Origin of the sequence: Vibrio sp. R-1 (assembly GCF_035615595.1) — a bacterium.
In the GTDB taxonomy this organism is placed as follows: domain Bacteria; phylum Pseudomonadota; class Gammaproteobacteria; order Enterobacterales; family Vibrionaceae; genus Vibrio; species Vibrio cholerae.
The window spans coordinates 1-57,671 of the sequence record NZ_WPDC01000009.1 but is presented as its reverse complement, the minus strand read 5'-3'; the positions used below and the strand labels follow the sequence as shown (position 1 = coordinate 57,671).

General features: G+C 47.5%; 52 protein-coding genes (1 of these 52 running past the window's edge). 15 read left to right on the top strand and 37 right to left on the bottom strand.

Going from position 1 to position 57,671, the window contains the following annotated elements; genetic code table 11:
* The 9 genes from GOU96_RS03510 to sixA all read right to left on the bottom strand — a co-directional run.
* Positions 1 to 108: the beginning of a protein-glutamate methylesterase/protein-glutamine glutaminase gene (locus GOU96_RS03510; RefSeq protein WP_000985865.1), read on the bottom strand. 1,026 nt of this gene lie to the left of the window's left edge; the window shows 108 of its 1,134 coding nt (coding positions 1-108); its start codon is at positions 106 to 108; its stop codon lies beyond the left edge, outside the window.
* A gap of 26 nt (positions 109 to 134) precedes the next feature.
* On the bottom strand, positions 135 to 2,510 hold the full coding sequence (locus GOU96_RS03505) for a chemotaxis protein CheA (RefSeq protein WP_258502187.1): 2,376 nt from the start codon (positions 2,508 to 2,510) through the stop codon (positions 135 to 137).
* Positions 2,511 to 2,519: 9 nt separating this feature from the next.
* The gene (locus GOU96_RS03500; RefSeq protein ID WP_000624257.1) at positions 2,520 to 3,239 is read right to left on the bottom strand and encodes a protein phosphatase CheZ; all 720 of its coding nucleotides are present in this window, start codon (positions 3,237 to 3,239) and stop codon (positions 2,520 to 2,522) included.
* 55 nt (positions 3,240 to 3,294) lie between these two features.
* The gene (gene cheY / locus GOU96_RS03495) at positions 3,295 to 3,663 is read right to left on the bottom strand and encodes a chemotaxis response regulator CheY (protein ID WP_000697869.1); all 369 of its coding nucleotides are present in this window, start codon (positions 3,661 to 3,663) and stop codon (positions 3,295 to 3,297) included.
* A 45-nt stretch (positions 3,664 to 3,708) separates the two neighbouring features.
* Positions 3,709 to 4,443 carry an RNA polymerase sigma factor FliA gene (locus GOU96_RS03490; RefSeq protein ID WP_001030417.1) on the bottom strand — a complete coding sequence of 245 codons (735 nt, stop codon included), beginning with the start codon at positions 4,441 to 4,443 and terminating at the stop codon, positions 3,709 to 3,711.
* Positions 4,436 to 5,323 (bottom strand): MinD/ParA family protein, encoded by an 888-nt coding sequence (locus GOU96_RS03485; RefSeq protein ID WP_000182546.1) that lies wholly within the window; start codon positions 5,321 to 5,323, stop codon positions 4,436 to 4,438. The genes GOU96_RS03490 and GOU96_RS03485 overlap by 8 nt, the downstream gene beginning before the upstream one ends.
* Positions 5,324 to 5,336: 13 nt before the next feature.
* On the bottom strand, positions 5,337 to 6,824 hold the full coding sequence (gene flhF / locus GOU96_RS03480) for a flagellar biosynthesis protein FlhF (protein WP_267781112.1): 1,488 nt from the start codon (positions 6,822 to 6,824) through the stop codon (positions 5,337 to 5,339).
* Between the two features lie 34 nt (positions 6,825 to 6,858).
* Entirely contained in the window at positions 6,859 to 8,952 is a 2,094-nt protein-coding gene (flhA, locus tag GOU96_RS03475; protein WP_000673273.1) for a flagellar biosynthesis protein FlhA, read from the bottom strand.
* Between the two features lie 331 nt (positions 8,953 to 9,283).
* A complete protein-coding gene (gene sixA, locus GOU96_RS03470; RefSeq protein WP_000708357.1) occupies positions 9,284 to 9,751 on the bottom strand; it encodes a phosphohistidine phosphatase SixA in 468 nt (155 codons plus the stop codon).
* A gap of 197 nt (positions 9,752 to 9,948) precedes the next feature.
* Between sixA and GOU96_RS03465 the strand changes: the two genes are divergently transcribed.
* Positions 9,949 to 12,720: an insulinase family protein gene (locus GOU96_RS03465; protein ID WP_267781110.1), complete on the top strand. Its 2,772-nt coding sequence runs from the start codon at positions 9,949 to 9,951 to the stop codon at positions 12,718 to 12,720.
* On the opposite strand, the gene GOU96_RS03460 is transcribed toward GOU96_RS03465, so the two are convergent.
* Complete coding sequence (locus GOU96_RS03460) at positions 12,717 to 13,313, bottom strand: VOC family protein (RefSeq protein ID WP_001187324.1); 597 nt, start codon at positions 13,311 to 13,313, stop codon at positions 12,717 to 12,719. The genes GOU96_RS03465 and GOU96_RS03460 overlap by 4 nt on opposite strands.
* 199 nt (positions 13,314 to 13,512) lie before the next feature.
* Here GOU96_RS03460 and argS point away from each other — a divergent pair, with 199 nt between their 5' ends.
* A complete protein-coding gene (gene argS / locus GOU96_RS03455; RefSeq protein WP_146779491.1) occupies positions 13,513 to 15,246 on the top strand; it encodes an arginine--tRNA ligase in 1,734 nt (577 codons plus the stop codon).
* Between the two features lie 123 nt (positions 15,247 to 15,369).
* Entirely contained in the window at positions 15,370 to 15,798 is a 429-nt protein-coding gene (locus GOU96_RS03450) for an HIT family protein (protein ID WP_181743275.1), read from the top strand.
* Between the two features lie 254 nt (positions 15,799 to 16,052).
* Here the strand turns inward: GOU96_RS03450 and GOU96_RS03445 are convergent, their stop codons facing one another.
* The 5 genes from GOU96_RS03445 to znuA all read right to left on the bottom strand — a co-directional run bounded on the left by GOU96_RS03445 (position 16,053) and on the right by znuA (position 23,986).
* Complete coding sequence (locus GOU96_RS03445) at positions 16,053 to 16,283, bottom strand: FeoC-like transcriptional regulator (protein ID WP_000602537.1); 231 nt, start codon at positions 16,281 to 16,283, stop codon at positions 16,053 to 16,055.
* The gene (gene feoB, locus GOU96_RS03440; RefSeq protein WP_148495116.1) at positions 16,280 to 18,556 is read right to left on the bottom strand and encodes a Fe(2+) transporter permease subunit FeoB; all 2,277 of its coding nucleotides are present in this window, start codon (positions 18,554 to 18,556) and stop codon (positions 16,280 to 16,282) included. The genes GOU96_RS03445 and feoB overlap by 4 nt, the downstream gene beginning before the upstream one ends.
* Positions 18,553 to 18,783, bottom strand: coding sequence for a FeoA family protein (locus tag GOU96_RS03435; RefSeq protein ID WP_000777870.1), 231 nt, complete (start codon positions 18,781 to 18,783; stop codon positions 18,553 to 18,555). Before GOU96_RS03435 ends, feoB begins: the two co-directional genes overlap by 4 nt.
* 771 nt (positions 18,784 to 19,554) lie before the next feature.
* Positions 19,555 to 22,899: an AraC family transcriptional regulator gene (locus tag GOU96_RS03430; protein WP_267781101.1), complete on the bottom strand. Its 3,345-nt coding sequence runs from the start codon at positions 22,897 to 22,899 to the stop codon at positions 19,555 to 19,557.
* A 202-nt stretch (positions 22,900 to 23,101) separates the two neighbouring features.
* Positions 23,102 to 23,986 (bottom strand): zinc ABC transporter substrate-binding protein ZnuA, encoded by an 885-nt coding sequence (gene znuA, locus GOU96_RS03425; RefSeq protein ID WP_000952850.1) that lies wholly within the window; start codon positions 23,984 to 23,986, stop codon positions 23,102 to 23,104.
* 83 nt (positions 23,987 to 24,069) lie between these two features.
* Between znuA and znuC the strand changes: the two genes are divergently transcribed.
* Together znuC and znuB are read left to right on the top strand one after the other, a co-directional pair.
* Complete coding sequence (znuC, locus tag GOU96_RS03420) at positions 24,070 to 24,858, top strand: zinc ABC transporter ATP-binding protein ZnuC (protein WP_267781099.1); 789 nt, start codon at positions 24,070 to 24,072, stop codon at positions 24,856 to 24,858.
* Positions 24,851 to 25,633 carry a zinc ABC transporter permease subunit ZnuB gene (gene znuB / locus GOU96_RS03415; protein WP_000571528.1) on the top strand — a complete coding sequence of 261 codons (783 nt, stop codon included), beginning with the start codon at positions 24,851 to 24,853 and terminating at the stop codon, positions 25,631 to 25,633. The genes znuC and znuB overlap by 8 nt, the downstream gene beginning before the upstream one ends.
* Before the next feature lie 106 nt (positions 25,634 to 25,739).
* On the opposite strand, the gene sucD is transcribed toward znuB, so the two are convergent.
* From sucD to sdhC, 8 genes are all read right to left on the bottom strand, one after another.
* Complete coding sequence (sucD, locus tag GOU96_RS03410; protein ID WP_000025475.1) at positions 25,740 to 26,612, bottom strand: succinate--CoA ligase subunit alpha; 873 nt, start codon at positions 26,610 to 26,612, stop codon at positions 25,740 to 25,742.
* A complete protein-coding gene (sucC, locus tag GOU96_RS03405) occupies positions 26,612 to 27,778 on the bottom strand; it encodes an ADP-forming succinate--CoA ligase subunit beta (protein WP_001048578.1) in 1,167 nt (388 codons plus the stop codon). The genes sucD and sucC overlap by 1 nt, the downstream gene beginning before the upstream one ends.
* 167 nt (positions 27,779 to 27,945) lie before the next feature.
* Positions 27,946 to 29,160, bottom strand: a complete 1,215-nt coding sequence (gene odhB, locus GOU96_RS03400; protein WP_000151227.1) for a 2-oxoglutarate dehydrogenase complex dihydrolipoyllysine-residue succinyltransferase — start codon at positions 29,158 to 29,160, stop codon at positions 27,946 to 27,948.
* A gap of 28 nt (positions 29,161 to 29,188) precedes the next feature.
* Positions 29,189 to 31,999: a 2-oxoglutarate dehydrogenase E1 component gene (sucA, locus tag GOU96_RS03395; protein WP_069216802.1), complete on the bottom strand. Its 2,811-nt coding sequence runs from the start codon at positions 31,997 to 31,999 to the stop codon at positions 29,189 to 29,191.
* An 88-nt stretch (positions 32,000 to 32,087) separates the two neighbouring features.
* Positions 32,088 to 32,798 carry a succinate dehydrogenase iron-sulfur subunit gene (locus GOU96_RS03390; RefSeq protein ID WP_000772966.1) on the bottom strand — a complete coding sequence of 237 codons (711 nt, stop codon included), beginning with the start codon at positions 32,796 to 32,798 and terminating at the stop codon, positions 32,088 to 32,090.
* A 14-nt stretch (positions 32,799 to 32,812) separates the two neighbouring features.
* Complete coding sequence (sdhA, locus tag GOU96_RS03385; protein WP_000155078.1) at positions 32,813 to 34,579, bottom strand: succinate dehydrogenase flavoprotein subunit; 1,767 nt, start codon at positions 34,577 to 34,579, stop codon at positions 32,813 to 32,815.
* A complete protein-coding gene (gene sdhD, locus GOU96_RS03380; protein ID WP_000238620.1) occupies positions 34,580 to 34,924 on the bottom strand; it encodes a succinate dehydrogenase, hydrophobic membrane anchor protein in 345 nt (114 codons plus the stop codon).
* Positions 34,918 to 35,310, bottom strand: coding sequence for a succinate dehydrogenase cytochrome b556 subunit (sdhC, locus tag GOU96_RS03375; protein WP_000043019.1), 393 nt, complete (start codon positions 35,308 to 35,310; stop codon positions 34,918 to 34,920). Before sdhC ends, sdhD begins: the two co-directional genes overlap by 7 nt.
* A gap of 395 nt (positions 35,311 to 35,705) precedes the next feature.
* Here sdhC and GOU96_RS03370 point away from each other — a divergent pair, with 395 nt between their 5' ends.
* Positions 35,706 to 36,995, top strand: coding sequence for a citrate synthase (locus GOU96_RS03370; RefSeq protein ID WP_000763930.1), 1,290 nt, complete (start codon positions 35,706 to 35,708; stop codon positions 36,993 to 36,995).
* Positions 36,996 to 37,046: 51 nt separating this feature from the next.
* On the opposite strand, the gene GOU96_RS03365 is transcribed toward GOU96_RS03370, so the two are convergent.
* On the bottom strand, positions 37,047 to 37,805 hold the full coding sequence (locus GOU96_RS03365) for a Nif3-like dinuclear metal center hexameric protein (protein WP_174499649.1): 759 nt from the start codon (positions 37,803 to 37,805) through the stop codon (positions 37,047 to 37,049).
* A gap of 64 nt (positions 37,806 to 37,869) precedes the next feature.
* Here GOU96_RS03365 and GOU96_RS03360 point away from each other — a divergent pair, with 64 nt between their 5' ends.
* A complete protein-coding gene (locus GOU96_RS03360) occupies positions 37,870 to 38,643 on the top strand; it encodes a DUF1853 family protein (protein WP_000045419.1) in 774 nt (257 codons plus the stop codon).
* Positions 38,644 to 38,692: 49 nt separating this feature from the next.
* On the opposite strand, the gene pgm is transcribed toward GOU96_RS03360, so the two are convergent.
* Both pgm and seqA read right to left on the bottom strand, forming a co-directional pair.
* A complete protein-coding gene (gene pgm, locus GOU96_RS03355; RefSeq protein WP_033932803.1) occupies positions 38,693 to 40,339 on the bottom strand; it encodes a phosphoglucomutase (alpha-D-glucose-1,6-bisphosphate-dependent) in 1,647 nt (548 codons plus the stop codon).
* A 108-nt stretch (positions 40,340 to 40,447) separates the two neighbouring features.
* Positions 40,448 to 40,981 (bottom strand): replication initiation negative regulator SeqA, encoded by a 534-nt coding sequence (seqA, locus tag GOU96_RS03350; RefSeq protein WP_000848402.1) that lies wholly within the window; start codon positions 40,979 to 40,981, stop codon positions 40,448 to 40,450.
* Positions 40,982 to 41,073: 92 nt separating this feature from the next.
* Here seqA and GOU96_RS03345 point away from each other — a divergent pair, with 92 nt between their 5' ends.
* The 3 genes from GOU96_RS03345 (at position 41,074) to fldA (ending at position 42,740) form a co-directional block, all read left to right on the top strand.
* On the top strand, positions 41,074 to 41,847 hold the full coding sequence (locus GOU96_RS03345; RefSeq protein WP_053033459.1) for an alpha/beta fold hydrolase: 774 nt from the start codon (positions 41,074 to 41,076) through the stop codon (positions 41,845 to 41,847).
* Positions 41,848 to 41,942: 95 nt separating this feature from the next.
* A complete protein-coding gene (locus GOU96_RS03340; RefSeq protein WP_000965050.1) occupies positions 41,943 to 42,164 on the top strand; it encodes a DUF2788 domain-containing protein in 222 nt (73 codons plus the stop codon).
* Positions 42,165 to 42,212: 48 nt separating this feature from the next.
* Positions 42,213 to 42,740: a flavodoxin FldA gene (fldA, locus tag GOU96_RS03335; protein ID WP_000179037.1), complete on the top strand. Its 528-nt coding sequence runs from the start codon at positions 42,213 to 42,215 to the stop codon at positions 42,738 to 42,740.
* A 73-nt stretch (positions 42,741 to 42,813) separates the two neighbouring features.
* Here the strand turns inward: fldA and GOU96_RS03330 are convergent, their stop codons facing one another.
* Together GOU96_RS03330 and GOU96_RS03325 are read right to left on the bottom strand one after the other, a co-directional pair.
* Entirely contained in the window at positions 42,814 to 43,503 is a 690-nt protein-coding gene (locus GOU96_RS03330; RefSeq protein ID WP_000107910.1) for an LrgB family protein, read from the bottom strand.
* Between the two features lie 5 nt (positions 43,504 to 43,508).
* Positions 43,509 to 43,949 carry a CidA/LrgA family protein gene (locus tag GOU96_RS03325; RefSeq protein ID WP_001181833.1) on the bottom strand — a complete coding sequence of 147 codons (441 nt, stop codon included), beginning with the start codon at positions 43,947 to 43,949 and terminating at the stop codon, positions 43,509 to 43,511.
* A 115-nt stretch (positions 43,950 to 44,064) separates the two neighbouring features.
* On the opposite strand from GOU96_RS03325, the gene GOU96_RS03320 reads away from it, so the two are divergent.
* A complete protein-coding gene (locus tag GOU96_RS03320; RefSeq protein WP_000354572.1) occupies positions 44,065 to 44,943 on the top strand; it encodes a LysR family transcriptional regulator in 879 nt (292 codons plus the stop codon).
* A gap of 3 nt (positions 44,944 to 44,946) precedes the next feature.
* On the opposite strand, the gene GOU96_RS03315 is transcribed toward GOU96_RS03320, so the two are convergent.
* Positions 44,947 to 45,447, bottom strand: a complete 501-nt coding sequence (locus tag GOU96_RS03315; protein WP_001044405.1) for a DUF4442 domain-containing protein — start codon at positions 45,445 to 45,447, stop codon at positions 44,947 to 44,949.
* Between the two features lie 365 nt (positions 45,448 to 45,812).
* Here GOU96_RS03315 and fcrX point away from each other — a divergent pair, with 365 nt between their 5' ends.
* Positions 45,813 to 46,265: a ferric iron uptake transcriptional regulator FcrX gene (gene fcrX / locus GOU96_RS03310; protein ID WP_001282827.1), complete on the top strand. Its 453-nt coding sequence runs from the start codon at positions 45,813 to 45,815 to the stop codon at positions 46,263 to 46,265.
* An 81-nt stretch (positions 46,266 to 46,346) separates the two neighbouring features.
* Here the strand turns inward: fcrX and GOU96_RS03305 are convergent, their stop codons facing one another.
* The 3 genes from GOU96_RS03305 to fabB form a co-directional block, all read right to left on the bottom strand.
* A complete protein-coding gene (locus GOU96_RS03305) occupies positions 46,347 to 47,360 on the bottom strand; it encodes an aspartate-semialdehyde dehydrogenase (protein ID WP_000082626.1) in 1,014 nt (337 codons plus the stop codon).
* Positions 47,344 to 48,489 (bottom strand): 4-phosphoerythronate dehydrogenase, encoded by a 1,146-nt coding sequence (locus GOU96_RS03300; protein ID WP_162813352.1) that lies wholly within the window; start codon positions 48,487 to 48,489, stop codon positions 47,344 to 47,346. Before GOU96_RS03300 ends, GOU96_RS03305 begins: the two co-directional genes overlap by 17 nt.
* 203 nt (positions 48,490 to 48,692) lie before the next feature.
* Complete coding sequence (fabB, locus tag GOU96_RS03295; RefSeq protein ID WP_000832701.1) at positions 48,693 to 49,904, bottom strand: beta-ketoacyl-ACP synthase I; 1,212 nt, start codon at positions 49,902 to 49,904, stop codon at positions 48,693 to 48,695.
* Positions 49,905 to 50,030: 126 nt separating this feature from the next.
* Here fabB and mnmC point away from each other — a divergent pair, with 126 nt between their 5' ends.
* Positions 50,031 to 52,049: a bifunctional tRNA (5-methylaminomethyl-2-thiouridine)(34)-methyltransferase MnmD/FAD-dependent 5-carboxymethylaminomethyl-2-thiouridine(34) oxidoreductase MnmC gene (mnmC, locus tag GOU96_RS03290; RefSeq protein WP_267781093.1), complete on the top strand. Its 2,019-nt coding sequence runs from the start codon at positions 50,031 to 50,033 to the stop codon at positions 52,047 to 52,049.
* A gap of 74 nt (positions 52,050 to 52,123) precedes the next feature.
* On the opposite strand, the gene GOU96_RS03285 is transcribed toward mnmC, so the two are convergent.
* The 3 genes from GOU96_RS03285 to GOU96_RS03275 all read right to left on the bottom strand — a co-directional run bounded on the left by GOU96_RS03285 (position 52,124) and on the right by GOU96_RS03275 (position 53,708).
* Complete coding sequence (locus GOU96_RS03285; RefSeq protein WP_000690957.1) at positions 52,124 to 52,651, bottom strand: NADPH-dependent FMN reductase; 528 nt, start codon at positions 52,649 to 52,651, stop codon at positions 52,124 to 52,126.
* A 224-nt stretch (positions 52,652 to 52,875) separates the two neighbouring features.
* Entirely contained in the window at positions 52,876 to 53,139 is a 264-nt protein-coding gene (locus GOU96_RS03280; protein ID WP_000582706.1) for a YfcL family protein, read from the bottom strand.
* Positions 53,140 to 53,177: 38 nt separating this feature from the next.
* Positions 53,178 to 53,708 (bottom strand): elongation factor P hydroxylase, encoded by a 531-nt coding sequence (locus GOU96_RS03275; protein WP_001016499.1) that lies wholly within the window; start codon positions 53,706 to 53,708, stop codon positions 53,178 to 53,180.
* A 368-nt stretch (positions 53,709 to 54,076) separates the two neighbouring features.
* On the opposite strand from GOU96_RS03275, the gene GOU96_RS03270 reads away from it, so the two are divergent.
* Complete coding sequence (locus GOU96_RS03270) at positions 54,077 to 54,700, top strand: trimeric intracellular cation channel family protein (RefSeq protein ID WP_000927466.1); 624 nt, start codon at positions 54,077 to 54,079, stop codon at positions 54,698 to 54,700.
* An 82-nt stretch (positions 54,701 to 54,782) separates the two neighbouring features.
* Here GOU96_RS03270 and aroC read toward each other — a convergent pair whose 3' ends face one another.
* Positions 54,783 to 55,868 (bottom strand): chorismate synthase, encoded by a 1,086-nt coding sequence (gene aroC / locus GOU96_RS03265; RefSeq protein WP_000918437.1) that lies wholly within the window; start codon positions 55,866 to 55,868, stop codon positions 54,783 to 54,785.
* A 229-nt stretch (positions 55,869 to 56,097) separates the two neighbouring features.
* The gene (prmB, locus tag GOU96_RS03260) at positions 56,098 to 57,030 is read right to left on the bottom strand and encodes a 50S ribosomal protein L3 N(5)-glutamine methyltransferase (protein WP_000357782.1); all 933 of its coding nucleotides are present in this window, start codon (positions 57,028 to 57,030) and stop codon (positions 56,098 to 56,100) included.
* A gap of 66 nt (positions 57,031 to 57,096) precedes the next feature.
* On the opposite strand from prmB, the gene smrB reads away from it, so the two are divergent.
* Positions 57,097 to 57,657 carry an endonuclease SmrB gene (gene smrB / locus GOU96_RS03255; RefSeq protein ID WP_000041524.1) on the top strand — a complete coding sequence of 187 codons (561 nt, stop codon included), beginning with the start codon at positions 57,097 to 57,099 and terminating at the stop codon, positions 57,655 to 57,657.
* The last annotated feature ends 14 nt before the right edge of the window (positions 57,658 to 57,671 follow it).

The following is a 57,671-nucleotide window of genomic DNA, read 5'->3' as shown; positions in this document are numbered from 1 at the left end:
ATTTACAGCAACATCAATGACTTCTAAGCGCGATTCGGAGTTGATGATTTCACTCACGCGACGACGGAAAAAACTCGAATCATCAACAACTAATACTTTAATCGCCATGTTTATCCTTATCGTTGTGCAGCTAATCAGACGCGAGAAGCAGCTGCATACTGCTTGAGCAGATCCGGCACATCCAAAATCAGAGCAATATGACCATCGCTAGTGATAGTCGCACCAGACATGCCTGGAGTGCCCTGTAGCAATTTATCCAGTGGTTTAATTACGACTTCTTCTTGGCCAATTAAGGTATCCACAACCAGACCTACGCGCTGACTGCCGATTTGTACAATCACCACATGGCCATGACCTTGGCGAAGTTGTACTTTGCCTTTCTTCGGTGCTAACCAGTTTTGTAAGTAGAACAAGGGGATCGATTTTTCGCGTACTATGATAGTCAACTGACCATCAACCACGTTGGTACGACGTAAATCCAGATGGAAAATCTCATTGACACTGGCTAGAGGCAGTGCAAATGGGTGACCCGCAACCCCAACCATCAAGGTAGGAAGAATAGCCAAAGTCAAAGGCACTTTGATGGTGATCTTTGTCCCTTTACCCATGGTAGAGTCAATATCGATCGAGCCGTTCAGTGTATTGATAGCGGTTTTTACTACGTCCATCCCCACACCACGCCCTGAAATATCGGTGATCTTCTCTTTACTAGAAAAACCAGGCATAAAAATGAGGTTAAAGCATTCTTTATTGGTAAGTCGGTTCGCGGCATCTTCATCCATTATTCCCCGTTTAACGGCGATACCACGCAGCTTGTCGGGATCCATACCTGCACCGTCATCTACGATAGCTAACTGTATGTGATCCCCTTCCTGCGAAGCAGAAAGAATGACTTTACCTGTACGAGACTTGCCATTTTTAGCACGCTCGTCCGGCATTTCGATACCATGGTCAACCGAGTTTCGCACCAAGTGGATCAAAGGATCGGCTAGTGCTTCAACAAGGTTTTTATCGAGATCGGTTTCTTCACCACGTAATTCGAGGTCAATTTCTTTATTTAAGCTACGCGCCAAGTCACGAACCACGCGAGGAAAACGCCCGAACACTTTTTTGATCGGTTGCATACGCGTTTTCATCACCGCGCCTTGCAAGTCGGCAGTAACCACATCTAGGTTAGCCACCGCTTTAGACATCTCTTCGTCGTTACTATTCAGGCCAAGGCTCAAGAGTCGGTTACGTACCAGAACCAACTCCCCCACCATGTTCATGATGGTATCAAGTGTTGAGGTATCGACACGAACGGTTGATTCTGCCTGTGCTTTCTTAGCGCCACCACCAGCGGCTACTTCGCGAGATTCATCAGAGTCTTTTACCGCAGCAGGAGCCGGAGCTTTTGCTGGTGCCTCTTTAGCCACAGCAGGTTTTGCCGCTGCAGGCTTCGCAACAGGTTTAGCCGGAGCAGCAGGTTTCGCTGCTGGCTTAGTTGCAGGCGCGCTCGCCTCGGCGGAAGCTTTCGCATCACTAGAAACAGGGCTAGACGCCACTGGACGAGTCGCCATTTCAAGCTCTTCTACCGATGGGCCTTTGCCTGAACCATGTAGCTCATCCAGCAGTTTTTCAAACTCTGCATCCGTCATTAAGTCATCACCACCGGGCGCTGATTTTGCAGCTGCAGGCTTCGGTGTCTCAGTCGCTTTGGTTGTCGATGGTGCTACAGGTGCAGCAGGCGCTGCAGCCTCAATCGATGGGCCCTTGCCTTTACCATGCAGTTGATCAAGTAGCTTTTCAAACTCATCGTCCGTGATATCGCCGTTCAGATCAGAATTGGTTACCGATGCGGCTTTCGCTGGCGTAGAAGCGGAGGCTTGCGGAGGCTGAGCTCCCGGAGCCTTGCCTTTACCATGCAGTTCATCAAGCAGCTTTTCGAACTCATCTTCGTTGATATCGTCGATAGAACCTTTATCGATCACGCCACTGGATGCGCTTGCTATAGCCTCCGTCTCAACGTCGGGCACAACCTCTTCAACAACGTCTTCAACGACTTCTTCGATGATCTCTTCAACCAGTTCTTCTTCTGGCTCATCGAAGTGCGCTTCTGCAGACTCATCCTCATCTTCAGAGGCAGGTCTGCTTAGACGATGCAACTCATCGAGCAATTCAGGGTCGGCAGGTTGCAGTGGTTCACGCTCTTGTACAGCACGAAATTGTTCGTTAACAGTATCCAACGCTTTAAGCATGGTATCCATCAAGCTAGGAGAAACGTGTCGCTGACCATTTCGTAAAATGTCGAACACGTTTTCCGCACCATGACAGGTCTCCACTAGCTCGGAGAGCGCCAAGAAACCAGCACCACCTTTTACGGTATGAAAACCACGGAATATGGCGTTCAACAGATCTCGGTCTTCTGGATTGTTTTCCAGTTCAACGAGCTGCTCGGAAAGCAACTCCAATATTTCGCCGGCTTCTACCAGAAAGTCCTGCAGGATGTCTTCGTCTAATTCGTAGCTCATACGTTACCCCTAAAATCCAAGACTCGATAACAGGTCGTCAACTTCGTCTTGAGATGAGACAGCATCAATTCGTTCATGAGGATTGAGAATCGGTCCCTCTGGTTCTATTGATGAAACTGTCGCCTTGTCTGCTTTTTGTTCTTTTTGCGCTGCGCCAAAAACCGTCAGTATTTCGACTAAACGTTTTTCAACCTCATTGACCAGATTAATCACACGTTTAATGATTTGTCCTGTCAGATCCTGAAAGTCTTGAGCCATCAGGATCTCAGTCAATTCACCACGCAATTCACTGCTGTCGCCTTCTACTTGCGAGAGCAAGTCATCAATCCGGTGGCAAAGTGACTTGAAATGCATCAGTTCAATCCGGCCATTCATCAAGCCATTCCATTCAGGGCGAATCAACAGCAAGCTTTCATGTAGTTTGTCGGCTATCGGCATACAGCGATCCACTGCATCCATGGTTTTGTTCGCCGCGACTTCCGTTTTCTGTATAACGTATTGCAGTCTTTCTCGTGCGTCTGGAATTTCATCCGTCGCGATCTCACTGAAACGATCATCAATATGAAAATTTTTCAGCGATTCATGCAAATCCCTCGTTAACATCCCTATCTCTTTGAGCATAGGGTTGTTGGAGGACTCATAGACATCAGTCAGCAGCCTATTAGCTTCGCTTTGCTGTCCCTGTTCCAAAAGTTGCACGAGTTCTTTAGCCTGTTCTAATGAAATCATCCTGAATCAGCCTTTTGCGCGTGTGAATAGAGCACCTTTTGCCGCAGCAAAAGCCTTATAAACGCTCAAAAATTTTGTCTAATTTTTCTTTAAGCGTAGCAGCGGTAAATGGTTTTACGATGTAACCATTCACGCCTGCTTGAGCGGCTTCGATGATTTGCTCACGTTTGGCTTCTGCTGTGATCATTAGTACAGGAAGGTGCTTCAGTTCTTCGTCGGCACGGATATTTTTAAGCAAGTCAATACCTTGCATACCGGGCATATTCCAGTCTGTGACTACAAAGTCAAAATCACCTTTCTTGAGCATAGGCAATGCCGTTAGGCCATCGTCCGCTTCCTGCGTGTTATTGAACCCCAGATCTCGAAGTAGGTTTTTAACGATTCGGCGCATTGTTGAAAAGTCATCAACAATAAGGATCTTCATGTTTTTATTCAAAATTGCCTCCACTGAGTTTGAGATCAGTGATATTTAGTCATTCCGAGTCCAAGAACTTAACTTTGTTCTTAGCCGCTGCATAGATTGGCTGAGTATCTGGCTGACGCGAGATTCACTAACTCCAAGTACCTCACCAATTTCTTTTAAGTTTAGCTCTTCATCATAATAGAGCGAAAGTACCAAAGCTTCACGCTCCGGGAGCGATTTTATTGATTCAACGAGTGCTTTACGGAAAGATTCTTCAGCGACACCGTGAAAAGGCGAGTTATCTTCCCCCTCTTCAAACGGTGAAATCGCGTCGTCAGAAACACCGAGATCCTCTATCCCAACAATACGTGAACAGTTAATGTCCATCAGCACGCTGTGATACTGCTCTAGTGACATGTTTAAAAACTTCGCCACTTCAGCATCCGTTGGATCGCGATTGAGTTCTCCCTCGAGCACTGCAATCGCTTGACTGATTTCCCGATTATGCTTGTGCACAGATCGCGGAACCCAGTCACCACGTCGGATATCGTCGAGCATAGCCCCACGAATCCGAATTCCGGCATAGGTTTCAAAGCTCGCGCCTTTACTTCCATCATAATTTTTTTGTGCCTCAAGCAAACCAACCATGCCAGCTTGAATGAGGTCTTCGATCAGAACACTGGGCGGAAGACGACCAATCAAATGATGAGCGATACGCTTAACCAATACAGAGTACTTCTCAAGAAATAGCTGCTGGCTATTAAGATTTCCGTATTGATCGTATGTAAGCGCTTTATTCACCGAAAGGTTCCCCTACTGTTTCTGACCGATTAAGTAAGCGTTCAACGAAAAACTCCAAATGTCCACTTGGTGTTCTCGGTATCGGCCAAGTCAACGCTTTGTTTGCCAATGAGCTTATCGCCAGTGCGGCTGGTGAGCGTGGATACGCATCCACCACGATTTTTTGTCGCTTCACCGCTTGGCGTACATTGTCGTCGAGTGGGATGCAGGCGACAAGTTCTAAGCTCACATTTAAAAACCGTTCTGTCACTAATGTTAATTTAGCAAATAATTCACGGCCTTCACGATAACTTCTCACCATATTAGCAACAATTTTAAATCGTTGAACTTGATGTTCTTTGCTCAGTAGCTTGATCAGGGCATACGCATCCGTGATTGAGGTCGGTTCATCACACACCACAACCACTACATCTTGCGCTGCGCGTGAGAAGCTCACCACCATATCTGAGATACCTGCCGCGGTGTCGATGAGCAAAATATCCATCTCATCTTCTAACGTGCCAAATGCACGAATCAGTCCCACGTGCTGAGCATGAGAGAGCTCGGTCATGGATTGCGTTCCGGACGTAGCGGGAATGATGCGAATACCATGTGGGCCTTCCACAATAGCATCTTTTAGCTCGCACTCTCCGGCTAAAACATGGCCTAGGTTACGTTTAGGGCGAATGCCGAGCATTACGTCAACATTAGCGAGGCCCAAGTCGGCGTCAAGTACCATGACTTTTTTGCCCTGTTTTGCCATACAGATAGCCATGCCTAAGGTGACATTCGATTTCCCTACACCACCTTTACCCCCAGTGACCGAAATTACTTTGGTCACTGACGGTTGCGTTAAGCGACGTAGGCCGCTTGCTTGGTCATATATCATTTTGTTTGTCATACCTGTCCGCCGCCTAGAATCTCTCTGAATCACTGGTCCAGTAATGAGGTTCATCTTCAGTCGACTTCTCTAGCAATTCGTTTGCCTTTGCGACCATGTATTTGGGTTGCGCGATTACGATATCTTCGGGCACTCGTTGTCCATTCGCGATGTAAGCGACGGGCAACGCATTTTGTACAACCACACTGACGAATTCGCCTAGGCTCAAACATTCGTCGAGTTTGGTCATAATGCATCCAGAAAGCGGTATCCTTCTGAAATGCTCAATGGTTTCTTGTAATACTTTGCGCTGCGCGGTCGCAGGCAAAACAAGGTAACTATGGATAGTCTCTCCGCTCTCTTGCATCAAGGTATCCAGCTGTTCTGACAACCGAACATCGCGTTGTCCCATCCCTGCGGTATCGACTAAAATCAGGCGACGATTACGCAGCTGATAGATTACATCGGCTAACTCGTTGGAATCTTTAGCAACTCTTACAGGACATCCCATAATTCTGCCATAAATCGACAATTGCTCATGGGCGCCAATACGGTAAGTGTCTGTGGTCACCAATGCGACGTTGTCAGAGCCGTATTCCATCGCTGCACGAGCCGCCAATTTAGCCACGGTTGTGGTTTTCCCTACCCCCGTTGGCCCAAGTAAGGCAACCACGCCACCACGCTTTAGGATGTCGTGTTTGACGACTGGAATTTGGTCGGAGACTAAACCTAACAATGCTTTCCATGCTTTGGGAGGAGGCGTTTCCTCTGGAATATAGCAAGCCAATTGGTCCGCCATTTCCAAAGAGACACCCATGCGCTCTAAGCGTTTGATCAACATGGCACGCAGTGGCTCACGACGCTCGACTTCTTGCCACATTAATCCGGAAACTTGATGCTCAAGCAAACGGCGAATCGAGGTCATCTCTTCACGCATCGATTCTAATTCACTGACGGCGACCATCGGCTCTTCAGGCACTTTTCGATCATAACGAGTCGGATCGAGTCTAGGCTTACGGCGTGCATCGGCATCTTCTTGCAGCAACTTACCGAGCGGAGAGTCAGGACGTTGACGCTCTGAACTACTCTGACTACGTTGTGTCTGATTACGTTGTGGCGCACGATTTTCTGACTGGCGCTTTAGCAGCGCAGAGAGCGAATCTTCGTTTTCCGCACGATGCTCTTGCTCATCTGCCGAGCTGTATTGCTTGAGCATATTAGCAAAGCGTTGAGTCATAGAACGGCCAGAGTCGGCGCTAGATTGCAAACTGACACGGTCATCCGCCAGCTCTCTGCTCTTGGTCGGAGCGACCGAGGGTGAGACTTGGTTATAACCATGTCTAGGCTGCGAGTTGTAACGCTTGGCTGGTGCGGGCGCAGTCTCGCCATCAACCGCTGCCACAATTTCGACCCCACCCGCGACTTTTTTATTCGACATGATCACAGCATCCACGCCCAGCTCTTCTTTGACCTGGAGCAGCGCAGTTTTCATATCCTTGGCAAAAAATCGTTTTATTTTCAAAGCAGATTTCCGTCTTTAAAAAACGTGCGGACGATTAATTACCCACGGCCTGCACAATTCGAATTTGTTTCTCATCGGGGATCTCCTGATAGGAGAGCACGCGAAGGTTGGGAATGGTGTTTTTCACAAACTTCGCTAGCGTTGAACGCAATACGCCAGATGTCAGCAATACTGCGGGTTCCCCTTTCAACTCCTGCTCTTGAGTGGCGTGGCTTAGCGCCATTTGCAGTCTTTCCGCCAGTCCCGGCTCAATACCTGCTGATTCACCACCCGAAGCTTGCATAGTTTGATGCAAAATTTGTTCCAGCTCAGGAATTAAGGTAATTACAGGCAATTCAGGCTCTACCCCATTGATTTCTTGGACAATAAGTCGTTTGAGTGAGATGCGCACCGCTGCAGTTAAAATGTCGGGTTCTTGACTCTTACTCGCGTATTCCGAAAGGGTTTGCACTATGGTGCGAATATCGCGGATCGGGATGGCTTCATGCAGCAAGTTCTGTAGAACTTTGACCACGACCCCCAGCGAAAGCTGATCTGGTACAAAGTTTTCCACCAGTTTGGGCGCGGAGCGCGAGAGCATTTCCAGCAGATTCTGAACTTCTTCATGGCCAATCAGCTGTGCCGCATTGTTGGTGAGCAGTTGACTAAGATGAGTGGCGAGCACAGTGGAAGAATCGACCACGGTATAGCCCAAAGCCTGCGCATGCTCACGCTGATCTTCCCGTATCCACACTGCATCCAGACCAAAAGCCGGGTCGCGAGTGCGCTCACCATCAATCATGCCGTACACTTGTCCCGGGTTAATCGCCAACTCTTGATCTGGCCGAATTTCTGCTTCACCCACGGCTACGCCCATCAAGGTGATGCGGTAACTATTGGGCGTTAATTCTAGGTTGTCACGAATATGTACCGGCGGAATAAGGAAGCCAAAGTCCTGCGACAGCTTTTTACGCACCCCTTTAACGCGTTCAAGCAGCTCGCCACCTTGATCTTTATCCACCAAGGGGATCAAGCGATAACCCACTTCCAAACCAATCACGTCAACGGGTTGAACATCATCCCATGACAGTTCACGTTGGGTCGGGGTTTCCACATCGCTCTTGGCGGGCAGATTTTTATTCTCGGCCTTGGTTTTCTGTTTACGGTGCAGCCAATACGCCGCACCACTAGCCAGTAGCGCTAAAAACAGGAAGGCAAAATGTGGCATCCCGGGGACAATCCCCATAACGAACAGGATACCTGCGGTAATGGTAAGAGCTTTCGGGTTATCAAACAGTTGGAAGATAACCTGCTGTCCCATGTCTTCATCGGTATTTTGACGCGTAACCATAATCGCAGCGCCAATCGATAAGAGCAGTGATGGAATTTGGGCGACTAAGCCATCACCGATGGTCAACAGGGTGTAGATTTCGATCGCTTCTTTGAAACCCAAATCATACTGGATCATCCCGATACTCAGGCCACCGATGATGTTGATAAAAAGAATCAAAATACCGGCGATCGCATCACCCTTTACAAATTTTGACGCACCATCCATCGAACCGTAGAAGTCCGCTTCTTTGGTGACTTCAAAACGGCGCACACGCGCTTGTTCTTGGTCAATCAAGCCCGCGTTTAAGTCAGCATCAATCGCCATCTGCTTACCGGGCAAGGCATCCAAAGTAAAGCGGGCACTTACTTCGGAAATTCGTCCCGCACCTTTGGTCACCACCATAAAGTTGATGATCATCAGGATAAGGAACACCACCAAACCGACCGCGTAGTTCCCACCAATCACCACGTTACCAAACGCTTCGATAACGTTACCCGCCGCACCTGGACCTTCATGACCGTACAGCAAAACGACTCGCGTTGACGCAACGTTCAGTGCCAAACGCAGCAAGGTCGCGATCAGCAGTACCGTTGGAAACGCCGCAAAATCTAATGGCCTACGGGTATAGACGGTGACCAGAAGCACCACTAACGACAGAGCGATGTTGAAAGTGAAGAACAAGTCGAGCAGAAAGGCTGGCATTGGGAGGACAACCATCGCCAATGCAGCCAATACCATGACCGGAGCACCGATCGCAGGCATGCTACGCTGTGGAATTGAAGGCAATTTGTCCGCAAATGGCAGTGTAAATTTCATAAATTTCTGGCTGTCACTGAAGAGTTAATCGGAACATCAAGGCTGCGCCGTAGCGATGCCATAACCAAACGACTTGGAGTTGCAGTTCGGCCGCCGTAGGAAAAACCCCATGAGTATAGACTCACTCTATGCTTGGGTGAACGAGCGTAACCAGCGCAGTTGCAGCTTCAAGTAGAAAACGTATATCGCGTTGATGCAATTTTCAGTCCATTCCCTACGTCAATTTTATGGCAATCTCAGTTAAGGCATCTCGCCTGAAAAAACAAAGCCTTAAAAACAACGAGAGCCGCAGGAGGCTCTCGATATGCACGATAAATGATGGGAAATAGGGTTACGGATGCACATTCCATAAAGGCTGTCCATTCTGCGCTATGGGGTCGTAATCGATACAAATCATCCCTGAAGTCGGGAACATGGGTGGAATCATATCGGCCACAAATTCAGATACCAGATACCCCACTAGCGGTAAATGTGAAACCAGCAACAAGGATTCGAGCTGTTCAACCTCAATCAAGGCCGATAGGTAATCAAATACTCGATCCGACTGGCCGTAGGGCGTGATGCCATCGCAAGTTTCCACTCTTTTGGCGGAAAAATGATCCGTGAGCAGTTCCCACGTCTGTTGAGCCCGTAAGTAAGGACTAACCAACACAAGATCGAAACCCTTCACGCCCCGTTGATTGACGCATGCGCGCGCGACAGCTTCGGATTCATGACGGCCTCGGTCGGTTAATGCTCTTTGTGCATCACTAGGGGCAAACTGCTGCGCTTCACCGTGACGCATAATATAAATCTTCATGTACACTACCTACGCTATGCAGTCTCTGGCTGCTTGGTTTTTTGATTATAACAGCAGTCTGAGCAAAGACTTCGACTTCGTTAACAGTCTATTAAAAAGCCAAGCGACAGACTAAACTGACAGGAATAATAATAGTACGATGTGTCAGTTTGGTGTTCTGTGACTCGTCTTTGACCCTACCAATCCGGAGAAATGCTGTGCATATCAGCCCCAATGATACTCATCAGTACCGATATATTACGCTGAGCAATGGCTTACGGACGTTACTCATCCAAAGCCCTGATGTTCAAAAATGCGCCGCGGCGTTAGCGGTCAACGTCGGGCACTTTGACGATCCTATCGAACGCCAAGGTTTGGCTCACTATCTCGAACACATGCTGTTTTTGGGCACAGAAAAATACCCGAAAGTTGGCGATTTTCAAACTTTTATCAGTCAGCATGGCGGTTCGAATAATGCATGGACTGGCACAGAACATACCTGTTTCTTCTTTGATGTTTTGCCGAACGCTTTTGCTAAAGCGCTTGACCGTTTCAGTCAGTTTTTTATCGCACCGCTGTTTAATGCCGAGGCTTTGGATAAAGAGCGTCAAGCCGTCGACTCAGAATACAAACTGAAAATTAAAGATGAGTCACGCCGTCTCTACCAAGTACAAAAAGAGACCATTAATCCGCAGCATCCTTTTAGTAAGTTTTCGGTAGGTAATCAGCACACCTTAGGCGATCGTGAGCACAGCTCAATTCGAGATGAAATTATTGAGTTTTATCAGTCCCATTATTCCGCCAAGTTGATGACGTTGTCCCTGATTGGTTCGCAAAGTTTTGACGAACTCGAAGCATGGGCTGAGCGTTATTTTGCCGTGATCCCAAACCCGCAACGCGATATCAAACCCCTACCTCCTTTTGTTGATCGTGAACATACGGGAATTTTGATTCAGATTGAGCCTCTCAAAGAGATTCGTAAGCTGATCCTCGCTTTTCCGATGCCCAGCACTGAAAGCTACTATCAGAAAAAACCGCTCTCTTATTTTGCTCATTTAATTGGCTATGAGGGTGAAGGCAGCTTGCTGGAAGCGTTGAAAGAGAAAGGTTGGATCACTACTCTTTCTGCTGGCGGAGGGGTAAGTGGCAGTAACTACCGCGAGTTTGTCGTCAGTTGTGTGCTGACTCAGGAAGGATTGGATCATGTTGATGAGATTATTCAAAGTCTATTCCAAACGCTGAATTTGATTGCGACTCAAGGCTTACAAGCGTGGCGTTATCAAGAAAAACGTGCTGTGCTTGAGTCGGCTTTCCGCTTTCAAGAAACCCAGCGCCCACTGGATATGGTCAGCCATTTGGTGGTCAACATGCAGCATTATGCCCCCGAAGATACGGCTTACGGGGACTATATGATGTCAGGCTACGATGAAGCCTTGTTGCTGCATATTTTAAGTTATCTCACCCCAGAGAACCTGCGTGCCACCTTGATTGCAAAAGGGGGCAAGTACGATAAAAAAGCGCAATGGTACTTTACCCCTTATTCAGTTCGCCCTTTCACCAAAGAACAACTGCACAGATTCCGCCAGCCGTTGGATTTACCCATCTCCCTGCCTGAACCCAACCCATTTATCTGTTATGACCTCGACCCGTCAGAGGTCAAGGAGAGCCACACTCTGCCGCAAGTGTTGCAGGACTTACCCGGATTCAAACTTTGGCATCAGCAAGACACCGAATTCAGAGTACCTAAAGGCGTGATTTATATTGCGATCGACAGCCCGCATGCCGTGGCTAACTGTCGTAATATCGTGATGACCCGTTTGTGTGTGGAGATGTTTTTGGATGCGTTAGCCAAAGAAACATACCAAGCCGAAATAGCGGGGATGGGCTACAACCTCTATGCCCACCAAGGAGGCGTGACGCTCACGTTGTCAGGTTTTAGCCAAAAATTACCGCAATTGATGGAAGTGATTTTACGTAAATTTGCGCAGCGCGATTTCCAGCCTAAGCGCTTTGCCACCATCAAGCAGCAAATGACTCGTAATTGGCGCAATGCCGCCCACGATAAACCCATCTCTCAACTGTTTAATGCGATGACTGGGTTATTGCAACCCAATAACCCACCTTATGCCGAGTTACTAGCCGCGATTGATGATGTACAAGTGGAAGAGTTAGCCCATTTTGTCGACACAATTCTGTCGCAGTTGCACGTCGAAATGTTTGTCTATGGTGACTGGCCTGCCGCCGAAGCCCACAAGATGGCGGAAGTGCTCAAAGACGCGCTACGCGTTCAAGGGCAAACTTATGAAGAGTCGCTTCGCCCATTGGTTATGCTCGGAAAGAGCGGAACGTTTCAACGTGAAGTACAGTGCCAACAAGATGATTCCGCGATTGTGGTGTATTACCAATCTCATGAAGTCAGCCCACGCAGTATTGCGCTTTACTCGCTGGCCAATCATCTGATGTCGGCCACCTTCTTCCACGAAATTCGCACCAAACAGCAACTCGGTTATATGGTTGGTACGGGCAATATGCCATTAAACCGCCATCCGGGTTTAATCTTATACGTTCAATCACCATCGGCTCCGCCAAGTGAATTGATCCGCTCTATTGATGAGTTTTTGAATGCCTTGTACATGGTGCTGCTTGAACTCAATGAATATCAATGGCATAGCAGTAAACGGGGATTGTGGAACCAAATCTCCGCGCCCGACCCGACACTCCGGATTCGAGCCCAGCGTTTATGGGTTGCGATTGGCAATAAAGATCTCAGTTTCGATCTGCGAGAAAAAGTGCTGGAAGAGCTTAAAAATCTCAGCCGTGCTGACATGATACGCTTCGTGGTCAATGAACTGAAACCACGTACGGCACATCGCTTAATTATGCATACTCAAGGCCGAGCCCATCACGATGCCCCTGCCTTACAACTCGGCCAAGAAATTGGCTCAGTGGAAGAGTTTCAACTGCGCCCTAAAGCTTATGATGTGGGTTAGGCCCTTTCGGATTCCACAATGGTTTGCAACGGGTGTGGATGCAGCTTGATACACACCCCTTGCCACTGGAACGCAACGGTTGGGTTCGCCAAACGCTCCCCTTCACCTTGTGGGCTCGACAGTTTCACTTTGATGCCGAGTTCGTTAAGCTGATGCCATTTTTCCGCCAGTGAGGGGTAACCGCCTTTCAACTCCTCACAAAAAGCCTCCGCACTCAGAGCTTGTGAAGGGATCACAAATTCTACATGCTCCCAACTCTGCTCAGGATAGGTTTTCCCTTGCGCAGGATACGGCAGTTCAAGACACTCAATTTGCCAATGGCTCACTTGCAGTGGCTGGTTAAAACGAATCACGATGATCGGGCGGCCATTAATCTGCGCACAAGAGATCTCTTCACCATAAGCGAGCCAAGCTTGATGAGCGACTTGCGCCAATTGCGGATCGTTGATTCGCAACGCAATATGGTCTAGCTGATTGGCTCGCAGATCTAAGCCTAAAAGATCAAGCAACTGCTCAATTTTGGCAATGAATACGTCGAGTTTTTCGAGCAGTTGTTGTGGAGCAAGCCCTGTCGCATAAAGTTGTTGTTGCATCTGTTCGCCTCAAAATGCCAGTTTGGACGCGATACTACCAAGATTGACGGAAAAAGGTGAAAATTTCCTGTGTTTCACCCTAGGTGGTTAGGCTGAATATTGTTATCATGACCGCCAATTAAACCATATTATTGTGATATGCCTCACTTCAAAAATGATGGCATTCCTCCCCTATTTCCTTGAATTGAAGGGTAAACGTGTGAATATCCAAGCACTGATCAATGATCGAGTTTCTCAGGCTATTGAAGCCGCAGGCGCACCAGCAGGCACTCCGGCACTGGTTCGCCAATCAGCAAAAGCACAATTTGGTGACTACCAAGCCAACGGCATTATGGGCGCTGCCAAGCAGTTAGGTACCAATCCTCGAGAATTTGCACAAAAAGTCTTGGATGTTCTCAATCTTGACGGTATCGCGAGCAAAACCGAAATCGCAGGTCCGGGTTTTATCAATATTTTCTTAAGCGAAGAGTTTTTGGCTGCGCAAGCCGAAGCGGCTCTGGCGGATGCACGCCTTGGCGTGGCACAAGAAGCCCCAAAAACCATCGTGGCTGACTACTCAGCGCCTAACGTTGCCAAAGAGATGCACGTAGGCCATCTGCGTTCAACCATCATCGGTGATGCAGTCGTACGCACTCTGGAATTCTTAGGCCATAAAGTGATCCGAGCTAACCACATCGGTGACTGGGGCACTCAGTTCGGTATGTTGATCGCCAATCTCGAGCGCGTGCAAAAGGCATCAGGTGAGGTTTCGATGGAGCTTTCGGATCTTGAAGCTTTCTATCGTGAATCGAAAAAACTGTATGACGAAGATGAGCAGTTTGCAGAAACAGCACGTAACTACGTAGTGAAACTGCAAGGTGGCGACCCATTCTGTCTAGAGATGTGGAAGAAGTTGGTTGACGTGACCATGATTCAAAACCAACGTAACTACGACCGCCTAAATGTCTCCCTCACTCGCGACAACGTCATGGGCGAAAGCATGTATAACGACATGCTGCCACAAATTGTCAGCGACCTGAAAGCCAAAGGCTTGGCAGTGGAAGATGATGGCGCGCAAGTGGTGTTTTTGGAGGAATTCAAGAATAAAGACGGCGAGCCTATGGGTGTTATCATTCAAAAGCGTGATGGCGGCTTCCTGTACACAACAACGGATATCGCCTGTGCTAAATACCGCTATGAAACACTGGGCGCAGATCGTGTGTTGTACTTCATCGACTCACGTCAACATCAACACTTGATGCAAGCGTGGACTATCGTACGCAAAGCGGGTTATATCCCAGAAAACGTCAGCTTAGAGCACCACGCATTCGGCATGATGCTGGGTAAAGATGGTCGTCCATTCAAGACTCGTGCAGGCGGCACTGTACGTTTGGCGGATTTGCTGGATGAAGCTGAAGAGCGTGCCAAGGCTCTGATCGAATCGAAAAATCCAGAGTTATCCGCAGAAGAAAAAACCAACATCGCCAATACGGTTGCAATGGCAGCCGTGAAGTACGCGGATCTTTCTAAACACCGCACTACAGATTATGTGTTCGATTGGGACAACATGCTGGCATTTGAAGGCAATACCGCGCCTTACATGCAGTATGCTTATACTCGTGTTGCTTCTGTTTTTGCGAAAGCGGGCGTGGATATGAATGAGCTAACAGGTCATATCCAAATTACTGAAGAGAAAGAGAAAGCCTTGATCGCCAAACTGCTGCAGTTTGAAGAGGCGGTACAATCGGTCGCGCGTGAAGGTCAACCGCACATCATGTGTAGCTACCTGTTTGAACTGGCAGGCATTTTCTCTAGCTTCTACGAAGCTTGTCCAATTTTGGTCGCAGAGCAAGAAAGCATTAAGCAGAGTCGTTTGAAACTCGCGGCACTGACAGCGAAAACCATCAAGCAAGGTCTTGCTCTACTGGGCATTGACACTCTAGAGAGAATGTAATTGAAGTAGAGAAAAGGTTGGCCAATCGCCAACCTTTTCTTTATCACTTATCTGTCTTTATCACTTATCTGGCTTCAACCAGTCTTCAACCAAGAATAAAAAATCGATTTGGAGGCGTATCTGATGGCGCATTTTGAACTGCATCCCCAATTGCAAAAAGACACCGATGTGATCGGCCATTTCCCGCTCTGTGTTGCTCTGTTACATAAAGATTCTGCCGTGCCTTGGGTTATTTTAGTCCCGCAAAGAGCGGATTTACGTGAACTACACCATCTGCCAATAGATGAGCAGCAGCAGTTTTTAGTCGAATCGCAGCTGGTTTGCCAAACTCTGGAAACTCTATTTTCCCCAGACAAACTCAACTTAGGTGCTCTAGGCAATATGGTGCCACAACTGCACATCCATCATATTGCGCGCTTTACCCATGATATGGCATGGCCGGGCCCGGTTTGGGGCAGAACACAAGGCGTGTTTCGTACTCAGCAAGAGCAAGCGGCATTACTGACCCAGTTAAGAGATGCCCTCGCAAAACATGCCCTGTTTACGGCATAGCGTCTGGGTCATCACTGCAAGCTTAGACGAAGTACAAATCAAGCATCGCCGCTAAAAGCAGGGTTTAGGAATAACCATAAAAAACCGCATTACGCGGCTTTTTTATGAGTCGGTGATACCACAAGCAACTATACCCAAACTACTTGGAGTTGCAGGTAGGCGGCAAGAGAATTCATCCCTATGAGCATAGATACACTATGTGATTGGGGTGAACAAACGTTGTCAACACCGCTGCTCCTTCAAGTAGGAAGGTTTCACATAGTCACATTCACAGCAAGCGATCCAGCCTGATTCATGACGTAGCGCACTCGCACCACCTCATCCTCAGCGTTGATGTACTGTTGACGCGATAGGACACCTTTTTTAATCCATACCGCGAGCATCGCATCGATGCCATCTTCGCTCAGAGCAAAACGTCGCGCGAGCTCTTGTCTCGTTGCGCCATTTTTCGACTCAATCGCCGCTTTGAGTTCATTTAAAATCACGCGACAGATACCTCTATCATCTTTTGCTTACGCCCTGTCTGTTTAAGTGCCCAGTAGGTAGCAAATCCGATGCCCACAATCACACCAATCCAAATTAAGCTATACATTGGGTGCTCAGCAATATGGGTAGCTTGGTAGTAGAGCACCGCAGAACCGTAAGCCAGCCCCATCGTCCATACCGCAATAAAGCGCGCGTAAGCTGCACCAAATTCGCGCACATAAGCGCCCATCGCGGCTACGCAAGGGGTATAAAGCAAAATAAAGATCAGATAAGCAAAAGCCACATGAGCATTGGCAAAATAGGTGTGTAAATTACCAAAGATCGAGCTGTCTACTTCTTGCTCTTGCGCAACAGCCTCGGTATCCGTCAAATCCCCGACTTCAATTCCTAGTGGGTCGCTAAAACTGAGCCCAGCAAGGTTGTCAGGAATCGTCATTAAGGCTTCTTGCAAACTCGCCAGCAAATCGTATTCCGCCGCCTCTTCTGCATCAGGTGTGCTGGTGTAAAGACTATTTAAGGTCCCCACAACCGCTTCTTTGGCAAAAATACCTGTAATGATGCCAACCGTTGCAGGCCAGTTTTCCTGAGTAATCCCCATCGGTGAAAAAACAGGAGTGACAAATTGAGCTGCTTTAGAAAGCACGGACTTATCACTGTTTTCGTTACCAAATGAACCATCGGTACCGACTGAGTTTAAAAAGCTCAAAATCGTCACAACCACAACAATGGTTTTACCGGCTCCCAATACAAAACGCTTCAGCTTCTGCCATGTTTTGATCACCACGTTTTGTAAGGTTGGGATTTCATAGTCCGGCATCTCCATGATTAAGCTCTCGCTGACACCAGGATAGAGGGTCTTTTTCAGTACCAAACCTGTCAATACCGCCGCAACAATCCCTAATAAATAGAGGGCAAACACCACATTTTGGCCACTTTGCGGGAAAAATGCCGCCGCAAACAACGCATAAACCGGTAAACGAGCACCACAAGACATAAACGGAGCCATGGAGGCCGCCAGCTTACGTTCACGCTCTTGATCCAGCGTGCGCGTTGCCATAATAGAAGGTACGTTACACCCGAAGCCAAGGACCAGCGGGACAAACGCTTTACCGGGCAAACCGATTTTCTGCATCACTTTATCCAGAACAAATGCAGCACGAGACATGTAACCGGAGCTTTCTAATACCGCTAAGAATAAATACAGGCAAGCAATGACAGGAATAAAGGTTGCAACGGTTTGGATACCGCCACCAACACCATCAGCGATTAAGGTCACTAACCAAACGGGGAGATGGTCATCCAGTAAATGGTGTCCGCCATCAACCAACAATGCACCGACGCCAATATCAAAGAAATCGATAAAAGCACTACCGATGTTGATTGAAAACATGAACATCAGGTACATCACAGCAAAAAAGAACGGGATGCCAACCCACTTATTGAGGATAACGCGATCGGCTTTTTCGGTGAATTTATGGCTCAGTTTACCCTCGGTGCGTCGCACGTGGGTGCACAGCTCATGTAAATAGGTATAACGTACGTTGGCAACGAGAAGATCAATATCAACCTGGCACTCATGTTGACGTTGCTCTACGTTTTGGCGCTCCGCTTCTTTTAATCCGTTAATCACTAAACGATCGTTTTCTAAGGCTCGAATCGCCAGCGCGCGCGCAGAAACCGCTTGCTCAGCAAACATTGGTTCTAGCTCATGAATCAATGACTCAAATTCAGCACCGTAGTGAAGTTCAATCTGCTTTAACGCAATCCCTTGTACTAGCAGCTTATGCAATTTTTCTTTAAAGCGGCGAACTTGCTCTTTATTGTTGGCAGAAAGCGCCAACACAGGGCACCCCAAAAACGCTTCTAGTTGTTTGAGGTCGAGATGAACACGTTCACGCTTAAGCGCATCCATTTTGTTAAGTACGACAATCATTGGACGGCGCAATTCACGCAGTTGCAGCGTCATATATAAGCTGCGCTCAAGACACGTCGCATCAACCACATTAATGATCACATCCGCAGGATGCGTCAACACTGCACGCGATGCGATCGATTCATCAATACTGTTACTGTCATTACCGCTGTCTAAAGCATAAATTCCGGGCAGATCGGTGAGTGAAAATTCATCGCCTGCATGCACAAAACTACCCGTTTTTTTCTCAACAGTGACCCCCGCCCAGTTACCGACTTGCTGTTTTGCCCCAGTGAGACCATTGAATAAGGTTGTTTTTCCACTATTCGGGTTGCCTACGGTGAGTACTTGATACTTCATTGTGCTCTCTCCACATCAATATTTGCCGCAATATTTTCGCGCAACGCGATCGACACACCGCGTACTTCAACTTGAAGCGGATCACCCATTGGAGCTCGGCGAATTAATACGACTTCGGTATTGGGGAGAACGCCCATCACCATCAGTTTCTTTCTGACCGTATCAGAAAGTCCATCCAATGCGAGGATGATTCCACGCTCGCCTGCTTGCATTTGTGACAATTTCATAGAGGTAACTTTGAAAAGGAAGTGTTAATAAGAAATATTACTATTAATGTTAAACGAACTTACCATACGCAGGGTAAGGTTTTCTTGCGCGAAAACAATGTTTGCTTAGGTAATAGTCAACGTCAATTCTGTCAAAAACTTTTCGTCAAAAACGTCAAAGACCAAGTCAGAAAAGTCTCCTGCATAAAATCAACATGATAGAAAAAACGACAAATTACATTTACATATTTAAAATCAACACCTTAAAAACATGATTAAGCTGCTGTCGTTTTTCTATGTAAAGTTGTCGTTAATTTTATAAGTAAAATAAGTCGATAGGATTATAGTGATTTCGTTGAAAGGACATCCCTCCTAGAGACAAGAATTCCAGAGGTGGTATGACCATGTCATACCACTCCGGCAGCAAGCGAAGGTGTCGTTGACACCCGTGGTATAGTCCCCCCGGCTATACCACGATATTTTTTTCCTACTGTTTTACCTCTATTACCATCACTCACTTCAATAGCATTTGTTTCTTGAGCCGATTCAGCGACAAGCTTGTTAGCTTCTGTTTGTCTGAACAAAATTCATCACATTTGTAGCGCACTGTTATCGACTACCGAGCTAAGTTCTCACGGGTACCTTTGCTATTTATTAAAACTGAAGGAGCATTGGTGGGTTCATTTTCTAATCACACAAATCCGCCTATGCTCACTTTGATCAATACCGTTGCTGGCTTACTGCAATACTAAGCGATTTGAGAACAACAAGATGAAATAGAGATGGACTCTATTAGTTTTCTTGATCTTCGATGAATTGGCTTGGTGATAATCCAAAATGATGTTTGAAACGCTGACTGAAATAAGAGGGATCATTAAATCCGCAATCAAAGGCAACTTGTGCGATTTTCGCCCCACTCAATAAGCTTTGACACGCTTTTTCTAAGCGAACCTCATTTAACGACTCTTTGAAGGTTTTTCCTGTCGCGGCCTTAAAGCGACGCTGTAAACTGCGTTCAGAGACATAAAGCGCCTGTGCTGCAGTGGATGTGGTGAAATTGGGGTCGCTATAATGCAGCTCAATCAGTTTCTCGACTTTGCTTAGCCACTCTTTCTCCACCTCATCGATCCCAACCTTAGCCGCCTGTTCCCCTTCTTCTGGTTTATGAATGGTTTCTAACTCGGGTAAGGTTGCCAATGGCCAAGCTAACTCAATCACATTACGCTCTTTCAATGCGAGCACATGCAATACACCACCACTACGAGTGACTAACTCTTCAAGCGGATAACTACTACCAGATAACGTCACTATGGTTTTGTCTATGTTTTGGATTGGGGCACCAAAATCAGAAAACACGATAACCGCCTGCGCATTTCTCACTTCAAGTTGTATGGTTAATTCTTGATGCTTATACAAACGTTTGATCGCATCCGTTAATACAGCATTAAATAACACATCAAGGTTGAATTGTCGGACTTCCACAAAGCGAGGCTCACCGCTGTAAGTTAGCTTAATCAAGGCTTTACTGTACTCTTCCTGCCAACTCTTCAATGCAGACTCAATCAAAAGATGCAAATCATGATATTTGCTTTCATCCTCATCGCCGCGATGCATAAAATGCAGTTGAGCCAACTCTTGCTTCACCTTGTTGAACGGTGCTTCAAATTCACTCCATGCTCGTACTTTGGCGTAGGAAGATAAGTGCCGCAATGAAGCATCAATATTGTCTAACACGTTACCAAGAATTGTATGGTGGAGCTGCAGTTGCTTTCGAAGTTGGTGGTTGTTGCTCAGTACAATTTTACTTTGATGACGTAACTGACTGGTTTTGAGCTCCACTTGCGCTTTGAGTTTGCGGTTAGCTGCCAATATCATTCTTGTTCGCCACCATAAAGCGAGTGCTAATAGCCCCAACACGCTCAGCACATATCCGACAAGCGCGATGGAGGTCATATACCAAGGCTGTAAGACTTCAAAATCAAACAGGGCCTCAGTTCGGTATCGCTGTGTCGGATTGGCGCTACGGACTTTCAAACGATACTTACCAGGTAAAAGTTGATCAAAATTGAGCAGCGCCCAATCAAAGCGCTGCCACTGCTGTTCATCGTTGAGTTTGTATTCTAAAGATTGGCTGCGTGAAGAGGGTAAAGCGCCAAACTGAAAGCTGATCGAATCACCATAAGCAATTTTCAGTGGCTCGGACATACGATACCCCAAAAGCTTGGTCGTATGATTTACGCTGACTTGGCTAAACGTCACCTGAATATTGGGCAAATTAGACACCGCTAATTCTTCTGTATTGGTTTTCACTACACCAAAATGCGAGCCTATGATCAACGATGAGGTATCTTGCTCCTCACCCACCGCACACGATGCAGACAAGAACTCATTACTGATCAGTCCATAAGGAGCCCCAAAATGCTTAGTGAGCTCTTGATTACGGTAATAACTGATCCCTTTGGTGGAGATAAGCCACATCCCCTGCTTAGACTCAGCAATACACAAAGGCTGTATATTCTCTTCAATTAACTCGACAGTGACAGCTTCGGGCTGATCTTTACGCCACTGAAAAACCCCATAAGAGCCAACAAGCCAAATGTGGCCTGAAGAATCTTCAGCAACTTGTAAAATCTCACCATAGCGATGACTCGAAAAATCAAAGCGGATCTGTTTTTCAAGCAGGGAATAAGCGCCATGTTCTGTCCCAATCACTATGCCGTCTTTTACTGCGGCAAGCAGAGTGATCCGTGATGGAGAAAAAGCCTTCACCATCCATTCAGAACCGTAATCTCGATAATTTTTTTCAGAGAGTGAGTATGACCATATTTGGTAATCACTTGTCCCCCATAAGTTACCGTCACTATCTAAGCTCAGATGCTGAATAGCCGTTTGTAGCAAAGGGAGCGGTAAATTGGGCGTATCAATACTACGACGACTGAGATTGTAACGAACCAGACCTTTCTCTGTCGCGATCCAGAGATGCTCTTGGGCAATCACAAAATCATTTACTTTACCTGGATAGATAAGATGCTTACGTAGCTCATCTGAAAAATTAAAGTTATACAGGCCCTGTGCGGTTATCGCCAGATAGTCTCCATCCGAGTTAAGAGCGGCTATTTTACCGATCGGTGTTTTACTTCCGTCGTTAGATAACGCTTGTGCCGGATACCGAGTAAACTGCTGACCAAATAGGGAGTAATAAAAAATCCCCTTGTCAGTTCCTATCCACATTCCACCTTGAAAGTCATTCACCATGGCGTAGATTTTCTTGCCCAGTAAGGCATAGCCATCTTGGTTGTTACTCTCAAGTTGCACGATTTTCCCGGTGATAAAAGAGTAAACAAAGAGCCCATCTTCTGTACCGATCCAGTACTCTTTCTCGGTTTCCGCAATAGAGAGGACATGGGAGGAACCAATTCTATCCAGTGGTGGACGTTTATTTTCAATATCAATGACTAACGCGCCACGTTTAGACCCAACTAACAGCTCTCGCCGCTTATGGGAAAAATAGAGCTTTTGGATAAAGTGCTTGCCAGAATTTTTTACATGGGCAAAACCTTGTTCATCAGATAAATACACCCCAACATTAGTCGCTAAAGCCCATTTCGAGACTAAAAACTGCGCATCGTTAATCACGACCTTGCTGGCACTATTGAGCTGATAAAGTTCATGTAACGAGAGGGATTCGACGCGGCCACTTCGGATCTCATAACTATAGAAGTTTTCCCCATCGACCATCCAGATCATGCCATTTGAGGCACCCATCTGAATAATCTGCGTTCCCGGAGTTAAGCTCAACATCAGCTCTCTTTCTCCCCCGGGATAGGTTCTGAACAACTCGTGTTGCTCAAAAGCCCAAAATGCACTGTTCGCATAAACAATATGACTGGACAACTGCGGCAGAACAGAACCACGACGAGGCAAGACGTTTTGTCCATCAAAGTACATCACTTTGCCATGAACATCATGTACCCAAATCCCCCCATCACTACCGAGGTAGAGATTTTGCGCAACAATAACTTTCCCCTGCTCTTGAATGGGCAAAGGATAGAAAATAGACATAGATTTATCTAATGCCAATACCAAGGATGGGATCAGGATATTGAGCAAGCAGCCATACAACAATGTGCGAAACACGAGTTCCCCTGTCAGCGACAATTCAAGAATTCGTGCTTTATTGGTTTCGGTATTCTAGAGGAGCACAAATTCTCATGCATTCTAACGAATCCCTAGCGGGTATGCAGTTTGAAAGGTTTAGAAAGACCACTTTTTTAGGTTTTGGATACAAAAAAATGCGGCTTAAGCCGCATTTAGAACAATGTTAGAGAAGTTGGTCGACTTAAGATTGGGACAAACACGCGTAGTAACTCTCCGCCAAACTATTTAGGAAGGCGAAATAGCTACCCGCTTGGAGTTCAATAGAGCTGCCGAGTGGATCGAGCACACCAATTTTCGCCGACGTGCCTCTAACAACGGTTTCGATAATCGCTGGCTCAAATTGCGGTTCTGAAAATACACACTTGGCGAGTTGATCATTCAGCGTCTTTTTAATTGCGATCAGCGTCTTGGCTCCCGGCTTTCGCTCAGGACTCACCGTGAAGTGGCCTAGATTATTTAATGCAAAGTGCTGTTCGAAATAACCATAAGCATCATGAAAAACGTAATAAGGTACGGTCGTGACAGGTTTGAGCTTTTCACCTATCGTGTTGTCTTGCTCGGCAAGGTTCGCTAAAAAGCGAACAAGATTATCTTGATACTGCTGCTGCTGATCCGCATCGAGCTCAATCAGTTTTGCCGTAATTGCACTTGCAACTTGTCCTACAGGCCCAATCCCTAACCAGAAATGAGGATCATAATGCCCGTGATGATGCCCATCATGCTCATGCTGCTCCTCCTCGCCATATTCTCGCAGTGCTAAATTAGGAACTTGGCTTAATGTTAGTGCTGACGTACGGCCTTCCAGCAGTTTACTCATGAAGGGTTCAAGATCCTGACCAAACCAAATAACCAAATCTGCTTGTTGAATCCGCTTTACATCTGAAGGGCGTAGCGCATAATCGTGCGGCGATGCTCCAGAAGGTAAAAGTACATCGGGAGTCCCCGTCCCCAGCATCAACTCGTAAGTGATCATCTGTATCGGCTTGATGCTGGTCAGAACTTCGATTGCGCTGGCTGATTGAGCAAACAGTGCTGCGACAGTAAGTAAAAAATATCTCGATAACATGATCGCCAAACTCCAGTTAGTGGCTTTTATTGGGCATGAATGTTACTTTATAACATAACCATTTTGCAAATGAGTTCTATTCCATGGCTATTCTGATTGAATTGCAAGACATATGCGTCGACTTTGAACAAAGACGTGTGCTTGACAATATCCGGTTAACTCTCACCAAAGGCAATATTACAACGCTTATCGGCCCCAACGGTGCAGGAAAATCAACCTTAGTGAAAGTCATTTTAGGATTACAATCATTGAGTTCAGGAAAAATCATTCGCCAATCGGGAATTCGTATCGGCTATGTTCCGCAAAAACTCAAACTCAATGACACATTACCGCTGACGGTGAACCGCTTTTTAAAACTGGCTGGCCGTTTTAGTACTCAAGAGCTATCGGAAGCCTTACGCCTAGTGGGAGGTGAGCATCTTCAAAGTAGTGATATGCATAAACTCTCCGGCGGTGAAACACAGCGTGTATTGCTCGCCAGAGCTTTATTACAAAGGCCCGACTTGCTTGTGCTCGACGAGCCTGCTCAAGGGGTTGATGTACAAGGACAAATTGACTTATACGACCTGATCCACACCTTGCGTAACCGCTTTGGCTGCGCTGTGTTGATAGTTTCTCACGATTTACATTTGGTGATGGCCAAAACCGACGAAGTGATCTGCTTACAACACCATGTTTGTTGCTCTGGCTCGCCGGAGAGCATCGCCAAACACCCGAGTTATTTAGCGATGTTTGGCCATCGAAGCCGAGACACGCTGGCTTTTTATCAACACCACCACGAGCACCACCACCACGATTTATCTGGCTTACCGGTCAAAGGGAAAGCGAGTGTTTGCTCACATCATTCACATGGTCACCACAAACATGATTGAACTTCTTCTACCTTCTCTTCTTGCTGGTCTCGGAATTGCCATTATTGCTGGCCCTCTCGGATCTTTCGTGGTTTGGCGCAGAATGGCTTATTTTGGTGATACCCTTGCTCACGCCTCACTACTGGGTCTGGCGCTCGGTTTTTTACTCGACATCAATCTGTATCTGGCACTATTGGTCTGCTGTTTGGGGATGGCGGCCATTTTAGTGGCGATGCAAAAGCAAAAACTCATCGCGACCGATACCCTACTTGGGATTATGGCGCACAGTGCGCTATCGCTCGGTATGATTGCGGTGAGCTTTCTTGATAATGTCCGCATCGATTTGATGAGCTATCTGTTTGGTGATTTGCTCGCGATTAGCCCATCCGATCTTACCTTTATCTGGTTCGGTGTCGTCACTGTCAGTTTGATTGTCTATCTCCTCTGGCAACCCCTTCTCTCGACTAGCGTGAATGAAGAGTTGGCCTTTGTTGAAGGAACCAACACTGACCTGATGCGTTTAATCTTGATGCTACTTATCGGTTTGGTGATTGCCGTCGGGATGAAATTTGTCGGGGCTTTGATTATGGGCTCGCTGTTAATCATCCCCGCGGCTACTGCTCGCCGTCTTTCACGCACCCCAGAAGCCATGGCGTTTTGGGCTATTGGACTGGGTGTATTAAGTGTGATCGGTGGGTTGGCGCTATCTTGGCACTTTGACACACCTGCAGGTCCGTCGGTGGTGGTTTCTGCTGCGGTATTGTTTGTACTCACCCAGTTTAAACGGGTCGCTTAACGCTGTATCACATTAGCTTTTAGTAAAAAGAAATGGCATTTAGTAAAAAGAAACCCCGAAGCTGTGTTCGGGGTTTCTTATTATCTGAATAAGTAATCGCGGTAGATTACCAGCCAGTCACTTCACGCAGCGCTTTGCCAATATCGGCAAGACTTTTTACTGTCTTCACGCCCGCAGACTCAAGTGCTGCAAATTTCTCTTCCGCGGTACCTTTACCACCAGAGATGATTGCACCAGCATGACCCATGCGTTTGCCCGGAGGAGCCGTTACACCTGCGATATAAGAAACGACAGGTTTTGTGACGTTAGCTTTGATGAAAGCAGCCGCTTCTTCTTCCGCGGTACCACCAATTTCACCGATCATCACAATCGCTTCAGTCGCTGGATCTTCTTGGAACATCTTCAGGATATCGATGAAGTTTGAACCCGGAATTGGGTCGCCACCGATGCCCACACAGGTAGACTGGCCGAAACCTTCGTCTGTGGTTTGTTTAACCGCTTCATAAGTCAAAGTACCAGAGCGAGAAACGATACCCACTTTACCTTTCTTATGAATGTGTCCTGGCATGATGCCAATCTTACACTCATCCGGTGTAATCACACCTGGGCAGTTAGGGCCAATCATACGAACGCCAGTCTGTTCCAGTTTCACTTTGACATCAATCATGTCAGTGGTAGGAATGCCTTCAGTGATGGTCACAATAAGCTTGATGCCAGCATCGATCGCTTCCAGAATCGCATCTTTACAAAATGGTGCAGGTACGTAGATAACGGTTGCGGTTGCGCCAGTCACTTCAACCGCTTCACGAACCGTATTAAATACAGGCAAACCTAGATGAGTTGTACCGCCTTTACCTGGCGATACACCACCAACCATTTGTGTGCCATAAGCAATCGCCTGTTCTGAGTGGAAAGTACCTTGACCACCGGTGAAACCCTGACAAATGACTTTAGTGTCTTTATTGATAAGAATCGACATTATTTGCCCTCCGCGGCGGCAACTACTTTTTGAGCTGCGTCTGTCAAAGATACAGCTGCAATAATATCTAGACCTGATTCTGCCAGCACTTTGCGTCCAAGTTCTGCGTTTGTACCTTCAAGACGCACAACCACTGGAACACTTACACCAACTTCCTTAACCGCACCGATAATGCCTTCTGCAATCATGTCGCAGCGCACAATGCCACCAAAGATGTTCACCAGTACGGCTTTTACATTGGTATCAGACAAGATGATTTTGAAGGCTTCTGCAACACGCTCTTTGGTCGCGCCACCACCTACGTCAAGGAAGTTTGCTGGTTTTCCGCCGTGCAAGTTAACAATGTCCATCGTACCCATCGCAAGGCCGGCACCGTTAACCATACAACCCACATTGCCATCCAGCGCAACGTAGTTAAGCTCCCATTTTGCTGCGTGTGCTTCGCGCGCATCTTCTTGAGAAGCATCGTGCATTTGACGCAGTTTGGGTTGACGGTACATAGCATTGGAGTCGATATTGATTTTGCCATCAAGGCACAGCAAGTTACCTTCTGCAGTAATCACCAGCGGGTTGATTTCCAGCAGTGCGAGATCATATTGAGCAAACATTTCACCCAGGCCCATGAAGATTTTCACGAACTGTTTGATTTGATCACCTTGCAAGCCTAGTTTGAATGCCAACTCACGACCTTGGTAGGCTTGTGGGCCAACCAGTGGATCAATTGCCGCTTTGTGGATCAGTTCTGGAGTTTCTTCTGCCACTTTCTCAATTTCCACGCCACCTTCAGTCGATGCCATGAAAACGATACGACGTGTAGAACGGTCAACTACCGCACCAAGATAAAGCTCATTGGCGATATTTGATGCTTCTTCAACCAAAATTTTTGAAACCGGTTGGCCATTTGCATCCGTTTGATAAGTCACTAGGTTTTTACCTAGCCATTTTTGTGCAAACGCTTTTACACCTTCTTTAGTGTCATGCAGTTCAACGCCACCTGCTTTACCACGTCCACCTGCGTGAACTTGGCATTTTACGACTTTCTTGGCTGTGCTGATGCGTCCTGCAGCTTCAAACGCTTCTTGTGGCGTATCACAAGCATAACCTTCCGGTACAGGCAAACCGAATTCTGCAAACAGCTGTTTAGCTTGATATTCATGCAAATTCATTGTGTTGTTCCATTTGTTTATTGTTCTTCCATAGAGTCCATTGAGCTGAACTTTACGTTTGTAGGGTCACTCTTGAGCGAGTAGCCAATCTTTGGCCAAAGCCAGGTCGGACGTTGAGCATGTCCGACCCTTTTCTCCATTACTCAGAAATCTGAGCAATAGACAGTTTAAACATCGAGCAGCAGACGGGCTGGATCTTCTAGCAACTCTTTAACGGTCACAAGGAAACCAACCGACTCACGACCATCGATTGAACGGTGGTCATAAGACAGCGCTAGATACATCATTGGCAGGATTTCAATCTTGCCATCCACCACCATGGCGCGGTCTTGGATCTTATGCATACCCAGAATCGCCGCTTGTGGCGGGTTAATGATAGGCGTTGACATCAGTGAACCAAACACACCACCGTTGGTAATGGTAAAGTTACCGCCAGTCAGTTCGTCTACGGTCAATTTACCGTCACGACCTTTTTCTGCTAGCTCTTTAATGCCTTTTTCAATTTGCGCCAAACTCAAGGTATCGCAGTTTTTCAGTACTGGAGTAACCAGACCACGTGGGGTTGATACGGCAATGCTCACATCAAAGTAGTTGTGGTAAACCAGATCATCACCATCGATAGACGCGTTCACTTCTGGGTAACGCTTCAGCGCTTCAGTGACGGCTTTCACGTAGAACGACATAAAGCCCAGACGGATACCATGACGTTTTTCGAACACATCTTGGTATTGCTTACGCATGTCCATGATAGGTTTCATGTTCACTTCATTAAACGTCGTCAGCATAGCCGTGTTATTTTTCGCTTCCAACAGACGCTCAGCGATACGCTTACGCAGACGTGTCATTGGCACGCGTTTTTCACTGCGACCGACGACAGGAGCCAGCGCTGCGACAGGGGCTTCAGCTTTCGCAGCTGGTTTGGCTTTGTTCGCGGCTAAGTGAGCTTCGATGTCTTCGCGGGTAATACGACCACCCACACCAGAACCTTTAACTTGGCTTGCTTCCAAGTTGTGTTCCGCCAGCAGACGACGAACCGCAGGGCTTAGCGCATCATTGCTTTCTTCAGTTAGTGATGCTTTATGGCGTTTATCTGGTGATGGCTCAGTAGCATCTGGAGTGTCTTGGGTTGGTTCACCCGCTACAGCGCCTGGCTTCAAACGTGCCAGCAGTTGTTTAGAAAGCACTGTCGCACCTTCTTGTTCCAAAATAGCTTCCAGAACACCTGCATCGGGTGCTGGAACTTCCAGCACCACTTTGTCAGTTTCAATTTCAACGATCACTTCATCGCGAGCAACCATGTCACCCGGCTTTTTATGCCACGTCGCAACCGTGGCATCCGCAACTGATTCAGGCAAATCTGGAACCAGAATTTCAATGGTCATAATGGTATCTTCCTTATACTTCTCGTTCTTACGCTAGGGTCAGAGCGTCTTCAATCAACGCTTTTTGTTGTTTCATGTGCACCGACATATAGCCGACCGCAGGAGATGCCGAAGCGGGACGACCTGCGTATTTCAGATCAGCACCCGCTGGAATCGCAGCGCGGAAGTTATGTTGGCTACTGTACCAAGCACCTTGGTTTTGCGGTTCTTCCTGACACCAGACGTAATCCACCACATTGGTGTAATTTGCAATGGCCGCTTGTACTTCTTCCAGAGGGAATGGGTACAACTGTTCGATACGAACAATCGCCACGTCTTGCTGTTCATTGGCTCGGCGCTGTTCAAGGAGATCGTAATAAACCTTACCAGAACAGAACACAACGCGTTTTACTTGCGACGGATTCAGCGCATCAATTTCACCAATCGCCGGCTGGAAAGTACCGTAGGCAAGATCTTCCATACTGGAGACACACAGTGGATGACGCAGCAGCGATTTAGGAGACATCACCACCAGAGGGCGGCGCATTGGGCGAACCACTTGACGACGAATCATGTGGTAAACCTGAGCAGGGGTAGACGGAACAACCACCTGCATGTTTTGCTCAGCACACAGCTGCAAGTAACGCTCTAAACGTGCAGAGGAGTGCTCAGGACCTTGGCCTTCATAACCGTGTGGCAGCAGCATAGTCAGGCCACATAGACGCCCCCACTTCTGTTCACCAGAGGAGATAAACTGGTCAATAACCACCTGCGCACCGTTAGCAAAATCACCAAACTGTGCTTCCCACAACGTCAAACCGCTAGGCTCCGCTGTCGCATAGCCGTATTCGAATGCCAATACCGCCTCTTCTGACAATACTGAGTCAAAGACTTCAAACGGACCTTGGCCAGCATGGATCTGTGAGAGTGGAATATAAGTACTCGCATCGTTTTGGTTATGCAGAACGGCGTGACGGTGGAAGAAGGTTCCACGACCAGAGTCCTGACCTGAGATACGGATGCGCTTACCGTCATCAAGCAATGTGGCATACGCGAGCGTTTCAGCCATACCCCAATCCAGCATCTTCTCGCCAGAGATCATAGAGAGACGATCTTGGTAGATTTTTTCTACACGGCTATGCAGAACATGGCTTTCCGGATATTGGCAAACACGACGACCAAGATCTTGCAATCGCTCCATCGCATATTCGCTATTCCAAGGAATATGCCAGTCGTGACCTAAATAAGGTGACCAGTCCACAGAGTGCATCGCCATTGGACGCCACTCTTTGACCACCACTTCACCGTGATCTAGGGCATCGCGATATTCATTCACCAGTTGTGTCGCGGTTTCGAGATCGCACTCACCACGCTCAGTTAACACATCTGCATACAGCTTGCGAGGTGTTGGATGCTTCTTGATTTTTTGGTACATCAACGGCTGAGTTGCGTTTGGCTCATCCGCTTCGTTATGACCATGACGGCGATAACACACCAGATCAATCACCACATCGCGTTTGAATTCATTACGGTAATCAAGCGCTAGACGAGTAACAAAGGCTACAGCTTCAGGATCGTCTGAATTCACGTGGAAAATCGGTGCCTGTACCATCTTGGCAATATCGGTACAGTACATGGTTGAGCGAGTATCGCGTGGGTTTGATGTCGTGAAGCCCACTTGGTTATTGACCACGATACGTACTGTACCACCGACGCAGAAACCACGCGCTTGAGACATGTTGAAGGTTTCAGCCACCACACCTTGTCCGGCAATCGCAGAGTCACCATGGATAGTGATAGGTAGCACTTTACTGCCATCTTCATCACCTAGGCGGTCTTGACGCGCGCGAACTGAACCCATCACAACAGGGTTCACAATCTCAAGATGCGATGGGTTGAAAGCCAGTGCTAAGTGAACATCACCGCCCGGTGTCGCAAAGTCAGCGGAGAAACCTTGGTGATATTTCACATCACCTGTGCCCCAGCCTTCGCCATGTTTACCGGCAAACTCATCAAACAGATCTTGCGGTTTTTTACCCAGAACGTTGACCAGCATGTTCAAGCGACCGCGGTGCGCCATCCCAATCACCACTTCACGCATGCCACTGGCACCCGCGTGACGGATCATCTCTTTGGTCATCGGAACTAAGGCATCCCCCCCTTCGAGAGAGAAACGTTTAGCACCAGGGAATTTCGCACCAAGATAGCGCTCTAAACCTTCAGCGGCAGTCAGCTCTTCAAGGAAAGTACGCTTTTCTTCTTTACTGAATACAGGGGTACCCACAACTGGTTCGAGGCGCTGTTGAATCCAACGCTTCTGCTCAGTGTCGGTGATGTGCATGTATTCTGCACCGACAGAGCCACAGTAGATTTTTTGTAGGGATTGATAGATATCTTTCAGCTTCATCGTGTCTTTGCCAATCGCAAAGGAGCCCACGTTGAAGGTCTCTTCCATATCTTCTTGGGTCAAATTATGGAATGAGGGATTCAGCTCCGCCACTTCAGGGCGGTTCCATAAACCGAGAGGGTCAAGCTTGGCAGCTTCATGACCGCGGAAACGGTATGCGTTAATTAGCTGCAGTACTTTTACTTGTTTTGCATCGACTTCAGGATCACTAACTTGGACATTGTAATGCTTAGTCTCTTGAGCGAGTCGTCGGAAGTAGTCACGGACGCGTGAGTGCGGTTGTTCAACCACATTCGTTGGGTGCGCAGGCAACCCATCAAAAACACGTTTCCACTCCTCACTTACCAGATCGGGATCACTTAGATACAGTTCGTAGAGATCTTCTACGTAAGTTGCATTGGCGCCAGCCAAGTGTGAAGACTCGAGCCATGCCTTCATCACGCCGTTGTGCATTTTTTTCCCTTAACCAGTAGTTTTCACGTTTGCTGCGGTCTTATCGCCGAGCTATAAAAGGCAGGCCCGAAGGCCTGCAATTTTCAATTTAAACTGAACGATTGATCAACATGGACTTAATATGTCCAATGGCTTTCGTTGGGTTTAATCCTTTCGGACAAACACTGACACAGTTCATGATGCCGTGGCAACGAAAAACGCTAAACGCATCATCAAGATTCGATAAGCGTTCATCTGTCGCGGTATCACGGCTATCAATCAACCAACGATAAGCAGCCAACAAACCTGCAGGTCCGATAAATTTATCCGGATTCCACCAGAATGAAGGACAGGAAGTGGTACAGCAAGCGCACATAATACACTCGTACAGACCATCCAAATGCGCCCGTTCTTCTGGGGATTGCAAGTTCTCTCTTGAAGGGGGTAATGCATCATCTGCAATCAAGAAAGGCTTAACTTTCGCATAGTTATCGTAAAACTGAGTCATGTCGACAATCAAGTCACGAACCACAGGTAATCCTGGCAGTGGACGAATCACAATTTTGTCACCTTTTAACGCAGACAAAGGTGTGATACATGCTAAGCCATTCTTACCATTCATATTCAGACCGTCCGAGCCACAAACCCCTTCACGGCATGAGCGGCGGAAAGCAATACTTGGATCTTGCTCTTTAAGCAGAATCAAAGCATCCAACACCATCATGTCAGACCCTTCCTCTACCTCAAGAATATAGTCTTTCATGTAGGGTTTGTTATCGACATCCGGATTATAGCGATATAAAGAGAAGTTGAGTTTCATATTGAGTACCTCCCTTAATATGTACGCACTTTAGGCGGGAACGGGTCACGGTAAACCGGAGTCATATTGACCTCACGCTTACTCATCTGTTCCGTTTCCGGATTGTAGATTGAGTGGCACAACCAGTTCTCATCATCACGCTCTGGATAGTCAAAACGCGCATGTGCACCACGGCTTTCAGTACGGTAGTTTGCCGCTACTGCGGTCGAAAATGCTGTTTCCATCAGGTTGTCCAACTCTAAACACTCAATACGTTGAGTGTTAAATTCGGTTGATTTGTCCGCCAGATGAGCATTTTTCAAACGTTCGCGAATGACTTTGAGCTCTTCCAGCCCCTCAGCCATCGCCTTACCTTCACGGAATACCGAGAAGTTGTTTTGCATGCAGCGCTGCAGATCTTTACGGATAACAACTGGGTCTTCGCCACCTTTGCTGTTTTCCCAGCGCATAGTACGAGCCAGAGAAGCTTCGATATCCGATGCAGTCGCAGGGCGAGCCTCAGCTTGAGCACGCAGAGTTTCACCAAGATGTAGACCCGTTGCGCGGCCAAATACCACCAGATCAAGCAGTGAGTTGCCGCCTAAACGGTTGGCACCATGTACCGATACAGAAGCGATTTCACCACAAGCAAACAAGCCTTGGACTTCGACATCTTTACCATGGCTGTCTTGTTTGATCGCTTGACCAGACACTTGCGTTGGTACACCACCCATCATGTAGTGACAGGTTGGGATAACAGGAATAGGTTCTTTCACTGGGTCCACGTGAGCAAAGGTACGTGATAGTTCACAGATACCCGGTAGGCGAGATTCCAATACATCACGACCTAAGTGATCCAGTTTCAGTTTGATGTGTGGACCCCAAGGACCATCACAACCACGACCTTCACGGATTTCGATCATCATTGAACGTGCAACCACGTCACGACCTGCTAGATCTTTAGCGTTAGGTGCATAACGTTCCATGAAACGCTCACCATCTTTATTCAGCAGATAGCCGCCTTCGCCACGACAGCCTTCTGTAACCAGAACGCCAGCACCAGCGATACCCGTTGGGTGGAATTGCCACATTTCCATATCTTGCATTGGTACGCCAGCACGCAAAGCCATACCGACACCATCGCCCGTGTTAATGTGTGCATTGGTGGTTGAAGCGTAAATACGACCTGCACCGCCTGTCGCAAGCACTGTTGCTTTGGCTTTGAAGTAGCAAATTTCGCCTGTTTCCATACAGATTGCAGTACAACCGAGCACAGCACCATCTTGGTTTTTCACCAGATCCAGCGCATACCATTCCGAGAAAATGGTGGTTTTATGTTTAACGTTTTGTTGGTAAAGCGTGTGTAGTAGAGCATGACCAGTACGGTCTGCTGCTGCTGCCGTACGAGCAGCTTGTTCACCACCGAACTCTTTTGACTGACCGCCAAAAGGACGTTGATAAATCGTGCCGTTCTCAAAACGAGAAAAAGGCAACCCCATGCGCTCAAGTTCAATCACGGATTCCGGACCGTTTTTACACATGTATTCGATGGCATTTTGGTCGCCGATATAGTCGGAACCTTTTACCGTGTCATACATATGCCACTGCCAATCATCTTTATGTGAGTTACCCAAAGCCACGGTAATGCCGCCTTGAGCGGATACCGTATGAGAACGAGTTGGAAACACTTTTGAAAGCAGTGCGCAAGTTAGGCCTTGCTCAGAAATTTGTAGTGCAGCACGCATGCCTGCACCACCTGCGCCGATTACTACGGCGTCAAAAGAACGAACTGGAATAGTCACTTAGGCACCCCACAATACAAATAGGCCAGAGAAGAAGTATCCAAGTAGAACGGCGATGACCACAAGTTGCAGTCCCGCACGCAATTTGGAGCACTTAATGTAATCCGTCAGTACTTGCCATAGGCCAATCCAGCCATGAATCAATACTGAAACTAATGCCAACATTGTGAAGACTTTGGTGAACGTGCTACCAAAGAATTGAGTCCACGCGACATAAGAGATGTCCGTGAACGCGCAAAAACTCACGATATAAATAGTGTACAAAACTAAGATGATCGCTGAAGCGCGGATCAATAAGTAATCGTGAACACCATTACGACCAAAGGAAGAGACATGCTTTACCATACCAGAACCCCCGCCAGTAGAGACAATACAACCGTAGCGGCAAAAGCTACTTTGGCGCTCGCGGCACCGGATTCCAGCTCTTCAAAGTGACCAAGATCCATCAATAAATGACGAATCCCACCAGCAATGTGGTAGGCCAGAGCAGTTAGAATTCCCCACAACACGAATTTCACGAAAAAGCTGTCAACAATGTTGCTCGCTTCCATAAATCCGACAGGTGAGGAGAGAGAGAGGGATAACAACCAAAGCAAAATCCCAACCGCAACAAACGTAATCACCCCCGACACACGGTGGAGGATGGATGCGATTGCTGAGATCGGAAAGCGAATGGTCTGCAAATCTAAATTAACAGGTCTTGACTTTCTTTCTTTCACGGGCTTGCTCACTCAGCTCCATTGAGCATTTATAGTTATGGATGAATTCTGGTCGAAAATGCGCATAATTTAACATTTATTCAACATTTAAACCACCAAATCGGCGACTTAATTGTAGTTTAAATGTTACACCCAAGTCTAAAATCTATAAGTTAAATTTCTTTCTAGCCTTGAATTTATAAGGTCTCTCACAGAATTTTCTGTGTCACTATACGGACCGCAACATTCTAATACAATTGCTGTAACAATTTTTGCTACACAGAACAGATTTTTAACTTTATACGTATAAAAAATCAAAGTGAGTGCACACATCAGAGGAGAATAATTGACTTTGATTAAGATCGGACGTACAAGAATCACACACAAAACATCCTGGACGGATTAAATAATAAACAAAGGAGATGGTTATGGCGGATAAGAAAGCGACCCTTCACATCGAAGGTAAAGCGCCAATCGAATTGCCAATTATGGATGGATCGCTTGGTCCACAAGTGATTGACGTTCGTACTTTAGGCTCAAACGGTTACTTTACTTTTGACCCGGGTTTTCTTGCCACTGCATCCTGTGAATCTCAAATTACTTATATCGATGGCGCTAAGGGCATTTTGTTGCACCGCGGCTACCCTATCGATCAGTTAGCCAATAACGCTGATTACTTGGAAGTGTGTTACATCCTTCTTTACGGTGAAGCCCCTAATCGTAAGCAATATGAAGAGTTCAAGAAAATCGTTACTCGTCACACTATGGTTCATGAACAGATCGCGAGCTTTTTCCACGGTTTCCGCCGTGATGCTCACCCGATGGCTGTGATGTGTGGTGTGGTGGGTGCGTTAGCTGCTTTCTATCACGATTCACTCGATATCAATAACGACACCCACCGAGAAATTGCGGCTTATCGTCTGCTTTCCAAAATGCCGACCTTGGCTGCGATGTGTTACAAATACTCGGTTGGTCAACCGTTTATCTACCCACGTAACGATTTGAGCTATGCAGAAAACTTCCTGCACATGATGTTTGCCACACCTTGTGAGGAGTATGAAGTGAATCCTATCGTGGCTCGTGCCATGGATAAAATTTTCACTCTACATGCGGATCATGAACAAAACGCATCGACATCGACTGTACGTCTGGCAGGTTCATCGGGTGCTAACCCATTTGCGTGTATCGCAGCAGGTATCGCTTCTCTTTGGGGTCCTGCACATGGTGGCGCAAACGAAGCTTGTCTACGTATGCTTGAAGAGATCGGCTCTGTTGATAAGATTCCTGAATACGTAAGACGTGCAAAAGACAAAGATGATCCATTCCGTCTAATGGGCTTTGGTCACCGCGTGTACAAAAACTACGATCCACGTGCCACGGTAATGCGTGAAGCGTGTCATGAAGTGCTGAAAGAGCTAAGCATTCAAGATCCACTGCTCGACGTCGCGATGGAACTTGAGCGTATTGCGCTGTCTGATGAATACTTTATTGAGAAGAAACTCTATCCTAACGTCGATTTCTACTCAGGCATCATTCTGAAAGCCATTGGTATTCCTGTGTCTATGTTCACGGTGATCTTTGCGATGTCTCGTACTATCGGTTGGATTGCTCACTGGAATGAAATGCACAGCGATCCGGACAACCGTATCGGTCGTCCACGTCAGTTGTACACAGGTCAAAAACTGCGCGATTTCACACCCTTGCATGAACGCAGTTAATCATTGATTCAAAAGCAAAAGAGCGAGATTTTCTCGCTCTTTTTTATTGTTCTAAACTGGATTATCAATATCAATGAAGGTCACATCAAAGCCGTGATTTTCCGCGAGCCATTCCCCTAGTGCTTTAATTCCGTAGCGCTCGGTAGCATGGTGACCTGCGGAAAAGTAATGGATCGACTGTTCACGTGCCGAATAGGTTGTACGCTCCGAGATTTCTCCAGAAATAAAGGCATCTAAACCCCGGCTAGCCGCGAGTTCAATATAGTCTTGCCCACCACCAGTACACCAACCGACAGTTTCAATCAACTTATCGGCTTGATCGGGAGCAATATGCAAAGGTGTACGATTCAGGACTTGCCCAATCCGAAGAGCTAATTCTTCTCCGGTTAACGGTTGTAAAAAGTGCCCAAACATCGCAACTGATTGAGGATGCCCTTCCAACCCACCATCAACGCAAATCCCGAGTCGCTGCGCAAGCTGAGCATTGTTGCCCAACTGTGGATGAATATCCAAAGGCAGATGGTAGGCATACAGATTAAGATCATTTTGGATAAGCGTACGTATCCGGCGACCTTTCATACCTCGAATGGCCTCGGGTTCATTTTTCCAAAAATAGCCGTGGTGAACCAGAAGAGCATCAGCTTTCGACTCAATCGCAGCTTCAATTAAAGCCATGCTAGCGGTCACACCGGTGACAATTCGTTTGACTTCCACTTTACCTTCGACTTGTAAACCATTAGGACAATAATCTTTAATTAACTGTGGGGACAATGTCTCATTTAGCAACGCTTCTAGCTGTAAATTGTTCATCTTGTAATCCATTGAGCAACAGAGGTGGCGTGGTTATAACAATTTCAGGCTAGAATGTCGAAATATGTCAAAAAGTGGTGGTGATCAGATGGAGTTAAAACACTTAATGGATTGGGTGATTCGCACCCCTGCCCTATTTCAAGCCAAAGCGCCTTTGGTCAGCAAAGCGCCATTTAGCAAAACAACACGAGAGCAGTGGCCAGACTATCAGGGCAATCCACGATTAGGCTTTCTCTATCAACATCTTTGTGCTCAATTATTCACCGAAACGCCATTTTACAATGCGGTTTCAGAAGAAATTCAGCTCATTAATGAAGGAAAAACCGTCGGTTCATTGGATTTTTTAGCTAAAAACCGTAAAACTGAACACTATGAACATTGGGAAGTGGCAGTCAAATTTTATCTGCTCCACCAAGGATGTTGGTACGGCCCCAATGCCGAAGATCGTTTGGATATCAAACTTGACCATATGCTCAACCACCAACTGCCACTATCACAACATCCGCTTTTTATTGAACAACATCCACTCTGGGCTGGTGCATCACAACATTTATTAATGCAGGGTCGTCTTTATACCAATCCATTTTCTGATGAGCCAATCCCGACCGATTGCCTTGGCTACCCGCTCAATACTAGCCAGATTCAAGGGTATTGGTGTTTCCAGCGTGAGCAGCACTTAATCGATGAACCTTTATATCAGCTTGAAAAATCAGATTGGTTGACGGGACGGAAAGCAGACTCTGAACCTTATACAGAACACGCAGATGGGTTTGTGCATTGCCAATCTGAATCTGGGAAATTCTGGTTTATTGTGCCAAACCAGTGGCCACAGCGTTAAGAGACATAAAAAAGGGGCGATCTCATCGCCCCTGATTCATTTCATCACATTATAAACTCGCGTCTTTAAACACTTGGTTTACGATCTGCTGCGCTTCAGATTCAATTTGTTTTAAGTGCTCAGCCCCTTTGAAGCTCTCACAATAAATCTTATAGATATCTTCTGTGCCAGATGGACGAGCCGCAAACCAACCATAATCCGTAGTCACTTTGAGGCCGCCAATGGCTGCGCCATTACCCGGAGCATGAGTCAAGCGAGCCGTAATTGCATCTCCCGCTAGCGTTTGAGCCGATACCATTTCAGGAGACAGTTTCTTTAGCACATTCTTCTGTGGACCATTCGCCACGGCTTGAATACGGCTGTAATAAGAATCACCGTGTTTAGCTGCCAATTCATCATAATACTGTTGCGGATTTTTGCCGGTCACAGCGGTAATTTCCGCTGCCAGTAAGCACAAAATGATCCCGTCTTTGTCGGTAGACCAAGGCGTGCCGTCTTGACGCAGGAAAGAAGCCCCCGCACTCTCTTCACCGCCAAAACCAAAGCGACCAGAGTAGAGTCCATCAACAAACCATTTGAAGCCCACTGGAACTTCACACAGTTCGCGGCCAAGATCGGCAACCACTTTATCAATCATCGCACTGGAAACCAGCGTTTTACCGACGGCAACATGGCCCGCCCAACCTTGACGATGACGGTACAGATAATCAATGCACACCGCGAGGAAGTGATTCGGATTCATCAAGCCTTTAGGGGTCACAATGCCGTGACGGTCGTAGTCAGGATCGTTACCAAAAGCCAAGTCGTATTCATCTTTCAGGGCCAGCAAACCCGCCATGGCATATGGGGAAGAGCAATCCATACGGATCACGCCATCTTTATCTAATGACATGAATTGGAAGCTTGGATCAATGGCTTCGCTGACCAGCGTTAAATCGAGTTGGTAAGCGTTGCCAATTTGACGCCAGTAATCAATGCCACTTCCGCCCAGAGGATCGACCCCAATTTTGAGCTTGGCCTTTTGGATCGCCGCCATATCAACCACATTGACCAGATCATCAACGTAAGGCTTAACCAAATCGACTTGCTTGAGCAACTCGGATTGTTTAGCCAACGCAATCGGCATGCGTTTTACACCAGCAAGCTGCTGACTGATGTAAGCATTGGCACGATCTTCAATCGCTTGGGTTAGCTCACCTTCTGCAGGACCACCGTGTGGTGGGTTGTATTTGATGCCACCATCTTGTGGCGGGTTGTGCGAAGGGGTAATCACAATGCCGTCCGCTTTATCTGCATGCTTCAGGTTGTACGTTAAAATGGCGTGTGAAATGCCCGGCGTTGGTGTGTAACCGTTATTTTCTTGCACAATCACTTCAATGCCATTGGCAATCAACACTTCCAGAACACTACTGAATGCCGGTTCAGACAGCGCATGAGTATCTTTGCCAATAAAGATTGGGCCAGTCACACCATGCTCACGGCGCACATCCGCTACCGCTTGCGCAATCGCAAGAATATGATGCTCATTAAAGGTGGTTTTATCAGCCGTACCTCGGTGTCCCGATGTACCAAATTCAACTTTATGCGCCGTATTGCCAGCTTCAGGCTGGAGTAGGTAGTAATTTGCAACTAGCGCAGGGATATTATGGAGATCCTCTTGTCGCGCCTTTTGTCCAGCACGAGGGTGCATAGCCATAGTGACATCCTTTCTTTAAATTTCACATAAAATAAAACCTCATAATAGCGGTGTAGCACTACGCATTATGAGGCTTGAATCAGAATTTTGGGCTGTAATCAGCAAAAATCAAATGGAATGGGTAACTTTCTCAATAATGTCGCTTGGGAAGCCCATGCGCACCATCACCTGTTCAACCATCTGTTGCTTGCGGCTAGTGTTGTTGTTGGTGATCACCCAAAACGGCGTATTTGGGATCGCCTTAGGTTTGGTTGTTTGCCCGCTGGCAAGCAACGTCTGTTCGTTATCAGCAAAGTAAACGCGCTTGCGACCTTTGACCATAGTCGCTTCAGAAAAGCTCGCAGAGTCGATGCGATGAAGAGTGGACAGAATCAGCATGAAGCGATCGATCGCATTTTTTAGCCCGGCAAATTCATCGGAAATCAGCAGTGAACGCATCGCTTTAACACCATCAATTTTGGTATCGAAAGCGGCATCTTTGCTTACAACTATCCCTTTCGGCTCAGCAGCAGGCGCAGCAGTGGCTAATTCACCATCTACATTGAGAAGACGACGCAAAATATCGGAGGCACTTTCACCAATATGCAAAGTCTGACTCGCAATGTAACGGTATAGATCCTCATCAACCTCAATTGTTTTCATTCGCTTTTCACAATCTCTATGTTTAAACTTTCGGGGATTATAGCGAGATCTTGACTGAGACTCTACGTTAAACCAATCACTAATAAGATAAAATGTCAGCACTTCTTAACTACAAACTTGAAGGCAGCGGTGAGACCGTTGTTTTGATCCATGGCTTATTTGGTAGCTTGGATAATCTTGGCTTGCTTGCGCGCGATCTGAAAAACGATCACCAAGTACTGAGCTTGGATCTGCGTAACCACGGGCTCTCTTTCCACAGTGATGAGCACAATTACGCGTTGATGGCACAAGACGTAAACCAGTTGCTTGAACACCTCAACCTCACTTCGGTAGTGGTGATCGGTCACTCGATGGGTGGTAAAGTGGCCATGAAATTAGCCGATATTGCCACAGAAAAAATCCGTCAATTAGTGGTGCTGGACATGTCACCTGTCGCGTATAACCAACGGCGTCACGACAATGTGTTTGCTGGACTCGAAGCGGTGTTAGCGCAAAAGCCCACGTCACGCAGTGAAGTGATGGCAATTTTAGCGCAACATATTGAGCAAGAAGGCGTTAGACAATTTCTCGGCAAATCTTTAATGTCGGAACAGAACGTGATGACATGGCGCTTCAATGTTGCGGCACTCAAAGCGCATTATGCAGAGATTTTAGGCTGGGATATTATCGCCAAATGCCGGATTCCAACCTTATTTATTAAAGGGGCAGATTCGGATTATCTGACCACACAACATCAGCCCATGGTGCAAGCCCAGTTTAGCCAAGCCAAAGCTCATGTGATCGCAAACACGGGACACTGGCTGCACGCGGAAAAACCCGCTGAAGTTATACGTGCAATCCGTAAATTTATTGATGTGCCTGTTTAAGGCAATCAAGTGTGAATTGAGAAACACTACGCACATTAACTTTGTCAGATAACAGTGGTATAGTGCGCGCAAGCAATTTGGCATAAAGGAATATCATGCTTTACGACTACATGAACATGTTGGAGTCTGTAGGACTCGATCTGCTGTTTGCCTCAATCTTCTTCTTGATTGGCATGGCCATTAAAGATGTGTTGAAACAAGGTAATGTTCCCCCTTTCGGGCGTCGTATTGTGTGGTTGGTTCTCTTTTTAGGGTGCGCAGGCTTTGTCGCCAAAGGCATAATTCAATTGACTTGGGAAGGCAGCGGACTAGGTTAAGCTCCGCAAGGCTTCGCGACTCTTTAACATTCTAAAGGTAATGATTCTATGGCAAGTGTAGGTATCTTCTTTGGCAGCGACACCGGCAACACCGAAGCTATTGCAAAGATGATTCAAAAACAACTCGGTAAAAAACTGGTTCACGTACAAGATATTGCCAAAAGCAGCAAAGAAGACATCAATAACTTCGACCTGCTGTTGCTGGGTATCCCGACTTGGTACTACGGTGAAGCACAGTGCGACTGGGACGACTTTTTCCCTGAGCTAGAAGCCATTGATTTTTCAACTAAGCTTGTTGCCATTTTTGGTTGTGGTGACCAAGAAGATTACGCAGAGTACTTCTGTGATGCGATGGGCACCGTACGTGACATCATTCAAGCGAAAGGCGCAACTATTGTCGGCCACTGGCCAACGGAAGGTTACGAATTTGAAGCTTCTAAAGCCCTAGTGGATGAAAATCACTTCGTCGGTCTGTGTATCGATGAAGATCGCCAGCCAGAGCTAACTGAGCAACGCGTGACCAAATGGGTTAACCAAGTTTATGAAGAGATGTGTCTCGCTGAACTTGAAGACTAATTTGCAGAGTCAAATTAAAAAATCCCCTGCCCAGCAGGGGATTTTTTATTAGGGGAGTTTCAATCTCTGCCTATCACCAAAACCAGCGACCAATCCAAGGAGCGATCACCACAGTTACCATGCCCGCCAACATCATCACTACGCTGGACACCACACCCTCTGAATTACCGATTTGATAGGCTTTAGCCGTGCCGGCACCATGAGCTGAAGCCCCTAAACTTGCTCCTTTCCCTAAGCGAGAGCGAATAGAAAGCACGGTGAGGATTATCTCACCAACAGCCATGCCAATTACCCCTGTCAGTACCACAAACAGCGCGGTTAGATCACTTTGTCCACCAATCGATTTCGTCGCTTCTACCGCAAAAGGAGTGGTAATAGAACGCATGGCAAGGCTGCGTTGCAGCAAGTCAGGAAGGTTGAGCCAACGCGCCAACAACACCGTACTTGAGATAGCCACCAGCACCGATACCAAGACACCAACGGATAGGGATAACCAGTGCTGACGCAATAACGCCCGGTTATCGTAAACCGGAACGGCAAAAGCGACGGTTGCAGGGCCAAGTAACCACAATAGCCAATGGGCATCGGCCATGTAAGCTTGGTAAGGAATATGAAACATCATCACCACGATGACGAGCAGCAATGGCGCGAGTAACAGCGGCATCAGCAACAAACTGCGTTTACGTCGATAAAGAAATTTACTCGCATAGTAAAACAGTAACGTGAGCAGAAAACAGAAAAGGCTGAGTAATGAAGTCGACATATGTTCTACTTCTCCACACTGCGCGCCAGCGCTATCTGGCGACGTTTACGTCTCGCTAAAACCAGCTCAACTCGATGCATTTTATCGACGACCCAAGCCGTCGATGCGATCACCAAGATGGTGCTGGCCACTAAAACCACAGCAATTTTAATCCCCTCTTGGCGCATTAAGTCTTGGTAATTCACTACCGCCACGACAGCCGGAACAAAAAACAGCAACATTTCAGCCAGCAACCAGCTCGCCCCGCGCCGAAACCACTCGACATTTACCACTTTGAGCATGACCAGTAACAACAAAATCAGCATTCCCGTTAAATTGGCGGGTAACGGCAGGTGAAACTGATTGACCAACCAATCGGAGAAAAACCAAATCAGTGAAAGTGCCGCCACTTGAACGACAATCAGTAGGCTATGCTTGAACTGAAAAGTACGCGTAACGTTTTGCATTAAGGTTGCCTAGATAAAATGGGAACTGGGTCACATTGTATTCCGGGTGATTACCAGCATAAAATGACTTAAATTTATTTAATTCATGCCATTTAGGCATACAAAGAGACTTTTGATGGATATCCGCGCCCTACGCTACTTCGTTGAACTGGTTAACCAGCAGAGTTTTACCAAAGCCTCTGAGCGCCTGTTTGTGACTCAGCCAACCATCAGTAAGATGATCCGTAATTTGGAGCAGGAGTTAGAACAGCCCCTTCTACATCGTGAAGGACGACGCTTCTGGCTGACTGAAGCCGGAGAGATTGTCTATCAAAGAGCACAGCAGATCTTAACCCAAATGCAGCAACTGGACGCGGAACTCACGGATTTAAACCAACTGCAGCGCGGCCATTTGCGTTTAGGCATCCCGCCCATGGTGGGGCATGTTTACGCACGGTTATTTCGTCAATATCGTCAGACGTATCCTAACGTCGAATTAACGGTGGTGGAGTACGGCGGACGTAAGATAGAACAAGCGATCTTAGACGGTGATATTGATGTGGCGGTGACCATGCTTTCCCCTAATCAGCATCCCGATCTCAATACGGTTGCCCTCGATCACTACCCTATTTTTGCCGTGGTCCCCGATATTCCTCGCTGGCGATCACTCACCACACTCACTTGGACGCAGATCAGCCAAGAGCCTTTCTATCTGTTTACCCATGAATTTACTCTAAGTGACCACATTCATACCTGCTGCCAAGCGGCGGGCTATACACCACAAGTCGCCGCGCGCAGTAGCCAGTGGGATTTTTTGGTGGCATTAGTCAAAAGCGGGGTTGGCGTATGCTTTCTTCCAGCTCCACTTTGTCAAAGGATTCAAGGGGATGGCGTATTAATCTACCCCATCGCACCGGCTATAGACTGGCGTTTGGGCGTGGTTTGGCATCGCGAACGTTATGTTTCAAAAACCGTAGAAGCTTGGATTGCTTTGTGCCAACGCCAAAACCGATGAAGGTTACTCAATACACTCGCTGACACTTTCGCGGTATTGCGGTTTTTTACGCACATAAAGCTTGCGCTGCACCTCCGAAACCACTTCGCCACGAGTATTTTTGACATGCACAATAAATTCAGGGAAGCATTTATCGCCTTCCGCTGTGGACGCTAAGATCCAATCCAGCATTTCTTGGGTGATGCGAAATTCGGCGAAGAGATCCGTATCGCCCGGTTTAATGAAGTTAATGCTCGCTTCTTTGTCCCATACGTAATAACGCTGCCCCAATATGCCCATCAGCATCAAGGCATAAACGGGATCCGTCAGTGAGAAAATGCTGCCGCCGTATTGAGTCCGGTTGGCGTTTTTATTCCACCAGCGTAATTTCAAGCGGATGCGAACTTCGCGAAAATCCGCACTGATCGATTCGATATGGATCCCAGCGCCCCAAAATGGAGGCCAAGAGTTTAGTGCCCACTTCACAATATTCGGTTGATAAAGCTTAGAGAGTGTTTTATTCATACCCTGAGTGCCCTAGACTTCGTGTAAGGCAGCAGTAATCAATGCATCATGGTTGCTGCCTAATAATGATGCTATCGTTGTTAAATTATTGTAACTGGTAAGAGCACTTTGTTCAGTGATTTGCCTCGACTTTGCAGGTTTCCCATTAACCTCTTGAAGTTCGTGGTTTATTGTTCGCGGTGACTCACCTATAATGCAAAGCAACATTGACTTCTGTTATACCCAAACGAATTGAGATGCAGGTAGACGGCAAGTGAGTGATCCCCACTACAGCAACGGTTGAGGTGGGTTTGACAACGCAGCCAATACGATTGCCATTTCATGTAGAACGGATGTATCACTGCAGAACATCAACAGGAAAGTATATGTCAGACAATAACCAAGCGCTAAAGGATGCTGGTCTTAAAGTTACCCTCCCACGGCTTAAGATTTTAGAAGTTTTACAACAGCCAGAGTGCCAACATATTAGTGCTGAGGAGCTGTACAAAAAGTTGATTGATCTCGGCGAAGAGATTGGTCTTGCCACAGTGTACCGTGTTCTCAACCAATTTGATGATGCTGGTATCGTCACTCGTCACCATTTTGAAGGCGGCAAGTCAGTATTTGAGCTTTCAACTCAGCATCACCATGACCACCTAGTCTGTTTAGATTGTGGCGAAGTCATCGAGTTTTCTGACGATGTGATTGAACAACGTCAAAAAGAGATCGCGGCGAAATACAATGTGCAACTGACTAACCACAGCCTCTATTTGTATGGCAAATGTGGCAGTGAGGGTAGCTGCAAAGACAATCCTAACGCTCACAAGCCGAAGAAATAACCCTAGGCTTTACGCCCTGTAAACCGAACCAGATAGTAAAAACCCACCGAATGGTGGGTTTTTTATAACTTAATGAAAAGCTTAGAAGTAATCGCGTACGAGCAGCTCTGCAATTTGCACCGCATTGGTGGCAGCGCCTTTACGCACGTTATCCGCCACTACCCACAAGTTGATTCCACTATGGTGGCTAATGTCATTTCGTACACGCCCAACCAACACATGGTCTTTACCGCCGGCATCACGCACTTGCGTTGGAAAATCCGCACCGCGGAACAGCTCAATACCATCGGTTTGCTCTAGCATATCCATCACTTGCTCAGCATCAATTGGCGCGCGAGTTTCCACGTGTACGGCTTCCGCATGACCGTAGAATACCGGTACACGTACGCACGTTGGGTTGACCATGATCGAAGGATCATTGAAGATTTTCTGGGTTTCCCACACCATCTTCATCTCTTCTTTAGTGTAACCGTTGTCCATAAACTGATCGATTTGTGGAATACAGTTAAACGCGATCTGCTGGCTAAATGCTTGTGTTTCCGCAGGATAGCCATTGAGCAGTTTAGCCGTTTGACCTGCTAACTCATCAATCCCTGCTTTCCCAGCCCCTGAGACCGATTGATAAGTCGTCACGTTAATACGTTCAATCCCCACCGCATCGTAAATCGGCTTTAGCGCGACAAGCATCTGAATGGTTGAGCAGTTTGGGTTAGCAATAATATTGCGGTTACGAAATTCGGCAATCGCTTCTGGGTTCACTTCAGGTACCACAAGAGGAATGTCGTAGTCGTAACGGAAGTGTGAAGTGTTGTCGATCACCACGACCCCCGCTTCTGCGGCAATCGGAGCCCACTTGGCAGAAAGCTCACCACCGGCAGAAAACAGCGCAATATGCACTTGCGACCAGTCAAACTCTTCAACATTTTGCACACGCACGGTTTTACCGTTGAAGCGATAGGTTTTTCCCTCACTGCGCTCACTGGCCAGCAGGAAAAGTTCATCCACAGGAAACTCACGCTCCTGCAGTACTTCCAACATGGTTTCGCCTACAGCGCCGGTTGCGCCAAAAATGGCAACATTAAATTGTTGGCTCATCACATACCTCTACTTGAAAACCGAGTTTAGCCAAAGGAGCCAAATGGCAATCAGCGCCTCCAGCTAGAGTCACCGCGCTGTATTCACGTCTATCCCAATAGTGTTTGCGCATTAAGTCAAACGCTCCGGGTTGGTGAATCTCGCGGCGAAACTGTGCGTCATCTTTACGCACATCATAAATAATTTGAGTTAGCGTACGCAGTGTTTCCTCGTCCCATGCTCGCTCTAGATACACTTTGGGCACAGGCGCTTTGGGTAACAAGCTTGCTGGGTTTGCACAGTGTGCACTGCCAAGAAACTCGCAGTAGCTATTGAAAATCATGGTGGTACCACGCGCCTTACCTTCAAGGCCATAGCCTGCAATATGCGGAGTGGCAAATGCGAGCAGCGGTAGCAATTCCATATCCACTTGCGGTTCAAACTCAAACACGTCTAACACGGCGGTAAAACCATCGCCTTGTTGTAAACGCGCTTTCAGCGCCGCGTTATCCACTACAGGGCCACGCGCCGCATTAATTAAAATCTGGTCACTGCGCAGTTGCTCAAGAATTGCCGCATCAATCAGATGATGGGTTGGCCACTCACCGCTGCGGGTAATCGGCGTATGCAGGGTGATCACATCCGCTTGTTTAAGTAAGGTTTCCAGCGCTGTGAATTCTCGCTCATCACCTTGCGCTTGCTTAGGCGGATCATTGAGCAGCACTTTCATGCCAATGCCAGAAAGACACTTCGCAAGATAGCTACCCACTTGGCCAGCACCGATGATGCCTACCGTTTTATCGAAAACCGAGAACCCTTGCTGCTGCGCAAGCACCATGAGCACGCTGAACACGTATTCCGCAACGCCGACTTTGTTACAGCCAGGAGCCGCCGTGAAGAAGATGCCACGCTCTCTTAACAGAGCTTGGTCAACATGGTCCATACCCGCGGTCGCGGTACCCACGAACTTCAAGCGATTCGCTTTAGCAAGGAGAGCTTCATTGACTTTGGTGACTGAGCGAATCATTAAGGCATCAACATCAATCAGATCATCAGCGGTTAAGGTACGGCCGGGCTTTAAGATCACTTCGCCAAGCTGACTAAACAGCGCTTGAGCGTAAGGCATGTTCTCATCAATCAGAATTTTCATAGTGGGAATTTGCGGCAATCAAAGTTGCAGGCATTGTGCAGAAAAGCACGGAGGCTGTCGAGAATAAAAATACCCGACGACCTAAGCCGCCGGGCAAACATCCAGAACAAAAGGATCCTATCCCGCTCTCCATGGGACAGAGTCTGCGTCTGTTCGATTAGCGAAACTAATCTGTTCTGGAAACTGTGTTGGATCTGGTGCGCTTAACCTTGGTATTTTTTGATAACCAAAGTTGCGTTTGTACCACCAAAACCAAAGCTGTTAGACATCACAGTCGTCAGCTCTTGCTCACGCAGTTCCGTCACAATATCCAGACCTTGCGCCGCTTCATCCAAGGTATCAATGTTAATACTTGGAGCGATAAAGCCGTGGTGCAGCATCAGTGTTGAATAAATGGCTTCATGCACACCCGCAGCGCCCAATGCGTGACCGGTCATCGCTTTGGTTGCAGAAATCGCTGGGCTATTGCCGCCAAACACTTCTTGGATTGCACCCAGTTCTTTCACATCACCGACTGGGGTTGATGTGCCGTGGGTGTTGATGTAATCAATCTTATCCACGCCTTGCATCGCCATTTTCATACAACGGATAGCGCCTTCACCCGATGGAGCAACCATGTCGTAGCCATCGGAAGTCGCGCCGTAACCGACGATTTCACCGTAAATTTTTGCGCCGCGCGCCAGAGCGTGTTCCAACTCTTCAACCACCACCATGCCGCCGCCGCCAGAGATCACGAAACCATCACGATCGGCATCGTAGGTACGCGACGCTTTTTCTGGTGTTTCGTTGTATTTGGTGGATAGTGCGCCCATCGCATCAAACATCATGGTTTGTGACCAGTAGAGCTCTTCACCACCACCGGCAAACACGATGTCTTGCTTACCCAGTTGGATAAGCTCAACCGCGTTACCAATACAGTGCGCCGAAGTCGCGCAAGCAGAGCTGATTGAGTAGTTCACACCGCGAATTTTGAATGGCGTAGCCAAACACGCAGAAACGGTAGAAGACATGGTACGAGGCACCATGTAAGGACCCACGCGTTTTACGCCTTTTTCACGCTGAGTATCGACTGCGATAACTTGGTTTTCAGAAGATGCGCCACCAGAGCCAGCAACGATACCCGTACGGTCGTTCGACACTTGCTCAGGGGTTAAACCCGCATCAGCAATCGCTTGTTCAAGAGATAGGTATGCATACGCAGCCGCATCACCCATAAAGCGCATTTGCTTACGATCGATATGTTCTTCTGGATTGATTTTTAAATCGCCCCAAACCTGTGAACGCAAACCATGCTCTTTAAACTGTTCAGAGGCGGTGATGCCTGACTTGCCAGCTTTTAGTGAGGCCAAAACTTCTTCGACGTTGTTACCGATACTCGAAATAATACCCATACCGGTGATGACGACTCGTTTCATGTAACATTCCTATTATGTAAATTTGGCTAGATGATATCGAAGAAGGATAACAGAAGTGGTCAGCTTTCCCATAAATTCGTACAATCTCGAGCCATATTCAGCCTGATTTCATAGAATTTGTTCATTATGTCATCCATTTCACACGCCCAGCTTGGCTGGAACGACGCAGGAACCCCCGTCTCCGATCAATTTGACGATGTTTATTTCTCTAACGTCAATGGTCTGGCTGAGACGCGCTATGTGTTCCTTGAGCAGAATCATCTCCCACAAAGATGGCACAACGATGACCAAAGACGATTTGTGATTGCAGAAACCGGCTTCGGTACTGGCCTGAATTTTCTGGCGGTGTGGCAAGCGTTTGTCGCGTTTCGTGAAGCCAATCCCGATGCCAAACTCAAAGAGCTGCATTTCATCAGTTTTGAAAAATACCCGCTCAGTAAAAGCGATTTAATTCAAGCGCATCAAGCGTGGCCGGAACTGGCGCAATTCGCGCAAAAACTGCATAAGCACTACCCGTTAGCCATTCCAGAGTGTCAGCGGATTGTGTTGGATGATGGACTCGTCACGCTCGATCTCTGGTTTGGGGATATCAAAGACTGCCTGCCGAAAGTCGCAACACAAGAGCAAGGCTTAGTGGATGCATGGTTCCTCGATGGTTTTGCTCCCAGCAAAAACCCCGAGATGTGGAATCAAGACCTGTTTGCAGGTATGGCGAAACTGGCGAAAAATGGCTGTACCTGCGCCACCTTTACTTCGGCTGGCTTTGTCCGCCGCGGCTTGATTGACGCGGGTTTTGCGATGAAAAAGGTTAAAGGCTTTGGCACTAAGCGTGAAATGATCGCCGGCAGCCTGAGTGAAAAAGTACCTTACACCAATATCGCACCCGAATTTCGTTTTGAGGCCACTCACGGCTTACAAGAGGTGGCCATCATCGGCGGCGGTATCGCCAGTGCCACGCTAGCGACAACCTTAGCCAGACGCGGTGTTGCCGTCACGCTTTACTGCGCCGATGAGAAACCAGCGCAAGGTGCATCCGGTAACCGACAAGGCGCGGTCTATCCGCTACTCAGTGGCGATCACAACGCCGTTTCACGAGTGTTTGCGCCTGCCTTTCTGTTTGCCCGCCAATGGATTGAACAAGCGGCGGAGCAGATACAATTTGACCACGATTGGTGCGGCGTGACTCAATTAATGTGGGATGAAAAAGCAACGGACAAACTCAAGAGCATGCTTGAGGGGGATTTCCCAACACAATTAGTGCATGGTTTATCCGCAGAGCCAACCAACCAACAAGTCGGCGTGCCAGTGGATAAAGCCAGTGTGCATTATCCGCTCGGAGGCTGGCTCTGCCCAGCAGAGCTGACTCAAGGCTTAATCCATCTTTTAGCGCAGCAGGGCAAGCTCACTGCGCATTATCAGACTCCGATTGATGCATTGACTTGGCAGCCAGAGACTCAACTGTGGCAACTGCGCAGTGGCGACACACTCATGTCACATCAGTGTGTGGTGATTGCCAGTGGCCATCAATTTGACAGCCTGTCACAAACCGCAGAGTTACCACTTGGCAAAGTGAAAGGCCAAGTGAGCCACATCCCGACCACAGAGACGCTGAGCAAAATCAACAGCGTGCTCTGTTACGACGGTTACATGACTCCGGTCAGCCAACAAAATGGGTATCACTGTATTGGGGCAAGTTATGATCGCCAGCACCTTGATGCGACTTTTGATCCGCAAGCACAACGCGAAAATGCACAAAAGCTAATTCACTGCTTGCCTGAGCAAACTTGGCCATTGGAAGTGGATGTCAGCGGCAATCAATCACGCCAAGGCGTGCGCTGTGTGAGTCGCGATCATCTGCCTTTTGTCGGCAATGTCGGCGAATTTTCGAAAATCACCGAGCAATATCGCGATTTAGCTCAGCAGCACCAAGCTGAGCCAATCGCGCTCTATCCTCAACTTTATGCGTTGGTCGGGCTTGGCTCACGCGGTTTAAGTAGCGCTCCGCTGATGGCAGAACTTCTCGCTTCACAAATGTGTGGCGACCCCATGCCATTAGGCGTGGATTTGCTCGAGCAGTTACACCCTTGTCGAATGTGGGTTCGCAAGCTGCGTAAAGGCAAGGCGCTCACACAAAAACTCAGATAAAAGCAATCAACGCCGATCAAAAAAGCCTCGCAGTGCGAGGCTTTAGACATTTAGGACTTAATGGACAATTTTTCTTAGGCAGAGAGCTTAGCCACGGCAGCTTTGAGCTCAGCAACAATCTCAGGCTTGGTCACAACCCCTTGCTCGAGATCGAAGTTATCGTAGAAGCTAGGCACTGAAACCGATGCTTTTACGTTACCCCCAAAGAAAGGTGCTGAAGCGGTAGCTGCAGCAAGCACGGACTTCGCACCACCAGGGCCTGGAGAAGTAGACAGGTACACCGCTGGCTTATCACCAAACAGAGCGCGATTGATACGAGTTGCCCAATCGAACAGGTTTTTGTACGCCGCAGGGTAGTGACCATTGTGTTCAGCAAACGAAATCACGAAAGCATCTGCTTGTGCAAGGTCGCGTAAAAAGGCTTGGGCTCCTTCCGCTTGACCGATCTCTTTTTCCAGATCTTCGCTGAACATAGGTACAGAGTAATCGTTAATATTCAGCACTTGTACCTGTGCGCCATCGACAAGATTGGCGGTAAAAGTGGCAAGCGCTTTATTAATAGATGTTGAGCTGGTGCTGGCACCGAAGGCAATAATTTTCATGGTGGTTTCCCCTGACTAGTGTTAAAGCAAGATTAGTCGGGAAATGGATACGCAACAATCCTGATTTTTTTACTTAGTTGTTCAGAAAGTTTGAACAACTGACTTTTAGCACTGGAGAGTGGAGCGAAAACGTGGGAAATCGCGAAAGCCTTGCTCTACTGAAAGCCTTGCCCTACTGCTTGCCCTACTGATAGTGGCTTTCGCGATCAAACTGGATGGTTTGGTTACGCCTGCGCGGCCAGCTGCTGCCAAAGCTCAGCCACAATCGCGCGATCGGCAGGGCTCAACTCTGAGCGCGCCGCCTCTAAACTTTGCTCAATGCGTTGCTTGAGCACATCAAGTTCGGTGATCCCTTCCTCTTCACACTGCGCCGCAGAAAGTGAAATGTGTCCACGTAAATAGCCACCCGCAAACAGCTCATCACTGGACGCGTTAACGACTTGTGCATCAATCAGATCCAGCAGTTTCTCTTCAAATTCAATAATCATCAGCTTCTCGTTAATGGATAAATGGTTTTCACCTAGGGTTATTTAACCGCAAAGTGTTCAGGCAGTAAGGCGGGCGTTTGGTAAAAAGCGCGTAACGCCTCCGACAACATCTTTACTCGCTGCGGTAAACCTTGTTCAAGAATCTTGAGCACTTCACTGTGTACCTTGCTCATAAAAGCCAAACGGTCTGGCTCAAAATCACCGTTGAGGTTGTCACAACTTACGGTAAAGGGAAAGCCTGCGCTTATGGCTAAAATCCACTCATAAGCTTGCGGACGAATTTCCACTTTTTCAAATTCCGCCTGCACTTGTGCAGTACGACCATCCGGCTCATACCAGTAACCAAAATCTTCAAGCAGACGCCGTTGCGGCCCAGCCACACACCAGTGAGCGATTTCATGCAAAGCGGAAGCATAAAAGCCACGAGCAAAAATAATCCGGTGGTAACTGACTCGTTCATCCGCCGGTAAATAAATGGGCTCATCGCCGCCCAACTCCAGCTTGGTGTTGTAATCGGCGTAAAACGTCTGATTGAAAATATCAATGAGGTCTTGGTATTGATGGTTCATAGTGCATAGTCAATATGGGTGACGGCGTGCATTCTGGAGATTTTTTCTCATCGGGTAAAGTGCTAAACCTAAAACCATCGGCTTCTATTAGGAATCAATTGGAATGAGAACAATCGGCAAGACATTAGTTTTACTAATTAAAGCCACCTTCACCTTATAAAAAATCATTGTTTATTCCCTAAGATAAAACCTAGAATTTCGCCTTAATTTTTCTATACCAAACTACTTGGCGTTGTAGGTAGACGGCCCATAAGTTCATCCCTAGAAGCATAGGTAAACTATGTGATTGGGGTGAACGAACATAGCCAACACCGCTGCAGCCTCAAGTAGGAAGGGTATATATCCTCTGCTGTTGAATGAGGTGATGCATGCTGCTGAGTGTTTTGTATATCATTGGGATCACGGCGGAAGCCATGACCGGAGCCTTGAGTGCCGGCCGTCGCAAAATGGACTGGTTTGGCGTCATGCTGGTTGCCAGCGCTACTGCGATTGGCGGTGGTACAGTGCGCGATATTTTGCTGGGCCACTACCCACTCGGCTGGGTAAAAAATCCTGAATATCTGGCGATTACTTGTGTCGCGGGCGTGCTGACCACTTGGGTCTATAAGTGGGTCATCAAGCTCAAAGGCCTGTTTATTCGTCTTGATGCGCTAGGGCTGATTGTGTTTTCGATCATCGGTACGCAAGTAGCGATGCGCATGGGACTGCACCCCGGCATCTGTTTAGTTTCTGCGGTAGTCACTGGCGTGTTTGGTGGTTTGCTGCGCGATTTAATCTGCCGTCAACCGCCTTTGGTATTGCATGAAGAGTTGTACGCCTCGATTGCTCTGTTGGCATCAGGACTGTATCTCGTCTTGCTTGAATTTGGTGTCAGTGATGTGGTGAGCACAGTGGTCACTCTGGTGGTCGGTTACACTTTGCGGATGGCTGCGGTGCGTTTTAAATGGCGTCTGCCCTCTTTCCATTTAGAAACCGAGAACTCCATTCACTAACCTGCCCCCGGCAGTAAATTAAGCGGATATGACAACGCCCTCAATCGAGGGCGTTGGGCTATTTACAGGATTTAGCGCATCACTAAATTTTCGGTGTTGTCGTTACGACACCTTGGTTCTGACCACGATGACGCAGCAGATGATCCATCAGCACAATCGCCAACATGGCTTCTGCAATCGGTACGGCGCGAATCCCCACACAAGGGTCATGACGACCTTTGGTGATAAGCTCGGTTGGCTCACCGTTGACGTCAATTGTTTCACCCGGCACGGTAATGCTGGACGTTGGCTTCAACGCAATATTAGCAACAATATCTTGCCCGCTAGAGATGCCGCCTAAAATGCCACCGGAATGGTTAGAGCGGAACCCTTGTGGAGTGAGCGGATCACGATGTTGACTGCCTTTTTGGCGCACCACATCAAAGCCATCACCAATCTCGACTCCTTTCACGGCGTTGATGCTCATCAAGGCATGGGCAATATCCGCATCCAAGCGATCAAACACAGGCTCACCCAAGCCAACCGGCACGCCTGTAGCGACCACTTGGATTTTCGCGCCGATCGAATCGCCTTCTTTTTTCAGCTCGCGGATCAGCTCGTCAAACGCAGCCACTTTATCGACATCAGGGCAGAAGAAATCGTTGTTTTCAATCTCATTCCAATCCACTTTATCAATCGCGACCTCCCCCATTTGCGACAAGTAAGCACGCACTTCAATGCCAAACTCTTGCTGCAGGTATTTTTTGGCAATCGCTCCCGCCGCAACACGCATGGCGGTTTCACGTGCCGATGAACGGCCGCCGCCACGGTAATCCCGTACACCGTATTTTTGATGATAGGTGTAGTCCGCATGTCCGGGACGGAATTTGTCTTTAATATCCGAATAATCTTTAGAGCGTTGGTCAGTGTTTTCGATCAATAGCCCAATCGATGTGCCTGTGGTTTTGCCCTCAAACACACCAGAGAGAATTTTGACTTCATCCGGCTCGCGACGCTGGGTGGTATAACGCGATGTGCCGGGGCGACGACGGTCAAGATCCACTTGTAAATCCGCTTCGCTGATGGTGAGCCCCGGTGGGCAACCATCGACAATACATCCCAGTGCGATACCGTGACTTTCTCCGAATGTGGTGACTCGGAAATGTTGTCCGATACTGTTTCCTGCCATGACTTCCTCAATGCACAGTGAAACTCCAGTTTCACTGATTAACTGTTCTTCGTGGCTTCATAGTGGCGTTAATGCTTGGTGATGTAAAGTCCTAAAAATGACCAGATTCGACCGTTTTCACGGGCTAATGCTGTTATTCACTACCTTGTCCAAGGTCTTTCGGCTGTTTATATGCCATAAAAAACGCCGACTCAAAGGTCGGCGTTGGCATCCATTCAGCGTGTCATCATTAATCTTTGTACAGCGCAAAATCCGCCGCACAGTCGATAAGCTGTTCACGAGTCAGCAAAAATACGCCGTGACCGCCATTTTCAAACTCTAACCACGTAAATGGGATGTGCGGGTACTGTTCCATCATATGCACCATGGAGTTACCAACCTCACACACCAAAATCCCGTTCTCTTTTAGATACAGTGGGGCATTAGCCAGAATACGGCGAGCCAGTTTCAAACCATCACTACCCGCAGCAAGACCGAGCTCAGGTTCATGACGGAACTCACTCGGCAAGCTATCCATATCTTCCTGATCCACATAAGGTGGATTGGTCACAATCAGGTCATACTGCTCTTGCGGCAAATCACGGAACAGATCGGAACGGATAGGGAAAACTTGCTGTTCTAGACCGTGATCTTGAATGTTTTGCTCGGCGACGTTCAGCGCATCGACTGAAATATCAATCGCATCGACTTCTGCTTCTGGGAAAGCATTGGCACAAGCAATCGCGATACAACCGCTGCCAGTACACAGATCCATGATGCGGGTTGGCTCTTCTGTCAACCAAGGTTCAAAGCGGTTTTGGATCAGCTCACCGATCGGCGAACGCGGAACCAGTACTCGCGAGTCAACGAAAAACTCAAGGCCACAGAACCACGCTTTGTTGGTCAGATACGCCACGGGGGTACGATCGTTAATACGTTTGATCACGCGTTCTACCACACGTAAACGCTCGCTGCTGGTTAAGCGCGAACTCAGCACATGCGGAGGCACATCAATCGGCAGATAGAGCGTTGGCAGAATGAGTTGTACCGCTTCATCCCAAGCGTTGTCCGTGCCTTGACCATAAAACAGGTTCGCAGCGTTAAATCGACTCACAGTCCAACGAATCATGTCTTGCAAGGTATGCAGTTCAGAAACCGCTTCCTCAACGAAAATCTTATCCAAAATTGCCTCCAAAAAGCGCTACAATACCGCGTCATCCATTTACAGTAACAAAAACACGTCACCCTAATGAGCAAAAACGATCACCGAATTACCCATAACAACAACGATAAAGATAATCTTGACGACGATTTCTCACTGTTTCGTGACGAAGTAAAGGGCGTAAAAAAGTTGCGTCAGGATACCATACTCCACGCACCAAACAGAAATCCCAAGCAAAAAGAAATCCGCCGTACCGAGCGTGAAGCCTCCGACAATGATTTCTATTTTTCTGACGAGTTTATGCCTCATCTGACGGATGAAGGGCCGACCCGTTATGCGCGCAGTGATGTCTCCAAGTACGAAGTGAAAAGGCTACGCCGCGGTGTGTATGTGCCCGATGTGTTTTTGGATATGCACGGCATGACTCAGCAAGAAGCGAAACGCGAATTGGGAGCGATGATCGCCTACTGCCTAAAAGAGAATGTGCATTGTGCTTGCGTACAGCATGGCATTGGCAAACACATCTTGAAACAGAACGTCCCACTCTGGTTGGCGCAGCACCCCGATGTGCTGGCGTTCCACCAAGCCCCACTCGAATTTGGTGGTGATGGCGCGCTATTAGTGCTGTTGTCTATTCCTGAGAAATAGTGAATTAAAATCGA

Coding starts and splice junctions, on each gene's coding strand:
- GOU96_RS03505 (WP_258502187.1), bottom strand. CDS start 2,510: ATGAGCTACGAATTAGACGAAGACATCCTGCAGGACTTTCTGGTAGAA.
- GOU96_RS03500 (WP_000624257.1), bottom strand. CDS start 3,239: ATGATTTCATTAGAACAGGCTAAAGAACTCGTGCAACTTTTGGAACAG.
- cheY (WP_000697869.1), bottom strand. CDS start 3,663: ATGAAGATCCTTATTGTTGATGACTTTTCAACAATGCGCCGAATCGTT.
- GOU96_RS03485 (WP_000182546.1), bottom strand. CDS start 5,323: ATGACAAACAAAATGATATATGACCAAGCAAGCGGCCTACGTCGCTTA.
- flhA (WP_000673273.1), bottom strand. CDS start 8,952: ATGAAATTTACACTGCCATTTGCGGACAAATTGCCTTCAATTCCACAG.
- sixA (WP_000708357.1), bottom strand. CDS start 9,751: ATGAAGATTTATATTATGCGTCACGGTGAAGCGCAGCAGTTTGCCCCT.
- GOU96_RS03460 (WP_001187324.1), bottom strand. CDS start 13,313: ATGCAACAACAACTTTATGCGACAGGGCTTGCTCCACAACAACTGCTC.
- GOU96_RS03450 (WP_181743275.1), top strand. CDS start 15,370: ATGGCGCATTTTGAACTGCATCCCCAATTGCAAAAAGACACCGATGTG.
- feoB (WP_148495116.1), bottom strand. CDS start 18,556: ATGAAGTATCAAGTACTCACCGTAGGCAACCCGAATAGTGGAAAAACA.
- GOU96_RS03435 (WP_000777870.1), bottom strand. CDS start 18,783: ATGAAATTGTCACAAATGCAAGCAGGCGAGCGTGGAATCATCCTCGCA.
- znuA (WP_000952850.1), bottom strand. CDS start 23,986: ATGTTATCGAGATATTTTTTACTTACTGTCGCAGCACTGTTTGCTCAA.
- znuC (WP_267781099.1), top strand. CDS start 24,070: ATGGCTATTCTGATTGAATTGCAAGACATATGCGTCGACTTTGAACAA.
- znuB (WP_000571528.1), top strand. CDS start 24,851: ATGATTGAACTTCTTCTACCTTCTCTTCTTGCTGGTCTCGGAATTGCC.
- sucD (WP_000025475.1), bottom strand. CDS start 26,612: ATGTCGATTCTTATCAATAAAGACACTAAAGTCATTTGTCAGGGTTTC.
- sucC (WP_001048578.1), bottom strand. CDS start 27,778: ATGAATTTGCATGAATATCAAGCTAAACAGCTGTTTGCAGAATTCGGT.
- odhB (WP_000151227.1), bottom strand. CDS start 29,160: ATGACCATTGAAATTCTGGTTCCAGATTTGCCTGAATCAGTTGCGGAT.
- sucA (WP_069216802.1), bottom strand. CDS start 31,999: ATGCACAACGGCGTGATGAAGGCATGGCTCGAGTCTTCACACTTGGCT.
- GOU96_RS03390 (WP_000772966.1), bottom strand. CDS start 32,798: ATGAAACTCAACTTCTCTTTATATCGCTATAATCCGGATGTCGATAAC.
- sdhD (WP_000238620.1), bottom strand. CDS start 34,924: ATGGTAAAGCATGTCTCTTCCTTTGGTCGTAATGGTGTTCACGATTAC.
- GOU96_RS03370 (WP_000763930.1), top strand. CDS start 35,706: ATGGCGGATAAGAAAGCGACCCTTCACATCGAAGGTAAAGCGCCAATC.
- GOU96_RS03365 (WP_174499649.1), bottom strand. CDS start 37,805: ATGAACAATTTACAGCTAGAAGCGTTGCTAAATGAGACATTGTCCCCA.
- GOU96_RS03360 (WP_000045419.1), top strand. CDS start 37,870: ATGTCAAAAAGTGGTGGTGATCAGATGGAGTTAAAACACTTAATGGAT.
- pgm (WP_033932803.1), bottom strand. CDS start 40,339: ATGGCTATGCACCCTCGTGCTGGACAAAAGGCGCGACAAGAGGATCTC.
- seqA (WP_000848402.1), bottom strand. CDS start 40,981: ATGAAAACAATTGAGGTTGATGAGGATCTATACCGTTACATTGCGAGT.
- GOU96_RS03345 (WP_053033459.1), top strand. CDS start 41,074: ATGTCAGCACTTCTTAACTACAAACTTGAAGGCAGCGGTGAGACCGTT.
- GOU96_RS03340 (WP_000965050.1), top strand. CDS start 41,943: ATGCTTTACGACTACATGAACATGTTGGAGTCTGTAGGACTCGATCTG.
- fldA (WP_000179037.1), top strand. CDS start 42,213: ATGGCAAGTGTAGGTATCTTCTTTGGCAGCGACACCGGCAACACCGAA.
- GOU96_RS03330 (WP_000107910.1), bottom strand. CDS start 43,503: ATGTCGACTTCATTACTCAGCCTTTTCTGTTTTCTGCTCACGTTACTG.
- GOU96_RS03325 (WP_001181833.1), bottom strand. CDS start 43,949: ATGCAAAACGTTACGCGTACTTTTCAGTTCAAGCATAGCCTACTGATT.
- GOU96_RS03320 (WP_000354572.1), top strand. CDS start 44,065: ATGGATATCCGCGCCCTACGCTACTTCGTTGAACTGGTTAACCAGCAG.
- GOU96_RS03315 (WP_001044405.1), bottom strand. CDS start 45,447: ATGAATAAAACACTCTCTAAGCTTTATCAACCGAATATTGTGAAGTGG.
- fcrX (WP_001282827.1), top strand. CDS start 45,813: ATGTCAGACAATAACCAAGCGCTAAAGGATGCTGGTCTTAAAGTTACC.
- GOU96_RS03305 (WP_000082626.1), bottom strand. CDS start 47,360: ATGAGCCAACAATTTAATGTTGCCATTTTTGGCGCAACCGGCGCTGTA.
- GOU96_RS03300 (WP_162813352.1), bottom strand. CDS start 48,489: ATGAAAATTCTGATTGATGAGAACATGCCTTACGCTCAAGCGCTGTTT.
- fabB (WP_000832701.1), bottom strand. CDS start 49,904: ATGAAACGAGTCGTCATCACCGGTATGGGTATTATTTCGAGTATCGGT.
- mnmC (WP_267781093.1), top strand. CDS start 50,031: ATGTCATCCATTTCACACGCCCAGCTTGGCTGGAACGACGCAGGAACC.
- GOU96_RS03285 (WP_000690957.1), bottom strand. CDS start 52,651: ATGAAAATTATTGCCTTCGGTGCCAGCACCAGCTCAACATCTATTAAT.
- GOU96_RS03280 (WP_000582706.1), bottom strand. CDS start 53,139: ATGATTATTGAATTTGAAGAGAAACTGCTGGATCTGATTGATGCACAA.
- GOU96_RS03275 (WP_001016499.1), bottom strand. CDS start 53,708: ATGAACCATCAATACCAAGACCTCATTGATATTTTCAATCAGACGTTT.
- GOU96_RS03270 (WP_000927466.1), top strand. CDS start 54,077: ATGCTGCTGAGTGTTTTGTATATCATTGGGATCACGGCGGAAGCCATG.
- aroC (WP_000918437.1), bottom strand. CDS start 55,868: ATGGCAGGAAACAGTATCGGACAACATTTCCGAGTCACCACATTCGGA.
- smrB (WP_000041524.1), top strand. CDS start 57,097: ATGAGCAAAAACGATCACCGAATTACCCATAACAACAACGATAAAGAT.